This is a genomic window from Sulfitobacter sp. JL08, assembly GCF_003352045.1.
GTDB lineage: Bacteria > Pseudomonadota > Alphaproteobacteria > Rhodobacterales > Rhodobacteraceae > JL08.
The window spans coordinates 338,920-393,014 of the sequence record NZ_CP025815.1 but is presented as its reverse complement, the minus strand read 5'-3'; the positions used below and the strand labels follow the sequence as shown (position 1 = coordinate 393,014).

Annotated in this window: 64 protein-coding genes and 2 pseudogenes (2 of these 66 only partly in view); 32 read left to right on the top strand and 34 right to left on the bottom strand. The window is 57.1% G+C overall.

The genetic code is table 11. From position 1 onward, the window contains the following. Positions 1–283: the 5' portion of a peptide deformylase gene (gene def, locus C1J05_RS01975; protein WP_114868794.1), read on the bottom strand. Its footprint begins 236 nt before the window's first position; only the first 283 of its 519 coding nucleotides appear in the window; it begins with the start codon at positions 281–283; its stop codon lies beyond the left edge, outside the window. Positions 284–379: 96 nt separating this feature from the next. Between def and C1J05_RS01970 the strand changes: the two genes are divergently transcribed. Continuing rightward, entirely contained in the window at positions 380–1,552 is a 1,173-nt protein-coding gene (locus C1J05_RS01970; RefSeq protein WP_114868793.1) for a MalY/PatB family protein, read from the top strand. 13 nt (positions 1,553–1,565) lie between these two features. On the opposite strand, the gene C1J05_RS01965 is transcribed toward C1J05_RS01970, so the two are convergent. Continuing rightward, positions 1,566–1,916, bottom strand: a complete 351-nt coding sequence (locus tag C1J05_RS01965; protein ID WP_114872052.1) for a hypothetical protein — start codon at positions 1,914–1,916, stop codon at positions 1,566–1,568. Between the two features lie 218 nt (positions 1,917–2,134). Between C1J05_RS01965 and C1J05_RS01960 the strand changes: the two genes are divergently transcribed. Continuing rightward, a complete protein-coding gene (locus C1J05_RS01960) occupies positions 2,135–3,115 on the top strand; it encodes a glutathione S-transferase family protein (protein ID WP_114868792.1) in 981 nt (326 codons plus the stop codon). Here the strand turns inward: C1J05_RS01960 and C1J05_RS01955 are convergent, their stop codons facing one another. Next, positions 3,116–3,478 carry a response regulator transcription factor gene (locus tag C1J05_RS01955; protein WP_114868791.1) on the bottom strand — a complete coding sequence of 121 codons (363 nt, stop codon included), beginning with the start codon at positions 3,476–3,478 and terminating at the stop codon, positions 3,116–3,118. It abuts the gene before it with no gap. Between the two features lie 214 nt (positions 3,479–3,692). On the opposite strand from C1J05_RS01955, the gene cbiB reads away from it, so the two are divergent. Beyond that, positions 3,693–4,601 carry an adenosylcobinamide-phosphate synthase CbiB gene (gene cbiB / locus C1J05_RS01950; protein ID WP_114868790.1) on the top strand — a complete coding sequence of 303 codons (909 nt, stop codon included), beginning with the start codon at positions 3,693–3,695 and terminating at the stop codon, positions 4,599–4,601. A gap of 46 nt (positions 4,602–4,647) precedes the next feature. Then, entirely contained in the window at positions 4,648–5,823 is a 1,176-nt protein-coding gene (locus tag C1J05_RS01945; RefSeq protein ID WP_114868789.1) for a lytic murein transglycosylase, read from the top strand. Positions 5,824–5,832: 9 nt separating this feature from the next. Here the strand turns inward: C1J05_RS01945 and C1J05_RS01940 are convergent, their stop codons facing one another. Both C1J05_RS01940 and smc read right to left on the bottom strand, forming a co-directional pair. Beyond that, the gene (locus C1J05_RS01940) at positions 5,833–6,192 is read right to left on the bottom strand and encodes a hypothetical protein (protein ID WP_114868788.1); all 360 of its coding nucleotides are present in this window, start codon (positions 6,190–6,192) and stop codon (positions 5,833–5,835) included. Between the two features lie 56 nt (positions 6,193–6,248). After that, positions 6,249–9,704, bottom strand: a complete 3,456-nt coding sequence (smc, locus tag C1J05_RS01935; protein WP_114868787.1) for a chromosome segregation protein SMC — start codon at positions 9,702–9,704, stop codon at positions 6,249–6,251. 226 nt (positions 9,705–9,930) lie between these two features. Between smc and C1J05_RS01930 the strand changes: the two genes are divergently transcribed. Continuing rightward, on the top strand, positions 9,931–10,557 hold the full coding sequence (locus C1J05_RS01930; protein ID WP_114868786.1) for a HupE/UreJ family protein: 627 nt from the start codon (positions 9,931–9,933) through the stop codon (positions 10,555–10,557). A 37-nt stretch (positions 10,558–10,594) separates the two neighbouring features. Here C1J05_RS01930 and C1J05_RS01925 read toward each other — a convergent pair whose 3' ends face one another. Continuing rightward, positions 10,595–11,005, bottom strand: coding sequence for a hypothetical protein (locus C1J05_RS01925; RefSeq protein WP_114868785.1), 411 nt, complete (start codon positions 11,003–11,005; stop codon positions 10,595–10,597). Positions 11,006–11,123: 118 nt separating this feature from the next. On the opposite strand from C1J05_RS01925, the gene C1J05_RS01920 reads away from it, so the two are divergent. After that, positions 11,124–11,900, top strand: coding sequence for a FadR/GntR family transcriptional regulator (locus C1J05_RS01920; RefSeq protein WP_114872051.1), 777 nt, complete (start codon positions 11,124–11,126; stop codon positions 11,898–11,900). Positions 11,901–12,007: 107 nt separating this feature from the next. Here C1J05_RS01920 and C1J05_RS01915 read toward each other — a convergent pair whose 3' ends face one another. From C1J05_RS01915 to C1J05_RS01895, 5 genes are all read right to left on the bottom strand, one after another. Next, on the bottom strand, positions 12,008–12,568 hold the full coding sequence (locus C1J05_RS01915) for a F0F1 ATP synthase subunit B (RefSeq protein ID WP_114868784.1): 561 nt from the start codon (positions 12,566–12,568) through the stop codon (positions 12,008–12,010). A gap of 5 nt (positions 12,569–12,573) precedes the next feature. After that, entirely contained in the window at positions 12,574–13,146 is a 573-nt protein-coding gene (locus tag C1J05_RS01910; protein ID WP_114868783.1) for a F0F1 ATP synthase subunit B', read from the bottom strand. An 86-nt stretch (positions 13,147–13,232) separates the two neighbouring features. Next, on the bottom strand, positions 13,233–13,469 hold the full coding sequence (locus C1J05_RS01905; protein ID WP_114868782.1) for a F0F1 ATP synthase subunit C: 237 nt from the start codon (positions 13,467–13,469) through the stop codon (positions 13,233–13,235). 67 nt (positions 13,470–13,536) lie between these two features. Beyond that, a complete protein-coding gene (locus C1J05_RS01900; RefSeq protein ID WP_114872050.1) occupies positions 13,537–14,244 on the bottom strand; it encodes a F0F1 ATP synthase subunit A in 708 nt (235 codons plus the stop codon). A gap of 51 nt (positions 14,245–14,295) precedes the next feature. Further along, entirely contained in the window at positions 14,296–14,598 is a 303-nt protein-coding gene (locus tag C1J05_RS01895; RefSeq protein WP_114868781.1) for an AtpZ/AtpI family protein, read from the bottom strand. A gap of 259 nt (positions 14,599–14,857) precedes the next feature. Between C1J05_RS01895 and C1J05_RS01890 the strand changes: the two genes are divergently transcribed. Further along, a complete protein-coding gene (locus C1J05_RS01890; RefSeq protein WP_114868780.1) occupies positions 14,858–15,196 on the top strand; it encodes an ArsR/SmtB family transcription factor in 339 nt (112 codons plus the stop codon). Here C1J05_RS01890 and C1J05_RS01885 read toward each other — a convergent pair. The 3 genes from C1J05_RS01885 to C1J05_RS01875 all read right to left on the bottom strand — a co-directional run bounded on the left by C1J05_RS01885 (position 15,193) and on the right by C1J05_RS01875 (position 17,462). Further along, positions 15,193–15,606, bottom strand: a complete 414-nt coding sequence (locus tag C1J05_RS01885; RefSeq protein WP_162797884.1) for a universal stress protein — start codon at positions 15,604–15,606, stop codon at positions 15,193–15,195. The genes C1J05_RS01890 and C1J05_RS01885 overlap by 4 nt on opposite strands. 102 nt (positions 15,607–15,708) lie before the next feature. Further along, positions 15,709–16,596, bottom strand: a complete 888-nt coding sequence (locus C1J05_RS01880; RefSeq protein ID WP_114868778.1) for a DMT family transporter — start codon at positions 16,594–16,596, stop codon at positions 15,709–15,711. Then, positions 16,584–17,462, bottom strand: a complete 879-nt coding sequence (locus tag C1J05_RS01875; RefSeq protein WP_114868777.1) for a LysR family transcriptional regulator — start codon at positions 17,460–17,462, stop codon at positions 16,584–16,586. The genes C1J05_RS01880 and C1J05_RS01875 overlap by 13 nt, the downstream gene beginning before the upstream one ends. A 120-nt stretch (positions 17,463–17,582) precedes the next feature. Between C1J05_RS01875 and C1J05_RS01870 the strand changes: the two genes are divergently transcribed. The 16 genes from C1J05_RS01870 to C1J05_RS01800 all read left to right on the top strand — a co-directional run bounded on the left by C1J05_RS01870 (position 17,583) and on the right by C1J05_RS01800 (position 28,050). After that, complete coding sequence (locus C1J05_RS01870; protein ID WP_114868776.1) at positions 17,583–18,164, top strand: FMN-dependent NADH-azoreductase; 582 nt, start codon at positions 17,583–17,585, stop codon at positions 18,162–18,164. 39 nt (positions 18,165–18,203) lie between these two features. Beyond that, positions 18,204–18,698 (top strand): hypothetical protein, encoded by a 495-nt coding sequence (locus C1J05_RS01865; RefSeq protein ID WP_114868775.1) that lies wholly within the window; start codon positions 18,204–18,206, stop codon positions 18,696–18,698. Positions 18,699–18,878: 180 nt separating this feature from the next. Then, positions 18,879–20,375, top strand: a complete 1,497-nt coding sequence (gene ffh / locus C1J05_RS01860) for a signal recognition particle protein (protein WP_114868774.1) — start codon at positions 18,879–18,881, stop codon at positions 20,373–20,375. An 88-nt stretch (positions 20,376–20,463) separates the two neighbouring features. Next, complete coding sequence (locus C1J05_RS01855; RefSeq protein WP_114868773.1) at positions 20,464–21,003, top strand: GNAT family N-acetyltransferase; 540 nt, start codon at positions 20,464–20,466, stop codon at positions 21,001–21,003. Next, entirely contained in the window at positions 21,000–21,608 is a 609-nt protein-coding gene (locus C1J05_RS01850) for a GNAT family N-acetyltransferase (RefSeq protein WP_114868772.1), read from the top strand. The genes C1J05_RS01855 and C1J05_RS01850 overlap by 4 nt, the downstream gene beginning before the upstream one ends. Next, on the top strand, positions 21,601–21,897 hold the full coding sequence (locus C1J05_RS01845) for a chorismate mutase (protein ID WP_114868771.1): 297 nt from the start codon (positions 21,601–21,603) through the stop codon (positions 21,895–21,897). Before C1J05_RS01850 ends, C1J05_RS01845 begins: the two co-directional genes overlap by 8 nt. Before the next feature lie 41 nt (positions 21,898–21,938). Then, on the top strand, positions 21,939–22,388 hold the full coding sequence (gene rpsP / locus C1J05_RS01840; protein ID WP_114868770.1) for a 30S ribosomal protein S16: 450 nt from the start codon (positions 21,939–21,941) through the stop codon (positions 22,386–22,388). A gap of 17 nt (positions 22,389–22,405) precedes the next feature. After that, a complete protein-coding gene (gene bluB / locus C1J05_RS01835) occupies positions 22,406–23,035 on the top strand; it encodes a 5,6-dimethylbenzimidazole synthase (RefSeq protein ID WP_114868769.1) in 630 nt (209 codons plus the stop codon). A 10-nt stretch (positions 23,036–23,045) separates the two neighbouring features. Further along, on the top strand, positions 23,046–23,189 hold the full coding sequence (locus C1J05_RS21240; protein WP_162797883.1) for a hypothetical protein: 144 nt from the start codon (positions 23,046–23,048) through the stop codon (positions 23,187–23,189). Then, the gene (rimM, locus tag C1J05_RS01830) at positions 23,186–23,689 is read left to right on the top strand and encodes a ribosome maturation factor RimM (protein WP_114868768.1); all 504 of its coding nucleotides are present in this window, start codon (positions 23,186–23,188) and stop codon (positions 23,687–23,689) included. The genes C1J05_RS21240 and rimM overlap by 4 nt, the downstream gene beginning before the upstream one ends. A gap of 57 nt (positions 23,690–23,746) precedes the next feature. Continuing rightward, positions 23,747–24,541 (top strand): hypothetical protein, encoded by a 795-nt coding sequence (locus C1J05_RS01825; RefSeq protein ID WP_114868767.1) that lies wholly within the window; start codon positions 23,747–23,749, stop codon positions 24,539–24,541. Then, complete coding sequence (gene trmD / locus C1J05_RS01820) at positions 24,538–25,353, top strand: tRNA (guanosine(37)-N1)-methyltransferase TrmD (protein WP_114868766.1); 816 nt, start codon at positions 24,538–24,540, stop codon at positions 25,351–25,353. Before C1J05_RS01825 ends, trmD begins: the two co-directional genes overlap by 4 nt. After that, a complete protein-coding gene (locus C1J05_RS01815; RefSeq protein WP_114868765.1) occupies positions 25,343–26,152 on the top strand; it encodes an N-acetyltransferase in 810 nt (269 codons plus the stop codon). The genes trmD and C1J05_RS01815 overlap by 11 nt, the downstream gene beginning before the upstream one ends. A gap of 279 nt (positions 26,153–26,431) precedes the next feature. Continuing rightward, entirely contained in the window at positions 26,432–26,827 is a 396-nt protein-coding gene (rplS, locus tag C1J05_RS01810; protein WP_114868764.1) for a 50S ribosomal protein L19, read from the top strand. An 11-nt stretch (positions 26,828–26,838) separates the two neighbouring features. Next, entirely contained in the window at positions 26,839–27,060 is a 222-nt protein-coding gene (gene rpmE / locus C1J05_RS01805; protein ID WP_114868763.1) for a 50S ribosomal protein L31, read from the top strand. Between the two features lie 180 nt (positions 27,061–27,240). Continuing rightward, entirely contained in the window at positions 27,241–28,050 is an 810-nt protein-coding gene (locus C1J05_RS01800) for a division plane positioning ATPase MipZ (protein ID WP_114868762.1), read from the top strand. Here the strand turns inward: C1J05_RS01800 and C1J05_RS01795 are convergent. Beyond that, on the bottom strand, positions 28,047–28,499 hold the full coding sequence (locus C1J05_RS01795) for a MarR family winged helix-turn-helix transcriptional regulator (RefSeq protein ID WP_114868761.1): 453 nt from the start codon (positions 28,497–28,499) through the stop codon (positions 28,047–28,049). The two genes, C1J05_RS01800 and C1J05_RS01795, sit on opposite strands and share 4 nt — an antisense overlap. A gap of 71 nt (positions 28,500–28,570) precedes the next feature. Here C1J05_RS01795 and hmgA point away from each other — a divergent pair, with 71 nt between their 5' ends. Both hmgA and fahA read left to right on the top strand, forming a co-directional pair. After that, entirely contained in the window at positions 28,571–29,932 is a 1,362-nt protein-coding gene (hmgA, locus tag C1J05_RS01790) for a homogentisate 1,2-dioxygenase (RefSeq protein WP_114868760.1), read from the top strand. A 214-nt stretch (positions 29,933–30,146) separates the two neighbouring features. Beyond that, positions 30,147–31,406 (top strand): fumarylacetoacetase, encoded by a 1,260-nt coding sequence (gene fahA / locus C1J05_RS01785; protein ID WP_114868759.1) that lies wholly within the window; start codon positions 30,147–30,149, stop codon positions 31,404–31,406. Positions 31,407–31,410: 4 nt separating this feature from the next. On the opposite strand, the gene C1J05_RS01780 is transcribed toward fahA, so the two are convergent. The 3 genes from C1J05_RS01780 to C1J05_RS01770 are packed head-to-tail and all read right to left on the bottom strand — an operon-like array spanning position 31,411 to position 34,193. Beyond that, positions 31,411–32,085: a GntR family transcriptional regulator gene (locus C1J05_RS01780; protein ID WP_114868758.1), complete on the bottom strand. Its 675-nt coding sequence runs from the start codon at positions 32,083–32,085 to the stop codon at positions 31,411–31,413. Positions 32,086–32,091: 6 nt separating this feature from the next. After that, positions 32,092–33,102: a Gfo/Idh/MocA family protein gene (locus C1J05_RS01775; RefSeq protein WP_114868757.1), complete on the bottom strand. Its 1,011-nt coding sequence runs from the start codon at positions 33,100–33,102 to the stop codon at positions 32,092–32,094. Then, positions 33,099–34,193 (bottom strand): isocitrate/isopropylmalate dehydrogenase family protein, encoded by a 1,095-nt coding sequence (locus tag C1J05_RS01770; protein ID WP_114868756.1) that lies wholly within the window; start codon positions 34,191–34,193, stop codon positions 33,099–33,101. The genes C1J05_RS01775 and C1J05_RS01770 overlap by 4 nt, the downstream gene beginning before the upstream one ends. Positions 34,194–34,326: 133 nt before the next feature. Here C1J05_RS01770 and C1J05_RS01765 point away from each other — a divergent pair, with 133 nt between their 5' ends. From C1J05_RS01765 to C1J05_RS01740, 6 genes and pseudogenes are all read left to right on the top strand, one after another. Next, positions 34,327–34,617 (top strand): putative quinol monooxygenase, encoded by a 291-nt coding sequence (locus C1J05_RS01765; protein WP_114868755.1) that lies wholly within the window; start codon positions 34,327–34,329, stop codon positions 34,615–34,617. Beyond that, a complete protein-coding gene (locus C1J05_RS01760) occupies positions 34,614–35,408 on the top strand; it encodes an N-acyl homoserine lactonase family protein (protein WP_114868754.1) in 795 nt (264 codons plus the stop codon). The genes C1J05_RS01765 and C1J05_RS01760 overlap by 4 nt, the downstream gene beginning before the upstream one ends. After that, positions 35,405–36,631: a 3-oxo-tetronate kinase gene (gene otnK / locus C1J05_RS01755; RefSeq protein ID WP_114868753.1), complete on the top strand. Its 1,227-nt coding sequence runs from the start codon at positions 35,405–35,407 to the stop codon at positions 36,629–36,631. Before C1J05_RS01760 ends, otnK begins: the two co-directional genes overlap by 4 nt. Further along, positions 36,628–37,272 carry a 3-oxo-tetronate 4-phosphate decarboxylase gene (gene otnC / locus C1J05_RS01750; protein ID WP_114868752.1) on the top strand — a complete coding sequence of 215 codons (645 nt, stop codon included), beginning with the start codon at positions 36,628–36,630 and terminating at the stop codon, positions 37,270–37,272. The genes otnK and otnC overlap by 4 nt, the downstream gene beginning before the upstream one ends. A 118-nt stretch (positions 37,273–37,390) precedes the next feature. Further along, positions 37,391–38,272: an N-carbamoylputrescine amidase gene (gene aguB / locus C1J05_RS01745; RefSeq protein WP_205389030.1), complete on the top strand. Its 882-nt coding sequence runs from the start codon at positions 37,391–37,393 to the stop codon at positions 38,270–38,272. 191 nt (positions 38,273–38,463) lie between these two features. After that, a pseudogene (locus C1J05_RS01740) lies at positions 38,464–38,867 on the top strand (transposase); the annotation flags it as partial. Positions 38,868–39,508: 641 nt separating this feature from the next. On the opposite strand, the gene C1J05_RS01735 reads toward C1J05_RS01740, so the two are convergent. From C1J05_RS01735 to C1J05_RS01685, 11 genes are all read right to left on the bottom strand, one after another. Beyond that, complete coding sequence (locus tag C1J05_RS01735; RefSeq protein WP_114868751.1) at positions 39,509–39,997, bottom strand: A24 family peptidase; 489 nt, start codon at positions 39,995–39,997, stop codon at positions 39,509–39,511. After that, positions 39,987–40,841: a helix-turn-helix transcriptional regulator gene (locus tag C1J05_RS01730; protein ID WP_114868750.1), complete on the bottom strand. Its 855-nt coding sequence runs from the start codon at positions 40,839–40,841 to the stop codon at positions 39,987–39,989. Before C1J05_RS01730 ends, C1J05_RS01735 begins: the two co-directional genes overlap by 11 nt. A 224-nt stretch (positions 40,842–41,065) precedes the next feature. Next, a complete protein-coding gene (locus C1J05_RS01725) occupies positions 41,066–42,067 on the bottom strand; it encodes a type II secretion system F family protein (protein ID WP_114868749.1) in 1,002 nt (333 codons plus the stop codon). A gap of 10 nt (positions 42,068–42,077) precedes the next feature. Continuing rightward, the gene (locus tag C1J05_RS01720) at positions 42,078–43,049 is read right to left on the bottom strand and encodes a type II secretion system F family protein (RefSeq protein ID WP_114868748.1); all 972 of its coding nucleotides are present in this window, start codon (positions 43,047–43,049) and stop codon (positions 42,078–42,080) included. A gap of 3 nt (positions 43,050–43,052) precedes the next feature. Next, complete coding sequence (locus C1J05_RS01715) at positions 43,053–44,444, bottom strand: CpaF family protein (RefSeq protein ID WP_114868747.1); 1,392 nt, start codon at positions 44,442–44,444, stop codon at positions 43,053–43,055. Between the two features lie 14 nt (positions 44,445–44,458). Further along, the gene (locus C1J05_RS01710; protein WP_114868746.1) at positions 44,459–45,700 is read right to left on the bottom strand and encodes an AAA family ATPase; all 1,242 of its coding nucleotides are present in this window, start codon (positions 45,698–45,700) and stop codon (positions 44,459–44,461) included. Beyond that, positions 45,693–46,388 carry a TadE/TadG family type IV pilus assembly protein gene (locus C1J05_RS01705; protein ID WP_114868745.1) on the bottom strand — a complete coding sequence of 232 codons (696 nt, stop codon included), beginning with the start codon at positions 46,386–46,388 and terminating at the stop codon, positions 45,693–45,695. Before C1J05_RS01705 ends, C1J05_RS01710 begins: the two co-directional genes overlap by 8 nt. Beyond that, complete coding sequence (locus C1J05_RS01700) at positions 46,385–46,903, bottom strand: TadE/TadG family type IV pilus assembly protein (RefSeq protein WP_114868744.1); 519 nt, start codon at positions 46,901–46,903, stop codon at positions 46,385–46,387. Before C1J05_RS01700 ends, C1J05_RS01705 begins: the two co-directional genes overlap by 4 nt. Further along, complete coding sequence (locus C1J05_RS01695) at positions 46,896–48,470, bottom strand: Tad domain-containing protein (RefSeq protein WP_114868743.1); 1,575 nt, start codon at positions 48,468–48,470, stop codon at positions 46,896–46,898. Before C1J05_RS01695 ends, C1J05_RS01700 begins: the two co-directional genes overlap by 8 nt. Before the next feature lie 23 nt (positions 48,471–48,493). Continuing rightward, the gene (cpaB, locus tag C1J05_RS01690; RefSeq protein ID WP_114868742.1) at positions 48,494–49,315 is read right to left on the bottom strand and encodes a Flp pilus assembly protein CpaB; all 822 of its coding nucleotides are present in this window, start codon (positions 49,313–49,315) and stop codon (positions 48,494–48,496) included. Positions 49,316–49,460: 145 nt separating this feature from the next. Further along, the gene (locus C1J05_RS01685) at positions 49,461–49,631 is read right to left on the bottom strand and encodes a Flp family type IVb pilin (RefSeq protein WP_114868741.1); all 171 of its coding nucleotides are present in this window, start codon (positions 49,629–49,631) and stop codon (positions 49,461–49,463) included. A gap of 425 nt (positions 49,632–50,056) precedes the next feature. On the opposite strand from C1J05_RS01685, the pseudogene C1J05_RS22200 reads away from it, so the two are divergent. Next, positions 50,057–50,137, top strand: a pseudogene (locus C1J05_RS22200) (IS5/IS1182 family transposase); the annotation flags it as partial. A 706-nt stretch (positions 50,138–50,843) separates the two neighbouring features. On the opposite strand, the gene C1J05_RS01670 reads toward C1J05_RS22200, so the two are convergent. From C1J05_RS01670 to C1J05_RS01650, 5 genes are all read right to left on the bottom strand, one after another. After that, positions 50,844–51,266 carry a phage holin family protein gene (locus tag C1J05_RS01670; RefSeq protein WP_114868740.1) on the bottom strand — a complete coding sequence of 141 codons (423 nt, stop codon included), beginning with the start codon at positions 51,264–51,266 and terminating at the stop codon, positions 50,844–50,846. An 8-nt stretch (positions 51,267–51,274) separates the two neighbouring features. Further along, a complete protein-coding gene (locus tag C1J05_RS01665) occupies positions 51,275–51,586 on the bottom strand; it encodes a DUF883 family protein (RefSeq protein ID WP_205389028.1) in 312 nt (103 codons plus the stop codon). A gap of 42 nt (positions 51,587–51,628) precedes the next feature. After that, positions 51,629–52,705 (bottom strand): AI-2E family transporter, encoded by a 1,077-nt coding sequence (locus C1J05_RS01660; RefSeq protein ID WP_114868738.1) that lies wholly within the window; start codon positions 52,703–52,705, stop codon positions 51,629–51,631. A 649-nt stretch (positions 52,706–53,354) separates the two neighbouring features. Further along, positions 53,355–54,011, bottom strand: a complete 657-nt coding sequence (locus C1J05_RS01655; RefSeq protein WP_217621156.1) for a DUF3299 domain-containing protein — start codon at positions 54,009–54,011, stop codon at positions 53,355–53,357. A 20-nt stretch (positions 54,012–54,031) separates the two neighbouring features. Beyond that, on the bottom strand, positions 54,032–54,095 hold the 3' end of the coding sequence (locus C1J05_RS01650; RefSeq protein ID WP_114868736.1) for an ABC transporter permease. Its footprint extends 1,316 nt past the window's final position; the window shows 64 of its 1,380 coding nt (coding positions 1,317–1,380); its start codon lies beyond the right edge, outside the window; it ends in the stop codon at positions 54,032–54,034.

The following is a 54,095-nucleotide window of genomic DNA, read 5'->3' as shown; positions in this document are numbered from 1 at the left end:
AACAGCCTTCTTCATAGGTGTTCTGTTCATCAGACACGGCCACTACATGCGGGTTGAACATGACCAGCGGCTTGGGCGCGGCATTTTCGCCCTTTTCGCAATCCAGCACGATCAGCCTGTCAAGCACGCCAACCTGCGGCGCGGCAAGGCCAATACCCGGCGCCTTGTACATCGTTTCAAGCAGATCGTCAGCCAACTGGCGCAGCGGATCACTTAGGTCTGTTACCGGCTCACACAGCTTTTTCAGGCGCGGATCGGGGTGGATCAGGATGTTTCGTTTCATGCTTATGATTTAGGGCACCAACGGGTGCGGTGCAACGCCCCCTTGCAGCCGATTTATTTCCGGTTAGCGTGCGCGGACACTATCAGGAGACAGTACATGGATTTCAACACGCCTATCGACCGTCGCGGCACAAACAGCAGCAAATGGGACCTTATGGAGCGCCTTTGCGGCGTTTCCCCCGATGACGGTCTGGCGATGTGGACCGCTGATTCTGATTTTGCGACGGCGCCGTGTGTCATTGATGCCGTACACGCAGCGGCGGATCATGGTAATTTCGGCTATGTCTACGAATATCCAAAATATTTTGAAGCGATCCAGTGGTGGATGGAAACGCGCCACAACTGGAAGATCGACACAGACTGGATTCTGACCGCGCAAGGGTTGGGCAATGCGATTGCCCTGTGTCTGGATGTCTGGAGCGAACCGGGCGACGGGGCGGTGATCTTTACGCCTGTTTATCACGAGTTTGCCATCAAGATTAACAAGACCGGCCGCAGGGTTGTGGAATGCCCGCTGGCGCGGGACGGTGACACCTATGTTCTGGATCTGGAAGACGCCCAAAAACGTTTGGACGGATCCGAGAAGATCCTGATCTGGTGTTCGCCGCAAAACCCGTCTGGCCGGGTCTGGACAGCAGATGAATTGCGCGCTGTCGCAGACTTTGCCGCGCGCAACGATCTGCTGCTGGTTTCGGACGAAATCCATCACGATCTGGTCTATTCCGGCAATAAATTCGTGCCGATGGATGTGGCCGCCCCGGATCACCGTGGCCGCGCGGTATACCTTACGGCGGCGTCCAAGACGTTTAACATCGCCGGTCAGCGCACCGGCAACATGATCATCCCCGATCCCGACCTGCGCGCGGCCATGAAACAGCGCCTGAACATGCTGGATTACAAACCCGGCTCTCTGGGCATGCGGATGATCGAAGCAGCCTATTCACCCGAAGGCGGCAAATGGGTGGATGCCCAGATCGAGCATCTGGAGGGCAACAGGAAAGTATTCGATGCCGCGATCAAGGCGATTCCCGGCCTTTGGTCTATGCCGCTTCAGGCAACCTATCTGGCGTGGGTTGATTTTTCCGGTACCGGGATGAGCTTTGACGAAATAGCGTCGCGCATCCGTGATGACGCAAAAATCGCTGTGTCCGCCGGCCCGAGTTTTGGCACTGGCGGCGAATTGTTCCAGCGGTTCAATCTGGCAACGCAACGCGCAACCGTCGAAGACGCGTGCGCACGGATGCAGCGCGCGTTTTCAGACCTTCAGTAAACGGGCCTTATCGTCACGCGTTGGGCAATAGCGCCACAGGCGCCCCCGGATCGCGGTAGAAATCGACCGGCGCGCTGTCGGACGCCGCTGTATTGCGCTTGAATTCAAAAATCAGCTCGCCGTTTTCTTCTTCTGACGCGATGATCAGGCACTGATACAGGTGGTTGGCCCCGTCATAAAGATCGACAAACCCGCGCAAATGCGGCGCGTCTTCGGCGGCCAAGGAAAATCCTGTGCCCCACAACCGCAGCACCGGATAAGGCATCCCATCGGCAAACAGCCGTAACCGTGATGATTTTCTTAGACTGGCAAGGCGGGCGGCATCCAGCCCGTCCTGAACTTCTTTCGGCAAAAACGTTGTCATACTCATACATCCCCTTAAGGCATTTCAGCTTCGCCAAACTGCTACGTAAAGCAAGTAAATTTTTGGCAACAATTACTAACAGTTTTCGTGACAATCCTGCGCATGTGACCGGATAATGATGCGAATGTGCATTTGTGCAGGCCCGTTGCGCGCCCGCTCGGGTAGATTCACAAGGCGTTCCGCCATAGGTATCCAACCATCCAAAAGGGAGCGGAAGAATGGGTCTTTTGATCGAAGGTGTCTGGCACGACACATGGTATGATACCAAGAAATCGGGCGGCGCATTCGAACGGTCGGCGGCGGGATTCAGAAACTGGACTACACCTGACGGGACGCCCGGCCCGACCGGAAAAGGCGGATTTGCCGCGCAAAGTGGGCGCTACCACCTTTATGTCAGCTATGCCTGCCCATGGGCACACCGGACCCTGATCTTTCGACAGCTCAAGGGGCTGAACAATCACATTTCGGTTTCAGCAGTGCATCCTGACATGCTGTCAGATGGTTGGACGTTTGAGACAGATAAAGATGGTGCCACGGGCGACACATTGTATGGCCTGCCCTTCGCGCGCGACATCTACACCAAGGCCGATCCTGAATATTCCGGCCGCGTGACGGTTCCGATTTTGTGGGATACCAAGCGGGAAACCATCGTATCGAACGAAAGCTCGGAAATCATTCGCATGTTCAATTCGGCGTTTGATGACATCACCGGAAACGATGATGATTACTGGCCGGTGCATCTGCGTGACGCCATTGCGCCGGTGAATGCCCGGATTTACGACACTTTGAACAATGGCGTTTACAAGTGCGGTTTCGCGACGACCCAGTCCGCCTATGATGCGGCCGTGGGCCCGCTTTTTGAAACACTGGACTGGCTTGAGCAGCGTTTGCGCACCCACCGCTATCTGATGGGCGACGATTTGACAGAAGCAGACTGGCGGTTGTTCACCACCCTGATCCGTTTTGATCCCGTCTATCATCTGCATTTCAAATGCAACCGCAACCGCATCGTAGATTATCCGGCACTGTGGGCCTATGTGCGGGAATTGTACCAGTGGCCGGACGTCAGAAAGACGGTAAACTTTGCCCACATTGTGCGGCATTACCATTACAGCCACGACAGCATTAACCCGCACCGCATCATCCCGATCAATCCGGTTCTGGATTATGACGCACCGCATGGGCGCGACGCGATGTGATTACCGCGCGGCGGCGTAGTGTTCGATCATTGCCGCCAGATCTTCGGGTGGTGTGCTGCTTTGCACAAAGGCGCAGGCGTTCGGGCTGTGGGCAAAGATCGATCCGTCGGAAAAAAAGCTGGTATTCGTCACAAAGATCACCCGCGCTTTGGGGCGGCGGTAACTTGCAAAATCCGACACGGCAAGCGCACTGCCCTGTTCCAGCACAAGGTCCAGAACGATCACGTCGAAGTCCCGCGAATAGAGGCTGGCAATCGCGTCTTCCTGACTGGTGGCACGGCTGACAATCGCGCCCTGACGCTCCAGATGGCGCTGCCAAAGCGCGCCCAGATGATCCTGACTTTCAACGATTAGAACATTCATTTTTCCCCCAAGGAGCCCACCACACCACTGATCAATTGGAACTGCCTCTCGGTGTGAGTTGAATTTCCTAACAAATCGTTAACGCATTCGTTCGCATTTGACTTATCCACAGAAACCACTTGTAAGGGCGGCGTGAATCCGCTTCAACGCGCGGAAAACCGGCAATTTACCGCACAACTTTCAGGGGCACGCGCAGCATGGATCGGGTTATTCAGTGAGCAGCGCCTTTCTTCTTTTTGCCGCGTTATTGCTGGATGCCGTTTTGGGTGAACCGCGCTGGCTTTGGGATCGGGTACCGCATCCGGCGGTGGTAATGGGCCGGATTATCGGGTGGTGCGATACAAGGCTGAACACCGGCCAATTGCGCAGGTTAAGGGGCATTGGCGTGGTTGCGGCCCTATCGATTGGCGCGCTGGCGCTTGGCGAAACACTGGCCGCATTTGGCCCGCTGGCTGAAATTGTCGTGGTTGCGATCCTTCTGGCGCAACGCTCTTTAAGTGATCATGTCGGCGCGGTCGCAGATGCTTTGCGCCTGTCCACCGGGGACGGGCGGTTGATGGTGGCGCGCATCGTCAGCCGTGACACAGGCACTATGTCGGACAGCGATGTGGCACGCGCCGCGATAGAAAGCGCGGCGGAAAACCTTTCCGACGGTGTAATCGCGCCGGCCTTCTGGTTTCTTGTTGGCGGCTTGCCCGGCCTGATCCTTTACAAGATCGTGAACACTGCGGACAGCATGATCGGTTATCGCACGGACCGCCACGCGGATTTCGGATGGGCTGCGGCCCGTTTCGATGATCTGTTGAACCTGATCCCGGCCCGTCTGACGGCGGCAACAATCGCGCTTTTGTCGGGCCAACTGGCGCATTGGAGTGGGATCGCATCCGACGCACGCCGCCACAAATCTCCCAACGCAGGCTGGCCCGAGGCGGCAATGGCCCGCGCGTTGGATATCGCACTTGCAGGCCCGCGATCCTATCATGGGCAAAAGATCGAATTTGCCTATGTGAATCCGACCGGGCGCAAGACGCTGACGCACAACGACATAGATGCCGCCGTGACCGTGTTGTGGAAAACATGGGGCATGATCCTTGCCGCGTGCTTTGTAATCACCCTGATCTGACCTACAGTCCTGTCAGGTAAATTCATTCCAGGACCGGATTTTGTTCATGCGTATTCTCACCTACTTCTTTGCCCTTTGCCTTTTGGTTTCCCCCGCGCCCGCGCGCGCCGAATGCGGCGGCGATTTCAATGCGTTTGTGTCCGATCTGAAGACCGAAGCCGTCGCAAAAGGACATGACCCCGCCAGTGTTGACAGGTTTTTTGCCGGCGTCAGGAAGGATCCTGCCGTTCTGAAGGCGGACCGGTCGCAAGGGGTTTTCCAGCGCCCGTTTCTTGATTTTTCCTGCCGCCTGATTTCGCAGAACCGCATTGATAACGGGCAGCGCAACGCCCGGAAATACGATGCGGTGTTTGACCGGATGGAGGCGGAATACGGTGTGCCGCGCGGTGTATTGCTGGCGTTCTGGGCGTTTGAAACGGATTTCGGAGCGGTTCAGGGCGATTTCAACACGCTGAACGCACTTGTTACTCTGTCCCATGATTGCCGCCGTCCGGCATTGTTCCGCCCGCAGATTTTTGCCGCACTTGAACTGTTCGAAGCCGGCGATTTTGATCCGGTACGCACCACAGGCGCATGGGCGGGCGAGATCGGGATGGTTCAGATGCTGCCCCGCGACATTATCGAAAACGGGGTGGACGGTGACGGGGATGGTAAGGTCATGTTGAAAACATCGGCACCCGATGCGCTGCTGTCCGGCGCGAAAATGCTGCAATCGCTGGGCTGGCAGGCTGGCCAGCCGTGGTTGCAGGAAATACGCCTTCCACAGGGATTTGCGCTGGAAACCACCGGAACGGATAAAACCCGCACCGTCGGCGACTGGAAAACAATGGGTGTCACTGCGCGATCCGGAACGCTGGCGGCAGATGATCTTCGGGCCTCGGTTCTGTTGCCACAGGGCGCGGGCGGGCCGGCGTTTCTGGCCTATCCCAATTTCAACGCCTATTTCGAATGGAACCAAAGCTTTGTCTATGTGCTGACAGCGGCCTATTTCGCGACCCGGTTGGAAGGCGCTGACAGATACGATGCCGGCCAGCCGGCCAACGGTCTGGACGGGGCGCAGATGAAACAGTTGCAAACCCGGTTGCAGGCCCTGGGCCATGATGTTGGCAAGGTTGATGGCATTCTGGGCGCAAAAACCCGCGCCGCGGTGCAGGCCGAACAGATGCGTCTGGGGCTGCCGGCGGATGCGTGGCCCACACCGGCCCTGCTAAACGCGCTGTAACGGGACCGGTCAGGGCCGGATCGGGAACCGTTCGCCTTTCTGCGTGATCATCACCATGTTGGCACCGCTGCGCACATAAAGATCACATCGAGAAAATCCGTTTTTGTAATCAATGCAAACCGCGCCATCATCACGCACCGAAAACGTGCCAAAGGCACTGCCTCCGTCGTTTGCATAGGTATAGGAATAGGCGCCGCCAACCGAAAACTTGGACTGGCCGTCGTCATAGAAGACAACGGTACGGCCTGTGACGTATTGTGATGCCTCGGCGCTGTTCAAGGCGACATCACTGTCCCGCAAGGGCCAGTCCTGCGCTGATGCGCCCAGAGTCGATGCAAGGACCGCAAGAAGTGGATAGGTGATTTTCATACCGACCAGACTAGGCGATCCTGCGGCGCTGTCCTGTCACATTCCGGTGACTGCGCTCAGGCCACCAGGCTTTCGGCCTTTTTCAGATCGACAGACACAAGCTGCGATACACCCTGTTCCGCCATTGTGACACCGAACAGGCGGTCCATCCTGCTCATCGTGACGGCATGGTGCGTGATGATCAGAAAACGCGTTTCGGTACGGCGGGTCATTTCATCCAGCAGGTCGCACAGACGGGTCACGTTGGCATCATCCAGCGGCGCGTCGACCTCGTCCAGCACACAGATTGGCGCGGGATTGGCCAGAAACACGCCAAAGATCAGCGCGGTGGCCGTCAATGTCTGCTCTCCGCCCGACAGCAGGCTGAGTGTGCTCAGTTTCTTGCCCGGAGGCTGGCACATGATTTCCAAACCGGCTTCCAGCGGGTCATCGCTTTCGACCATGACCAGATTGGCCTCGCCTCCGCCAAACAGATGGGTGAACAACATCGAAAAATTCGAATTCACCTGCTCGAATGCAGTCAGCAGGCGTTCGCGCCCTTCGCGGTTCAGGCTGGCAATCCCGCTGCGCAGGGTCTTGATCGCCTCTTCCAGATCGCTTTTTTCATTGACCAGAGTATCGTGTTCTTCCTGAACATCCTTGGCATCTTCTTCGGCCCGCAGGTTGACCGCCCCCAAAGCATCGCGCTGGCGTTTCAGTCGGTTTACGTCAGCTTCGATCGCTTCGGCACCCGGCATTTTTTCCGGGTCGGTCTTCAGTTGCTCCAGCAGTTGCGCTGGCGTGCAGTTCTGATCTTCGCTGATCCGCGCCGTTGCGGTGGCGACGATTTCAAGCGCGGCATCGCTGCGCGCTTCGGACCGTGCGCGTTGTTCGCGCGCTTCTCCGGCGCGGCGCTCTGCCTCGCGCTCCGCGTTGACCGCGTCGCGGGTGGCAGTTTCTGCTTCGGCCAGCGCATCGGCGGCGGTGTTGCGCCGTGTTTCAGCAGTTGCGATCGCGGTGTTCAATTCCGCGCGTTGGGCAGCGATTTCATCCGGCGCGGCGCTGGCCTTGGCCAGTTCTTCTTCGGTGGCTGTCTTGCGGTCCGCCAGTTCCTGTATCCGCTTTTCCGCCGTTTCCAGCCGGTGACGCCAGCCGCTGATTTCCTTGGTCACATCCTGTGACCGTTTCAGGCGGGCATCGCCTTCGCGGCGCAGTTCGTCATGGGCCGAGCGGCGCGACATCATGGTGATACGGGCCGCTTCGACTGTCATCTTGATGTCTTCGGCATCGGCGCGGGCCTGTTCCAGATCGCCCAGTTCGGCAAGCGCGCGTTCCGCCTCGATCATCTGGGCGCGCGCGTTCATTGCTTCTTCTTCGTGGCGCGACACGGCCAGACCAAGGGATTCCAGACGCCCCTGTGCCAGATTGCGGTCCGCCTCGGCGCGACTGAGGGCGCGGTTGGCATCAGCCACCGCGGTATCCGCGGCGCGGCGCGCATCGCGGGCCGCCTGATCGGCGCGCGCCTGCTCTGCCAGCAGGCTGGTCAGGGTGTCATGGGCCGCGCGGGCTCCTTCGGCGCGGGCTGAGGCGCGTTCAAGTTCCTGCTTCAGTTCTTCCAGCCGGTTCAACTGCTGCAAGCGCAATGCCGCCGCACTCGGGGCATCTTCGGCCCAGGCGCGGAACCCGTCCCAACGCCACAGATCGCCTTCGGGCGACACAAGCCTTTGGCCCGGGTTCAGCAACGGCTGAAGCCGTGGGCCGTCATCAGAATCCACCAGACCGATCTGGCCCATCCGGCGCGCTAGAACATCGGGCACCGAAACGTGTTGCGTCAGCGGCGTTACGCCCTTGGGCAGCGGCTGTTCACGGTCATATCGCGGCAGCACGGCCCAGCCTGACGGCCCGTCTTCTTCGACTTCGGGGGCACGCAGATCATCGGCCAGCGCGGCACCCAGTGCCTTTTCAAACCCCTGTTGCACCTGCAACCGGTCCAGTATCTGCCCGCCCTCTGCGGTATCGCGTTCGACCAGCTTGGCCAATGCGCCCACTTCGGCGCGCAGGGCGTTCATTTCACCTTCGGCCTGTGATCGTTCGGCGCGGGCGTCGGCCTCGCGGGTCTGGGTCTGGGCGCGGGACGCTTCTGTCTTGGTCAGATGATCGTCTGCCTGTTGCGCCGCCTTGGTTGCGCTGGCTTCCGCTGCTTGAGCGGCTGTGAAATCTTCACCGGCCTTGTCCAGCGCGCTTTGCGATGCCGCAACCGCCGCACGCGCGGCTTCTGCGTCGCTTTCCGCTTTGGTCTGGGTTTTCCGGCTGTCTTCCAGAACACGTTGCGCCGAATGGTGGCGCGCAGACAGACGGGCCACGTCTTCGGTCAATTGTGACAGGTCGGCCTCGCGGGCCTGCAACACCGATCCGGCCTCGCGTGCGGCGGTTTCGGCCTCTGTCAGGCGGTCTTCGTGGCCTTCGCTGGCTTTTTTCAGTTCGCCCGCTTCCCATTCAAGCCGTTCGATCGTTTCGCCGGCGTCGCGGTTCAGCCCCGCTTCGCGCGTCATGTCATGGGTCAGTTGTTCGATGCGCGATTGCAGGGTTTCAATCGTCTGGCGAGCGCGGTTTTCCTGATCGCTCAGCGTGTCTCGCTGAACCATGAGGCGTTGCAAGACTGCGGCTGCGATGGCTTCTTCCTCGCGCAGGCCTGGCAATGTCTCTTCGGCGCTGGCGCGCAGCTTGGCGGCCTGACGTGCCGCGATTTCGGCAGCCGATGCTGCTGCAGTACGATCGCGCAATTCGCCCTGCGCGTGCAGGCGGGCTTCGTCTGCCTCTTTCCAACGACGGTACAGCAACATGCCTTCCGCGCGGCGCAGTTCCTCGCCGATCTCGCGGTAGCGGGCGGCCTGTTTGGCTTGCCGTGCCAGTTGGGCAAGCTGTGCGGCCAGTTGCTCGATCACATCGTCCACGCGCGCCAGATTTGTTTCAGCGCCGTTCAGCTTCAGTTCCGCCTCGTGGCGGCGCTGGTAAAGCCCCGAAATACCAGCGGCCTCTTCCAGAATGCGGCGGCGGTTTTTTGGTTTTGCGTTGATCAGTTCGGCAATTTTGCCCTGTCCGACCAGCGCCGGCGAATGTGCCCCGGTGGAGGCATCGGCAAACAGCATCTGTACGTCGCGCGCGCGCACATCCTTGGCTCCGGCCTTGAACGCGCTGCCCACGTCGCGGGTGATGCGGCGCACGATTTCCAGCGTGTCGCTGTCATTGAACCCTGCAGGCGCCAGTCGATCCGAATTGTCGATCTGAAGGCTGACCTCGGCAAAATTGCGCGCGGGGCGGGACGCAGCACCGGCAAAAATCACATCTTCCATGCCGCTGCCGCGCATCGATGTGGGGCGGTTTTCACCCATCACCCAGCGCAGCGCCTCAAGCAGATTGGATTTACCGCAGCCGTTCGGACCGACAACACCAGTCAGTCCGTCCGAGATGATCAGGTCGGTCGGGTCCACAAAGCTTTTGAAGCCGGTCAGTCTGAGTTTGGAAAACCGCAACGGGCCCTCGTGTTGTTGATTCCGAACGTCTTGCAGGGTGACGGTGCATTACCCCGCATGTCAACGCTTCTGCTACTTTATGTGGGGATAATTTTCGACTTATCCACAATATATCGCCTGTTTCGGTCCATTCAGCGCCGATTATCCCGATTATGCGAAATTTATCGGGCGTTGACATCCGGACCGGACAGGCGTGACATCGCAGCATGATACCGGAAGGAACCCGATGAAACGTTTTATGCTTGCCGCCCCGTTCTTTGTTGCCAGCCCCGCGCTGGCCCACCACCCACTGGCCGGTTTGCCGATGGAGACGTTTTCGCACGGTATCCGGTCAGGCATCGGGCATCCGGTGCTGGGGTTTGATCATCTGTTTTTCGTAGTGGCGATGGGGATCATGGCGCATCTGTCCGGTCACCGGTTCAAAGCACCTTTGTTCTATATAGCGGCCATGCTGGCGGGCTGTAGCGCTGCATATGCCGGGCTGAACCTACCCTTGCAAGAAGCGATGATTGCGCTGTCGCTGATCGTTCTGGGCGGCCTGATCGCACGCAACCGGACTGGCGGGCGCGGCGCTGTCCTAATGGCGTTTGCCGGGTTCGGGCTGTTCCACGGGGCGGCTTTTGGTGCCAGCATTGCAGCGCAGGAAGGCGGCGCAGGCGCGGCTGTTCTGATCGGGTATCTGACCGGTTTGGGCGTGGTGCAATATCTGATTGCGGTCGGCGCCGGATTGGCGGCACGGCAGGCCAGCACGCTGCAAACCCAGCTTGCCGGTGCTATGGTTGCCGGTGTCGGCGTGTTTTTGTGTCTGGAACAGATCGAAGGCCCGCTGATCGCCCTGATGAGCGCCGGATAAGGCGGCCTATCCTGTCCGCGCCTTGTGCACTTTCATGTCAGACAGGATCACAGTCATAGTCTTCATAAACACTGTCGGGCAGATCGAATTGCCCGCGATCCGTGCGGATACATTCAAACGCGCCTGTGGTGCGGGGAGCAACCAGATTGCCGGAACCCAAATTGCGACAGTCCAGCAATCCGGTGGTCAGCGCCTGATCGCCGCGCACCTCTTTGACACGGCAACCGCTGACGGCAGCCATGGCGTGGGCGGCGCGGTTTCGGATCACACCCAGCCGCGGGGCGTATTGCGGATTGACCCGCAGCGCTTCGGCCAGTTCACCGCGTACACGCACATCAAACACGCTGTCAGCCACACTGACCCGTGTTGCAGGCAAATCGCGAAAACGCGGGCCCGGCGTGTTGCAGGCGGCAAGCATCAGCGAAACAACAAGGCAAACGCGCTTCATTGCGCCATCCTGTCTGCGCAATGGTTAACAACGCGTTAGCCTAGCGCGCTCTGTGGTGAAAGCCATTGATGAAACCGTTCATTGGTCATATGATTTGACCAATCGGAAAGCGAAACACATGCCTTTCAAAAAAGTCCAACCGGAAAAACTGTCGACATCCGTCGTCAGGCAAATCGAAAAGCTGATCTTGCGCGGTATCCTGCGTGCGGGCGAACGGCTGCCGGCAGAACGCGAACTGGCCGAGCGTTTGGGCGTATCGCGCCCGTCCTTGCGGGACGCTGTGTCTGAACTGCAGGATCGTGGATTGCTGACCAGCCGCGCCGGTTCGGGTATCTTTGTGGCTGATGTGCTGGGGTCGGCCTTTTCACCGGCCCTGACCAGCCTGTTTGCCACACATGACGAGGCAGTGTTTGACTATATCGCGTTCCGGCGCGATCTGGAATCGCTGGCGGCGATGCGGGCCGCGCGCCTGGCATCCGATACCGATCTGGCCGTGGTTCAGGCGATTTTTGACAAGATGGTCGCGGCCCACAGCAAAAAGGAGTCCGAAGACGAAGCGCGTCTGGATGCGCAATTCCATATGTCGATCATCGAAGCGAGCCATAATGTCGTCATGCTGCATATGATGCGGTCAATGTACGAACTGCTTAAGGGTGGCGTCTTTTACAACCGGCAGGTCATGTTCGCTCAGCGCACCACGCGCGACATGTTGCTGGACCAGCACCGGGCGATCAACGACGCGCTTCAGTTTCGCGATCCGGATGCTGCGCGCGCCGCCGTCGAAGCGCATCTGAATTTTGTCGAGGCGGCGTTGAATGACCAGCGCAAGGCCCAGGAACACGAAAAGATCGCGCAGCAGCGGCTGGAACATGAAACCGGTCAGGTTCAATCCTGAACCACTTTTCTGACCGGTCGCACCGTCATCAAACACGTGACCGCGACAGCAAAAAACCCGGCCATTTCCGACCGGGTCTTTCTTTTCTTGTCCGTGCGTTTGACTGATCAGTGCAGCTTTGCTTCGACTTCGGCGATGGCGGCATCAATCAATGCATTGCCTTCTGCGGCTGTCATCTGCTTTGCAATCACGTCGCGGGCTGCGGCCACGGCCACAACAACCGCCTGATCGCGCACATCCCGGATCGCTGCGGTTTTTGCAGACTCGATCTGATCTTCGGCTGCTGCAAGACGCCGCGTGATGGACTTGGCAAGATCCGCCTTGGCCTGTTCGGCTGCAACGTTCGCTTCTTCCTTGGCGGCCGAAACGATACGGCTTGCCTGTTCCTGCACTTCTTTCTGCTTGCGTTCATAGCTGGCAAGCAATGTCTGTGCCTCTTCGCGCAGCGAACGCGCCTCTTCCAGTTCCGACTCGATACCGGTGGCCCGCTTGTCGAGCATTCCGGCAATCAGCGAAGGCACCTTGAAGTAGTAGAGAACCGCGAAGAACAGGATAAACGCGATCAGAACGATAAAGTTGGTGTTCTTGAGCGAAAAGAACGGACCGGACGCCGCCATAACAGGTGAGGCCGCCGCAAAGGTCATCAGGATGGCAAGTGTATGTCTCATCTGCTTTATCCCTTCAGCCGTGCATTGACCGCCGACGTGACGGTGCGCGCATCGGCTTTGCCGCCCATGGCTGCCACGATTTCTTTCGCGGTGTCCTTGGCGACCTCTTTGACGCTATCCATCGCACCGGCGCGGATTTCGGCAATCGCCTTTTCGGACTCGGCAGATTTCGCTGCAATCTCGGCGTCGGCCTTGGCAATTGCCTTGTCCAGATCGGCCTGAATGTCAGCCTTGGCTTCGGCCACGATGCGATGTGCTTCGGTGCGGGCGTCGGCCAGTGCCTGATTATAAGCCTCTTCCGCCTGATGGGCCTTTTGTTTCAGGTCCTCGGCGGCGGCGATGTCGTTCGTGATTGTACCCTGACGTTCAGCCAGAATGGCCGCAATCCGTGGCAGAGCCACGCGCGACAGAATTAGATAGATGACCACCAGCGTGACCAGAAGCCAGAAAATCTGGTTCGGGAAATGACTGAAGTCCAGCTGGGGCATGGCCGGTGCAGCATCAGCAGCCGAATGTGATTCCACACCCAGCGCGTCTGCCAATCCGTCGCCCGAAGCATTTTGCGTTTCGGTTGCCATGTCGTTCTCTCCTGAAGGAACTTGCCGTTACACCGGGCAGACGCATGCAACGTCTGCCCGACCGTAAGGATATGTTACCTTTAGGATCAGACGGCAAACATCAGCAGCAGCGCAACGAGGAACGAAAAGATCCCCAGAGCTTCTGCAAACGCGATGCCGATGAACATTGTGGCAGTCTGACCGGCGGCTGCCGACGGGTTGCGGAACGCACCCGACAGGAAGTTACCAACAACGTTGCCCACACCAAGGGCAGCGCCGCCCATGCCGATACAAGCCAGACCTGCGCCAATGTAGGCACCCATTTGTACGATATCGCCTTCCATGTCTTTTTCTCCTTACGATGGAATTGAATGATTTATTCTGATGCGCAACGATGCTGCGCACCGGTTGTTAGTGATGCGGATGCAGTGCGTCTTTCAGATACACGCAGGTGAGAATTGCGAACACGTAGGCCTGAATGAAAGACACCAGAACCTCGAGCGCATAAATCGCCGTGATCGCCATGATCGACAGCGGTGCGATTGTGGCAATCGCCGCAAAGGCCGCGAACACCTTGATCACCGCGTGGCCGGCCATCATGTTGCCTGCCAGACGAATGGAATGGCTGACCGGACGCACGAAATAGGAAATAACCTCGATCAGCGCCAGAATCGGGCGCAGGGGCAAGGGGGCCGCGCTGACCCAGAACAGGTTCAGGAAACCCGCGCCATTCAGAACAAAACCCAGAACGGTCACGCCCAGGAAAACCGCCACCGCCATCACAGCCGTTACGGCGATGTGGCTGGTCGTGGTGAACGCACCGGGGATCAGGCCCAGAAAGTTCGCGAAGACGATGAACATGAACAGCGTCATCACATAGGGGAAATACTTCAGCCCCTCTTTGCCGCAGATATCCTCGACCATCTTGTGAATGAACCCGTACGCCATTTCCGCTACGGATTGCGTGCGCCCGGGCACGATGGCCCGCTTGGACGTGCCCAGCACCAGAAGGGCAAAGATGGCCAGCACGGCCAGACCCATCCAAAGCGTCACGTTCGTTGGGGTGTACCAATGGATTGCATCACCACCGAACAACGGCTTGACGATGAACTGGTCCATCGGGTGAAAAACAAGACCGCCGCCTTCGCTCTGCGCTTCTTCTGCCACGTGTCAGTCCCTCTTGTCTCTCTCGGCCAGTTCGGCCACTTTCTTATCCTGGATCTCCTGCGCGCTTCGAAGCATCGTCTTTACTCCGGCCGCGAGACCCAACAACGTAAACAGCACCAGAAAAATCGGGAGCGTCCCGAACAGGCTGTCCAGCCCGTATCCGATACCAAAACCGATCCCCAGACCGGCCACCAGTTCAATCACCATGCGCCATGCCAGATGGGCCTGCGAATAGTGTTCATCCGAATGGTGTTTCGGGGTTTCCCCCTGTTTTGCTGCGGCAAGTCTGGCTTCAAGCTGCGCCATTCGCTGCTTTTCGCTGTCGGTGACCACAGGCAAAACCCCCAACGGATCCTTGCCCCGTAGCTAAGCGCAGCCGACACCGGAGTCAACGGCCCTGAACGCAGGCGCTGGACACCTTTAAACCTCTGTTATTGTAAGTATTTTTGAAAAGATGAAACAGGTGGACCTTCTGCCGCAGCCCGCCTTTAAGCCGGTTTCGCCGCCAGGAGCATATTCAACCAAATGGTTGACGATTATATCGCAGCGCGCCTAAGCATCAGACATGACCGATACGCTTGATGCCAGTTTTGCCGCCCTTGCCGATCCGACACGCCGCACCATCCTGACGATGCTGCTTGAGGACGACATGGCCGTCACGGATGTGGCCGAGCCGTTCGAGATGTCACTGGCCGCAATTTCCAAACACCTTGCGATCCTGACGCGCGCGGGTCTGATCGCGCAGGAAAAGCGGGGGCGCGTGAAATGGTGCAAGCTGGAACCGGACGCCCTGCGCGCCGCCAGCGTGTGGATGCAGGGGTTCGGGCAGTTCGAACCGGTCAATCTGGATGCGTTCGAGCGGTTTCTGGAACGCGAACTGGACCAGACCGCCAACGACGGCTAGCGCACGACAAGAACCGCAACCTTGGCAAAGGCCGCCAGCCGCCCGGCATGTGAAGCTGAAATATAGTCCGCCCTTCCCGGCTCGTGGGACGCGACCACGACAAGATCGGCCTTGACCGCATCCACGGCCTTGAGCAGCATAGTGTCAAGTTCGGCGGGAACATCCGGCGTTGTCATATGATGCGCAGCAACGGACAGACCGCTTTTGCGCGCATGGGCGTCGGCCATTTCCTTTAGCTCGTCGGCTGCCTGCTCCGGCGTCGTGGCGCCGGTGGCGACAACGCTTGGTGTTACGCTGACCAGCGTGATACTTGCCCCGTACAAGTTCGCGAGATCGGTTGCCACGTTCAGTGCATTCTCGACCATCGGCTGCATTTGCAGATGAACGGGAACCATGATTTTGTGATACATATCCTCCTCCTGTTTTGCATGCGGCACGATAACCGCGCGCATGCAATCCTAACGCTCAATGCAAAACAGCAAATGCGTTGTGTCAAAACGGACTACGAAAAATCAGTCTTCGCGCAGCAACAGGATCAGGGCAATAATTGTCAGAACGACTCCGCCCAGAACCAGCATCGGCGGCGCGCCGTTGCCCAGCGCGATTTCCCACAGGATGACCCAACTGGGTGTCAGGTACGTATAGGCCATCACCTTGGAGGATGGCAGCCGCAGGCTTGCGAATTGCAACAGAACAAACGTTGCCGCACTGGCAAAAATCGCGATGTAAAACAGGGTGATCCAGACAATCGCCGGCAGGGCCGCCCAATCGGTCGCGCGCAGGTCGGACCAGCCATAGACCAGCAAAATCAGGAACCCTGCCAGCAACATCCCGAAGGTAAAAACCACCGCCGGTTCGCCGCGGTTCAGTTTGCGGATCATCGGTGTGTAGATGGCGTGGGCCATACATCCCCAGAAATAGATCATTTCGCCGGTACCGATGCGAAACGCCAGCAGCGCCTCAAGATCGGCGCGAAAGATCACCCACAACGCGCCCGCACCGCCGATGGCCAGTGCCACCGCCATCCGTGGCGTCAGACGCTGGCGCAAAAGCAGCCAGCCGAACCCAGCAGCCATGACAGGGGTCAGCGTGAAGACCGCAGAGGTGCTGACAGGGGCAGCGGTTTTCAGGCCTTCGAACATCAGGACGAAATATGTGGCGAACAGGCCCCCCAGCACCAGATAGCGCCACGGCGCCGCAAACGCCTTACGCGGCAGTCCCGTGGTCATCAATGCGGCGCCACCGATCACACAGGCGGCAATCGCAAAACGCACCGCATTCAGCGCGGCGGGCGCAATTTCATTGGCCGCCATCGACCCAAGCGAAAACGACCCCGCGACAAGGGCCGAGAAAACCAGCATCGCCAGATGGCCGCGCCTTGTTTGGCTCAACACGCCCATCCTTTGGCCTGTTCCTTCAGATAGGTCAGAAAGCTTTGCACTTTGGTGGTGCGGTGCAGATCGACATGTGTGACCAGCCACAAAGGGGCCGACCAGCTTTCTTCGGGGGGGCAGATTTCGGTTACATCCTGGCATTGTGCGGCCTGCCACAGCGGCAGAAAGCCGATCCCGACACCGGCCATAACCGCCTGTTCCATCGCGCGGGCGTCCGTGCTGCGGAAAATGATATTTTCGGCGGGGGCATGGGCGCGCAGCCATTTGTTGAAGGGCGCGCGCGACGTTTCGTCGTCGTGGCCCACAAAGTAATGGTTTGCGAAATCGGCGACACCCGTTGGCACACCATGACGCGCGACATAGGCGGATGTCGCATAAAGCCCCATGCGCAAGGGCACAAAAGGCTGCACGACATTATCAGGCTGATCCGGTGCCGATCCGGCGCGTATGGCGACATGCGCCTCGCCATATTCAAGGCGGAACAGGCGGTCGCCCGTCAGATACCGGATAACCACATCAGGATTCGCGATCTGAAATTCGCCCAGCGCCGGCGCCAGCAGCGGGGACAGGGACACAAGCGATGTCACGACCAGATCGCCCGACACATCCGCGCCGCGCCCCTTGATCCGCCCGACAAGCTGGCTGAACTGGTCATCGGTGGCCGTGGCCACGCGCAACAGGTCATCCCCGGCTTCGGTGGCCGTATAGCCGCGTGCGTGCCGTTGGAACAGTTTCACGCCCAGCCGCGCCTCAAGTGCGTCGATGTGGCGGATCACAGTCGCGTGGTGCACACCCAGAATATCGGCGGCCCCGCTGACTGTTCCCATACGGGCCACCTGATAGGCGGTTCTGATTTCGTCCCAGTTGTCCATTCGGCGCGCCGCCCTCTGTGCGTGATTTCACATGTGATGTGGATTTTCGCCAATTGTGTTCGTATCTGCAATAGCCAATTTGGCAGGGTACATCCGCAACCCGCGACACAAGGACAGACCATGACCCAAACGATTCTGCATATCGACGCCTCGGCGCGTACTGAAAATTCCATCTCACGCGACCTGACGGCGCAAATCATATCGCGTTTTCCCGACGCCCGCATTCTGCGCCGCGATCTGGCCCAGCCGCTGCCGCTGATTTCAGCGGACTGGATCGGCGCCAATTTCACCCCCGCAAAAGACCGCGATGACGTGCAGCGGGATACGCTGGCTCTGTCCGACACCCTGGTGGGCGAACTGGTCGCCGCCGATGTGATCGTGATCGGCGCGCCGATCTACAACTTTGCAATCCCTGCCGCCCTTAAGGCATGGATCGATCTGATTGCTCGCGCGGGTCTGACATTCGAATACAGCGCGGACGGCCCCAAGGGGTTGCTGCAAGGTAAACGCGCGATTATCGCGGTGGCGTCGGGTGGCACCAAAATGGGGTCCGACATCGACTTTGCCACCGGATACCTGCGCCACGTTCTGGGATTTGTCGGCATTACCGAGGTCGAATTTGTGGCCGCTGACCAGATGGCTCTGTCGCCCGATGCGACACTCAAGGCCGCGCAAGCCTCGGTTCGGGCAATCGCCGCTTAACGGTTTACATACAGCATGGGCAGATTCTAGGGTCTGTCCATGAAGGTCATACGCAACACGCCCGACCACCTGATCCTGAACGATACGCCATGGTTGATCGGGATCATGCTGGCCGGTTTCGTGTTTGTGTTTGTGGCGATCGGGCTTCTTGTGTCCACCGACAACTTGCTTGCAGGGCTTGGCTTTGGCGGAATGGGGGCGTTGCTGGGTGGGGCGTGTTTCGCCGTGTTTGTACGCCGCACTCAGGTTATTCTGAACGCGTCCGACAATAGCCTGAAATTGCAGCGCCAGTCGGTCTTCGGCTATCAAACCGTGACCCATCCGATTGATGATCTGTCCCACGCGATTGTCGAAACCTCTGCACCGTCGCGTACCGGGTCATCCGGCGGGAAAGCACCGTCACGTATCACGCTGGTGTTTCCCGCTGGGATGAGCGCGGGCAATCACCCCGTAACGCAGGTTTACACCAGCGGCGGCGGGGCCGCGCGCGGCGCAGATGCCATCAATACATGGCTTGATGCGCGCCGCGCTTGACTCTGCCACGTTCCCCCGCCTAAAAGCCCGCAACATCCGGAAGCATCAGCCTTCCGGTCCCTTGAGAACAAGGGATCGCCCCCCGTCAGCGCGTTGCGCCCACGGGGGCATTTGTGCATTTAACGCGGGTCCCCTACATCAATAGGGTATTCCGCAACCGACCGAAGGGGGCGATGGCCCATGTTTGAAAACCTATCCGAACGCCTGTCCGGCGTATTTGACCGCCTGACCAAACAGGGTGCGCTGTCGGACGAGGATGTAAAAACAGCTTTGAGAGAGGTGCGCGTCGCCCTGCTGGAAGCGGACGTATCGCTGCCGGTGGCGCGTGATTTCGTCAAGGCGGTGCAGGAAAAGGCGACCGGTCAGGCCGTGACAAAATCAGTCACTCCGGGCCAGCAGGTCGTCAAGATCGTGCACGATGCGCTGATTGACGTGTTGCGCGGCGAAGGCGAACCCGGTGCACTGAAAATCGACAATGCCCCCGCGCCGATCCTGATGGTGGGCCTGCAAGGTTCGGGCAAGACCACGACAACCGCGAAACTGGCCAAACGGCTGAAAGACCGCGATGGTAAACGCGTGCTGATGGCCTCGCTTGATACGAACCGCCCGGCAGCGATGGAACAGCTGGCCATTCTGGGTGTGCAGATCGGTGTGGACACCCTGCCCATCGTCAAGGGCGAAGACCCGGTTGCGATTGCCAAGCGCGCCAAGACCCAGGCCAGCCTTGGGGGCTATGACGTCTATATGCTGGATACGGCGGGCCGGCTGCATATTGATGCGGATCTGATCGCGCAGGCGGCGGCCGTGCGCGATGTGGCCAACCCGCGTGAAACGCTGCTGGTTGTTGATGGTCTGACCGGTCAGGATGCCGTGAACGTTGCCACCGAATTTGACGACAAGATCGGCGTGACCGGCGTTGTCCTGACGCGGATGGACGGCGACGGGCGCGGCGGGGCCGCCCTGTCGATGCGCGCCGTTACAGGCAAGCCGATCAAGTTCGTCGGCCTTGGCGAAAAGATGGATGCGCTGGAGACGTTCGAACCCGAACGTATCGCGGGCCGTATCCTTGGCATGGGCGACATTGTCGCGCTGGTTGAAAAGGCGCAGGACACGCTGGAGGCCGAACAGGCCGAACGCATGATGAAGCGGATGGCCAAGGGCCAGTTCAACATGAACGATCTGCGCATGCAGCTGGAACAGATGATCAAGATGGGCGGCATGCAAGGCATGATGGGCATGATGCCCGGCATGGGGAAAATGGCCAAACAGGTCGAAGAGGCGGGTTTTGACGACAAGGTACTGACCCAACAGATCGCGCTGATCCAGTCGATGACGAAAAAGGAACGCGCCAACCCGCAGATTCTGCAAGCCAGCCGCAAAAAACGCATCGCGCGTGGTGCCGGTCTGGAAGTGAGCGAGTTGAACAAGCTTCTCAAAATGCACCGCCAGATGGGCGACATGATGAAGAAGATGGGCAAAATGGGCAAAGGCGGCATGATGAAACAGGCCATGAAAGGCATGTTTGGCAAAGGCGGCCCCAGCCCCGAAGATATGGCAGCCGGCATGGACCCCAAAGCGCTTGAGGCTGCGGCCCGCCAGATGGGCGGCAAACTGCCCGGTCTGGGTGGCGGCATGGGCCTGCCACCGGGTTTGAGCGGGTTCGGGAAAAAGAAATGATCACCGCTCCTTTTGTTTGTAAATATCCCCGCAGCAAGCGTGCGGCGTTGGCTGTTCCGCACGGCTGCGACCGGAGCTGCGGCCTGTGATGCTGATCCCGACCCTCACCACCGAGCGCCTGATCTTGCGCGCACCCGAAGCGCGCGACATCGCGCCCTTTGCTGCGTTCTATGCCAGCGAGCGATCCCATTTTGTCGGCGGACCGCTGACAGCCGAGGGCAGTTGGCGGATGCTGGCAATGGAAATCGGGCACTGGACGCTCAAAGGTTTCGGGCGCTGGATTGCCGAGACAAGGAACACCGGCGAGGCCGTCGGCCTGATAGGCCTGTTCGAGCCCGAGGGCTGGCCGGAACCGGAAATCGGCTGGGATCTGTTCAACGGTTTCGAAGGCAAGGGCTATGCCACCGAAGCGGGCCACGCCGCGCGGGCCTATGCCTATGACATTCTTGGCTGGCCAACCGCGATAAGCCTTGTGAAACCCGGTAATGACGGCTCGGCCGCTGTGGCAAAGCGGCTGGGCGCATATCCCGATGGCAGCATCACCCATGAACGTCATGGCCCGATGTATGTCTATCGCCACCCTGCGCCGGTCGAACTGGCTGATGGCGGGATCGAGGCTTACTCATGAGCGCCACAGATTTTACCATTCCGGTGATTGAAACCAAACGCCTGATCCTGCGTGGCCCCGAGCCCGAGGATTACCCGGATTTCAAATCGACATTCACCAGCTATCGCGCGCGATTCATGGGCGGGCCGCTGAATGCTTACGAAGCATGGATGCTTTATGCCGCTGAAATCGGCCATTGGCAGATCCGCGGCTTTGGCATGTGGATGATCCACGACAAGAAAACCGATGAAACCTATGGCATGGCAGGTGGCTGGAAACCGGCAAAATGGCCCGAAGCCGAAATCGCATGGGTGATCTGGCCTGAAGCGGTTGGTCAGGGTCTTGCACTGGAAGCGACGCACGCGGCGCGCCGGTATTTCTACAGGAACGGCTGGGACAGCGCGGTCAGCTATATCGATCCCAAGAATCTGGACAGCATCCGTCTGGCCGAACGGCTGGGTGCTGTGAAAGACCCTGATGCGGCTTCGGTAGATGGCAACGACGTTGTGTATCGCCACCCGTCCCCCGCCGCGCTGAACGATACCCAACTGGCCCATGGCATAGATATGGAAATCAGCCATTACGCCGATCCGCTGTTCAAACCGAAAGGCTACGCCATTGACTGACGCCGTATCCCGCGCCGCGATCGTGCTGAAAGAGCACCGCGAAAGCATCGACCGTCTTGATGCCATCCTTGTCTATACTTTGGGCGAGCGGTTCAAGCACACGCAGGCTGTGGGGAAACTCAAAGCCGAACACGACCTTCCCCCGTCCGATCCGACCCGCGAAGCGGCCCAGATCGCACGTTTAGAAGACCTGGCAAAGCGGGCCGATCTGGACCCCGAATTTGCCAAGGCTTTCCTGAACTTCATCATTCAGGAAGTCATCCACCACCATGAAAAACAACAATCCTGACGGGCACCTGCCCGACTGCCATTCCTAAGGAGAAACTCACAATGGCCATGAAAATTCGTCTTGCCCGCGGCGGCTCCAAAAAGCGCCCGTTCTATCGCATTGTTGCGGCTGACAGCCGTATGCCGCGCGATGGTCGCTTTATCGAAAAGCTGGGTACGTATAACCCGCTGCTGCCCAAAGACAGCGAAGAGCGCGTGAAAATGGATATGGAGCGCATACAATACTGGCTGGGTCAGGGCGCACAGCCGACCGACCGGATCGCGCGCATGCTGGAAGCAGCCGGCGTGAAAGAAAAGACCGAGCGTAACAACCCCAACAAAGGCACCCCCGGCGACAAGGCCAAGGCCCGCGCCGAAGAAAAAGCCGAAAAGGCAGCCGCAGCCGAAGAAGCCGCCAAAGCCCCTGTTGAAGAGCCGGAAGTGGTTGAAGAAGCGCCCGCAGAAGAAGCCCCTGCCGAAGAGGCTGCGGCGGAAGACGCCAAAGCGGAATAAGCGGGGCGCGGTCTGGAATGAACAGCTTTTCGCCCGATTTTCAGACCGAACTTGCGCAACTCATGCGGTGGCGGCGCGATGTGCGCCGCTTTCGCACCGATCCCGTGGACGAGGCACTGCTGATGCAGTGCCTCGACGCGTTTTCAATGGCCCCCTCCGTCGGTCTGTCGGAACCCTGGCGCATTGTGCGGGTTGAAAGCGAAACGGCCCGCGCGGCGGCGCTTGCTAATTACCGGTCTGCCAATGCCGCCGCCTTGTCCGGACAAGAGGGTGATCAGGCCGCATCCTATGGTGCTTTGAAATTGTCAGGCATGGCCGAAGCGCCCGTTCAGCTGGCGATTTACTGTGACGAAACAACCCCCAAGGGCAAAGGTCTGGGCGCGGCGAGCATGCCCGAAATGCGCCGCTATTCGGTCGTGGGTGCGATCAACCTGTTCTGGCTGGCCGCACGGGCGCGCGGATTGGGTGTTGGCTGGGTATCGATCCTTGATCCCGACAGAATGACGCGCGATCTTCAGGTTCCGCAAAGCTGGCTGTTGGTGGCCTACCTCTGCGTCGGCTGGCCCGAACAAACCGGCACGGTGCCGGAACTGGAAACCCTGAACTGGGAAAAGCGCCGCGCGCAGCTTCCCATTGAAACCCGATAGGTTCAGCCGGATGTTGCGCCCTGTTAGAACATTGATCATGCTGGTGGCGGTCTTTATGGCTGGCGTTCTGTTCGAACGCAGCCAGAACGGGCAGGCGTGCGACAGGCTGGGCGGGCAATTTGAATCCGGCATTTGCCGGTTGGAGACACAATGACAGAGCTGATCTGTATAGGGGCCATTGCCGGATCTTACGGGGTGAATGGCGCAGTGCGACTGAAAAGCTTTTGCGCGGTGCCGGAAGATATCGGCAGCTATACCCCGCTTTTGTCCGAAGACGGACAAACCGCCTATACCGTCACGCTTGGCCATCCGATCAAGAACGGGTTTACGGCCCAATTGTCGGGTGTGGTCACTAAAGAGCAGGCCGACGCGCTGAAAGGAGCGCGGCTGTTCGCCACCCGCGCGCAATTGCCATCCCTGCCCGATGACGAATTCTATCATGCCGATCTGATCGGGCTAAAGGTGCTGGACACCGGCGGCACGGTTCTGGGCCATGTTAAAACAGTGCTGAACCACGGGGCTGCCGACCTTCTGGAAATCATCCAGCCCGGATCAAGTGCCACGGTGCTGTTGCCCTTTACCAAAGAGGCGGTGCCCACCGTCGATCTTGAATCCGGGCGCATTATCGCGGACCCGCCCGAGGGGCTGTTTTAAGATGGCAAATGCGCGCTGTACAAAGCCGGGAATTCGCGCGCAATCCGGGCCCGGTTGATGCCGCGCCGCATCGTCATTCACATGGGGTTTCACAAAACCGGCACATCGTCGGTCCAGCAGGTGTTGCGTGACAATCGCAAGGCGCTGCGCCCGCATATGCGCAGCCTGCTGCGGTGGGCCTTTTCCGATGTGGTTTCAGCCGCGCGCGGATATTCGATGTGGCGTGATCCGGTGACGCTGCTGAAATTCAACACCCGGTTTGCCCGCGTTCTGGCCGATCTGCCTGCCATGCCCAAGCGTGTGTTGTGCCTGTCTGCCGAAGAACTGGCTGGTCATTTGCCCGGACGTGACGACATGGGTGATTATTCCGCAGCACCCGTTCTGGCCGCCGAAATGGCCGATATTGCACAGGCGCAGTTTCCACGCGCCGAAATCGTGTTTTATCTGTCCACCCGCGCGCCGGACGCTTGGATCGAAAGCGCCTATTGGCAGCATGTCAAATCGTCATCGCTGACGCTTGATTTTGATGCGTTCTGTGCGCGCTATCCGGACGCGGCGACACTGGACAGTACCGTCACCCAGATCGCACACGCCGTGCCTTGCGCCGTGCATCACACCCGGCTTGAGGATACGACGCATCTGCCGCTTGGCCCCGCCACACCTGTCTTGAACCTGTGCGAGGTGCCTGCCGCCACGCAGGCCACACTGACCCACGCGCCCGCAGCCAACACCCGCCCCGACATGGACGTGCTGGCCCGATTGCTGGATGCAAACCGAACGATTACAGATGCAAAGGCGCGCAAACAGGCGAAAGACGCGATTTTGCGTGCAGCCAGGGAGACATCAGAGTGACAAAACCGCCCCGATCCTATGGCCGGAAATCCATTCGCGCCTCGGCGCAACCGCAAGAGTTGATTACCCCGACGCCGGATCTGGCGGGCGTCTGGAAGGCCAAGGTGATCACCCTGTTTCCCACGGCCTTTCCCGGCGTGTTGGGCGAAAGCCTGACTGGCAAGGCGTTACACGACGGATTGTGGCAACTGGAAACGGTTGATTTGCGCCGCTACGGCGAAGGCAAGCACCGCAATGTGGATTACACGCCCGCCGGTGGCGGGGCCGGAATGGTGTTGCGCGCGGATGTTGTCGGGCGCGCGATTGACGACACCCAGAAAACCGCAAAGGGCCGTTGGCCGATCATCTACCTGTCGCCACGCGGCGCGCCGATGACCCAGGCGCTGATGCAGGATTTGGCAGCGGCAGATGGGGTGACGCTGCTGTGCGGGCGGTTTGAAGGCGTCGATGAACGCGTGATCGAACACTACAACATCCAGGAGGTTTCGCTGGGTGATTTCGTTTTGACCGGCGGCGAAATTGCGGCACAGGCGCTGATCGATGCAACGGTGCGGCTGTTGCCCGGTGTTCTGGGCAATCAGGCCTCGACCGAGGAAGAAAGCTTTTCCAACGGATTGCTGGAGCATCCACAATATACCCGCCCCGCCATCTGGAACGGGCGCGAGATACCGGCCATTCTGACATCGGGGGATCATGCCAAGGTGGCCGCATGGCGGCACGATATGTCGAAAAAGCTGACACAGGCGCGTAGGCCAGATCTGTGGGCACGTTACAAAAGCAAACCGGACACGGATCAAAACAATGGTGAATGATCGGTTTTTCGGCACGGAAAGCCAGCAATCGCTGTTGCGGCGGGGCCGTTCGATCTATGATCTTTTTGCCGGGGACGTGCGCGTCAGCTATCACGGGCGCACTGTCGGATTGTTGCGGCCAAGCGCTGAAAGCGGGCCGCTGCTGGATCGTTTGTTCGCTTTGCAAGGCGCCAGCACCTATGCCGATGTCCCGGCCGAGGACGCGGACATTGTCCAATCGGAACTGGAAGCACGCGGCTATTCCATCACACGCTATCAATGCTGGAGTGGTGGCGACACCGTGATCAAAGCCGCCCGAAACATCGTTGCGACATACGCATTGCCCAAGGGCATCACCGCACATTGGATTGACGCGGATGCGCCCGATCTTCATCTTGAACGGCTTGCTGATGTGGCGCTTTGCTGTGGCGTGTTGCCATTGGCCGGTTCAGTTCTGCGCGGGCAACTGAAACCCGGATTGGGCATCGTTGCGCTGGACGAACACGGGCAGGCGGCATCCTGTGCCGCCGCATCAAGTTTTGCCCATCCCGACGACACGATCAGGGGCAGTGAGGCCTGGTGGGGGATGCTGGCCACACACAAGCAGCATCGCGGGAAAAAACTGGCGCTGATTCTGGGGGCGATGGCGCTGCTGAAAATGCATGAGCGGTTTGGGTTTCAGCAGTTCATGACAGGCGTGCAACCCGGAAATACCGCATCCGAGGCGGTCTGCGCCAAAACGGGCTTAAGCCCACAGCCCCGCATCATCCTGACTGCTGTCGATGCAGAGGCCCTGCCCGGCGGGAAATTGACCAGCTAGTTCAGCCACGAACCCGCTTGATCCCGCCCACGCAAACCCCTATACGGCGCAGGTCTGGAATCATTTTGGCTCCGGACGCTTTGGTTTATGGGACCAGGGGATGTGACACGGCGTTCTTCTGCCGCACCATCACAGCCCACGCATCGGCCCCGAATACCAATCGCAAGGAATGACATGTCGATCTCTGGCGGGCGTTACGACGGACCCGATTGAAGACCAAGAGCTCTCGGTGCGCGCAAAACTTCGTGGAACAACCGCGAGCATTTAGGAGAATACGCGATGAATCTGATCGCTCAGCTGGAGGCCGAACAAGTTGCGGCCCTGGGGCATAAAATCCCCGATTTCAAAGCCGGCGACACAATCCGTGTCGGTTTTAAAGTCACCGAAGGCACACGCACCCGTGTGCAGAACTATGAAGGCGTGTGCATCGCACGCAAGGGCGGCAGCGGTATTGCCGGCGCGTTCACAGTTCGCAAAATTTCGTTTGGTGAAGGCGTGGAACGGGTATTCCCGCTGCATTCCACCAACATCGAAAGCATCGAAGTGGTCCGCCGTGGCCGCGTCCGCCGTGCCAAGCTGTACTATCTGCGTGCACGCCGCGGCAAATCGGCCCGTATCGCCGAAGATTCCAACTACAAAGTACTGTCGGACAAAAAGTCCGGCGCATCGGCCTGAGGAACACTGTCATGAAAAAAGACATTCACCCCGATTACCACGATATCAACGTGAAAATGACAGACGGCTCCATCGTTCAAATGCGTTCGACATGGGGCAAGGAAGGCGACACGCTGTCGCTGGATATTGATCCCTCGGCGCACCCGGCATGGACGGGCGGCAGCTCGCGTTTGCTGGATACCGGTGGCCGCGTGTCCAAGTTCAAAAAGAAATACGAAGGTCTGGGATTCTAAGACTCCCGTCGCTTTGCAAGATCAGACGCCGTGCCCATCGGGTGCGGCGTTTTTCATTTGTCTGTCCCTTTGTGTGACAAACCTGCGCAGCAACACGCAATACCTTATCAGTTGTGCTTCCCTTAAGGCGCGGCACAATTTATAGTGGCCAACAATACACCGAAAGGGTGAGGGACAGGCATGGCGCATATCATCGTAGTCGGGAACGAAAAGGGCGGCGCAGGCAAATCCACCGTGTCCATGCACGTGGCCACGGCGCTTGCGCGGATGGGGCACAAGATCAGCGCGCTGGATCTTGATCTGAGGCAACGTACATTCGGGCGCTACATCGAAAACCGCAAAGGGTTTCTGGCCAGTGAAGGTCTGGACCTGCCCAGCCCGGATTGTCACGACCTGCCCGATATTGACAAATCAAGCCTGCGCCCCGGTGAAAACGTCTATGACCACCGCCTGTCGGCAGCCATTGCCGCGCTGGAACCGGACAGTGATTTCATCCTGATCGATTGCCCCGGATCGCATACGCGCCTGTCACAGGTTGCGCATTCGCTGGCCGACACACTGATCACCCCGCTGAACGACAGCTTTGTCGATTTTGATCTGCTCGCCCGTATTGATGTGGGCGGCGAAAAGATACTGGGGCCGTCGGTCTACTCCGAAATGGTCTGGAACGCGCGCCAATTACGCGCCCAGGCTGGGCTGCAACCGCTGGACTGGGTCGTCGTGCGTAACCGCTTGGGTGCGCAGAACATGGTTAACAAGGCCAAGATGGAAAAGGCGATCGACATGCTGGCCAGGCGTATCGGATTTCGCGTGGCGCCCGGCTTTAATGAGCGGGTGATCTTTCGCGAACTGTTCCCGCGCGGTCTGACGCTGCTGGATCTTAAGGATATCGGCGTGAAACAGTTGAACATTTCGAACGTGGCCGCGCGTCAGGAATTGCGCGATCTGGTCAAGGCCCTGAACCTGCCCGGCGTCACGGTTGATTTCTAGGCGTTGTCGCGGGAAGGTCCGTTTGCCAGCCTGATCAAAAGCTGTTTCAGAATTTCCCGTTCCTTGCTAGAAAACGACGCGAGCAATTCCGTTTCGTATTGCTGTGCGATCCCGTTCAAATCCCGGTAAACCGCCTGCCCCCGTTCGGTCAGCGCCAGAATTTCAGATCGTCTGTCGCTTGTGCTGGGGTCACGCCTGAGATAGCGGCGATCAGCCAGTTTCTGCACTGCGCGGCTGATCTTGGTCTTGTGCATTTTTGCGCGATCACAAATGTCTTTTGCCGTCAGCGGGCCATAAACCCCAAGATGGAACAGCACCCGCCATTCCGCACGCAACATGCCACAGCGGTTTTTGTAAACCTGCTGGAACGACAGGCTGCTTGCCTCGGCCGCCTGGTTCAGCAGATAAGGCAGGAAAAGGTGCAGATCAAAATCCTGATTTTGGGCCATGTGCACTCCGTTTCCTTGTTAGTTACAAAAACAACTATTACAGGTGCAACCTGTTTCAGAAAGGATACGTGATGAACCGACAGTCAGATGCGCATGATTTCGTTCAGGCCGACGCACCCGTCGGCACCACCGAAGGCTATATGCCAGGGTTCGGAAACGATTTCGAAACCGAGGCGTTGCCCGGCGCCCTGCCCCAGGGCATGAACAGCCCGCAAAAATGCAATTACGGCCTTTACGGCGAACAGTTGAGCGGCACAGCATTTACCGCCCCTTCGCACCAGAACGAACGCACATGGTGCTATCGTATCCGCCCGTCCGTGAAGCATTCAAACCGGTATTCAAAAATCGATCTGCCCTATTGGAAATCGGCCCCAAATGTAGACCCCGATGTTATTTCGCTGGGCCAGTATCGCTGGGATCCGGTGCCACACGCGGGTGAAAACCTGACCTGGCTGACCGGCATGCGCACGATGACAACGGCGGGCGATGTGAACACGCAGGTGGGGATGGCAAGCCACGTCTATCTGGTCACGCAATCCATGAAAGACGCCTATTTTTATTCGGCCGATTCCGAAACGCTGGTGATCCCGCAAGAGGGACGTCTGCGGTTTTGCACGGAACTGGGTATCATTGATCTGGAACCCAAGGAGATCGCCATTCTGCCGCGGGGCCTGCTCTACCGGGTCGAAGTGCTGGAAGGCCCGGCGCGCGGGTTTGTATGTGAAAACTACGGCCAGAAATTCCAACTGCCCGGGCGCGGCCCGATTGGCGCGAACTGCATGGCAAACCGGCGAGATTTCAAAACGCCCGTCGCCGCGTTCGAAGATCGCGAAGCACCCAGCACCGTGACGATCAAATGGTGCGGACAGTTTCACGAAACCCGGATCGGCCACAGCCCGCTGGATGTGGTTGCATGGCATGGCAATTATGCCCCCTGCAAATACGATCTGCGCACTTATTGCCCTGTCGGTGCGATCCTGTTTGATCACCCCGATCCGTCGATTTTTACCGTCCTCACCGCCCCGTCAGGGCAGGAAGGCACCGCCAATATCGATTTCGTGCTGTTTCGCGAACGCTGGATGGTCGCCGAAAATACGTTCCGCCCGCCGTGGTATCACAAGAACATCATGTCCGAACTGATGGGCAATATCTATGGCCAGTACGATGCCAAACCCCAGGGTTTCATCCCCGGCGGGCTGAGCCTGCACAACATGATGCTGCCACACGGCCCCGACCGGCAGGCGTTTGAAGGTGCTTCAAACGCGACGCTGGAGGCGGAAAAGCTCGACAATACCATGTCGTTCATGCTGGAAACCCGGTTTCCCCAGCATCTGACCCGATTTGCCGCGCAAGAGGCCCCTTTGCAGGATGATTACATCGATTGCTGGGCCGACCTTGAAAAGAAATTTGACGGAACACCCGGCAAGAAGTGAAACAAGAAATGACGTGGCGGCCCCGCCTGCAATCGTGTTTAAAGGACCAAGTGTTGAGTGTTTCAAAAACTGACGGGGCCTTATGTCACCTGCTTTGATCGACTTGCTGTTCTGGATCGCGGTATTTGCCGTTCTGTTTTTTGCGCTGCGCTGGTTACAGTCGCGGCGCAAGGACAAAGACGAATAGCGTTCAAATCTGCACAAGAGGCCGCACATGCCACTGCTGAAATCGTGGGTTGAAACCGCCAACAGCGCAGACAGTCCGTTTCCCCTGAACAACCTGCCCTGCGGCGTATTTTCGACCGCCGACAGCGATGCACGCTGCGGCGTGGCCATCGGCGATCAGATCGTTGATCTGGCCGCACTGGAAGATGCGGGGCTTGTCAGCGTTGGCGAAACACCGGTGTTCGATCTGCCGTTCTGGAATGATTTCATGGATCTGGGCGCGGATGCGTGGGCTGAATTGCGCAGCTGTTTGATCACCCTGCTTTCGGCGGGTTCAAAAGACCAGACCACGGTCGCGCGTCATCTGGTGGCGATGGACGGCGCGCAAATGCACATGCCCATCGCCGTTTCCGAATTCACTGATTTCTACGCCAGCCGTCACCATGCCACCAATGTCGGCACGATGTTTCGCGGCGCGGACAATGCGCTGCCACCCAACTGGCTGCATATTCCCATCGGGTATAATGGTCGCGCCAGCACGGTTGTGATCAGCGGTACAGACATCATCCGCCCCAATGGCCAGACCAAAGCACCGGATGCGGACACGCCGGTTTTCGGCCCGTGCAAGCGGCTGGATTTCGAACTGGAACTGGGCGCAATCGTAGGCACGTCAACGCCAATGGGCCAGATGATTTCCGTGGCCGAAGCGGACCAGATGATATTCGGCTATGTGTTGCTGAACGACTGGTCGGCGCGCGATATTCAGGCGTGGGAATATCAACCGCTTGGTCCGTTTCAGGCCAAGGCGTTTGCCACCACGATCAGCCCGTGGATCGTTACACGCGCCGCGCTGGAACCGTTCCGCACCTATGGCCCGCCCCGAGACACGGCGCTGCTGCCCTATCTTCAGGAACCCGGCCCGATGTTGTACGATATTGATCTTGAAGTACAAATTCAGCCACTAGAAGCACCAATGCCGACGACGATTTGCGCGACCAACTATAATCAGATGTATTATTCCGCTGCCCAGCAACTGGCACATCACGCTTCGTCCGGCTGCACGATGAATTCCGGCGATCTTTTGGGATCGGGCACGATTTCCGGCCCCACACGCGAGACATGCGGATCCTTGCTGGAACTCAGTTGGGGTGGACAGGAACCGCTGGCGCTGAATACCGGAGAGGTGCGCAGCTTTATCGAGGACGGGGATACAATCACACTGTCCGGTCATGCGCAGGGCGACGGGTACAGGATCGGGTTTGGACAGTGCAGCGGAGCCGTAAAGTCGGCGCTGCCATTGACACGCTAAGGTTTTACACCCGTTTCAACCCGAATTGTTTCAGCAGCGACACCATCATCTGTTGCGCCTGTGCCCGGTGGCTGTGGTGGATCGCGCGCGCAGCGTCTGCATCACCGCGCGCGATGGCATCGTATAGGGCGCGGTGATCGTGGTTGGATTGATGCGGCATCGGGCGCATATGCAGCGTCATGGCGCGCGCGCGGCGCACCTGATCGTTGTACATCGCCACAATGCTCTGGATACGGCTGTTGCCGCCCAGCGCCACCAACTCGTCATGGAACGCGGCGTCCGCCGTGGCCCATGCTTCGCGATCTTCTGCGCGCAGCGCAGCTTCCATTTGGTCGATACTGCCAGCCAGTTGCGACAACTGACTGCGTGATAAACCGGCCTTGGCGGCACGATAGGCCGATACGCTTTCCAACTCGGTCAGCACCTCGTATATTTCGGCCATATCATCGGGCGACAGCGCCTGAATGCGCACACCTTTACGTGCCCGCACCTCCAGCAGACCCTGAGCTTCCAGCAACAGCGTCGCTTCGCGTACGGGCGTGCGCGACATGCCCAGACGTTGTGCCAGTTCCTGTTCCAGATGATCGGTTCCTGCCGCCAGATCGCCACTAAAGATCAAAGCGCGCATATCCTCGACTGCGCGTTGGGTCTGGGATTTCGGCTTTGTGCTGTCCGTCATATCTCATCACACCTCGATCTTGCGCCATTCGTGCGCGGACCGGTATATCGCCTCTTCCACCTCGATCACATTGAGATAATCGGCAGCCGTGTTTTCCAGCGGACGGCCGTGCAGCAATCCGGCGATAACATGCGCCTGCAATGCATGAACGCAATCACCGGCAAAACCGGCCCAGTCTTCCGGCTCCAGGATACATCGTTGCTGTATTTCACCGAAGACTCTGTGATGCACTGCGCCAGTGCCGCTAAGTGTCAGCGTTCCCCTGGTGCCTTCCACCAGGGCTTCGCCCAGTGTCATGCGGTGGTTTTCTGCCGCGTGATCCAGATGACGGTTGCCGTCAAACAGGGCACGCACGCCACCGGGGAAATCGAAAATCACATATCCTGCGTCTTCCCCTGCAATAGCCAGATTCATCCGCCGAAGATCGGCATAAACGGCCTGTGCGGGGCCTAGCAGATATTGGAACGTATCAATCCAGTGCACGGCTGTTTCATGCACCAGAAGGCGGGGCATCGTCTGGAAATAAGGCTGGCGATCCAGATAGGCCTGTGGCCCCTGCCCATCACCGGTGCGCAGGCGGAACGTGATCTGATGCACGGTGCCAATGGCATCGCTGTCGATCTGGTTCCTGATCAGACGGTACCACGGCTGGAAACGGAAATTTTCATGAATGATCAACGGCACGTTCGCCTGCGCGGCCAGCGCCTTGGCATTGCGCGCCTGATCCAGCGAAGAGCAGAACGGTTTCTGGCAGATGATCGCGGCAATCCCGTGATCCAGCGCGGTTTTGATTGCATCCAGATGGGTTTCGGGCGGCGTGATGATATCCAGAAGATCGGGGCTGGTCGCTTTCAGCATCGCAGGCAAAGTCGGATAGGCGGGCGCACCGGTTTCACCCGCCTTGACAAGGTTCGTGTCTGCTACACCGACCAGATCGGTCTCGGGCAATCTGCGCCAGGCGTCATAGTGGAACCGGCTGAAATATCCCGCTCCCAGACCTGCAACGCGGAGTTTCATCGGCTGGCCCGCAGCGCGTTCAGAACTGCCGCTGCCGCTTCTTGTGTTGTGGCGGTCCCACCCAGATCGCGCGTGGTCTTGACGCCATCCGCCACCACACGATCCACTGCGCGTTCCAGCGATTTCGCATCCCTCACCATCGCGGGATTGTTGTGTTTGGTACCCAGCCAATCCAGCATCATCGCCCCGGACAACAGCATAGCGAACGGATTGGCGATCCCCTGCGTCGCGATATCGGGCGCGGATCCATGGCAGGGCTGGAACACGGCGTTTTCATCACCGATATCGGCTGACGGTGCCATGCCCAATCCCCCCATTAATCCCGCTCCCAGATCAGACAGGATATCCCCGAACATGTTTTCCGTGACCATCACATCGAAAACCCACGGCTTTTCGACCATCCAAAGCGCCGTTGCATCGACATAGGCGTGATCGGCCACAATGTCGGGAAAGGCTTTGGCCTCACCATCGAAAATTTCGCGGAAAAAGGCAAAGGCGCGGAACACGTTGGCCTTGTCCACACAGGTTACACGTCCCGCGCCAAGCCCGCTGGCCTTGCGCTTTTGCGCAAGATCGAATGCAAATCGGAACAGTTTCTCGCTGGTGTGGCGGGTAATGCGCAGGGTCTCGCGGGCCTCGTCCTGTTCGACCTCGCCGCAGCCTTGTGTGTGAAACAGGCCTTCTGTGCTTTCCCGGATCAGCACGAAATCAACCGGCTGGCCGCCTTCCAGCTTCAGCGGGGTACGCTGGCCCGGCAGAATGCGGACAGGGCGGACACCGGCATAAAGATCAAGCGCCTTACGGATTTCGATTTGTGGCGAAATTTCGGTTCCATCCGCGTACCGCACCGATGGCAAGCCCATTGCAGACAATAGGATTGCATCCGATCTGCGCGCGATCTTCATCGACGCCGCAGGCAGCGCTTCGCCGGTTTTCGCATAATGCGCTGCACCTGCCGCCGCAGACACAAAGGTGAACCCGTAATCGCCTGCATCCGTCGCCAGCGCGTTCAGGATATCAAGGGTCGGGCGGGTGATTTCAGGGCCGATCCCGTCCCCTTCGAAAACGGCAATTTCAAACTGGCTGACCATAACATCCTGACTTTCCGGGTCGCAGACCCACCTGCGGATTTGACGCGTGATGAAACGCTTGTTATCAGAATATTAATGTATACGCTAATTGATACGCAAGTTTCATTTTGCCCAACCGGGGAGACATGCAAGAATGTTTGCAGTGACTGTCATCTTTGACATCCACACCGAAGAGATGGACCGGTTCATGCCGCTGATGCTGGAAAACGCCACCCTGTCCCTGCATGGCGAGGCAGGGTGCCATCAATTTGATGTCTGCACCGATCCCTGCCGCCCGAACGAGGTTTTTCTGTACGAGCTTTATACCGACGCTGCCGCGTTCGACGTGCATTTGCGGTCGGACCATTTCAAACGCTTTACCGCAGAGACCGCGCCGATGATCGCAGCCAAAAAGGTGCGGACCTACAGGGCTGTCCAACAATGAACTGGACTGTCCACGCCCTGAAATATGCTGAACGTAACACCCGCACCCGCGCCGACAGCTTTATCTTTGATGACAATCATGATGCGCCTCATGCGATGGATTATTTCATCTGGGTGCTCCGACGCGGCGACGAGGTTATCCTTGTCGATACCGGTTATGACGCCGCCGAAGCCAAACGGCGCAACCGCCCGATCCTGCGCGAACCAGGCGCCGCATTGCAAGGAATAGGCCTGCGCCCCGAAGACATTACGACGCTGGTCATCACTCATCTGCACTATGATCATGCGGGCGGCTTTGCCCAGTTTCCCAACGCAACCATCCACTTGCAAGCAGCCGAAATGGCCTATGCCACCGGTCCGTGCATGTGCCACGAGACATTGCGCATGCCATTCACTGCCGATCATGTGTGTGATGCCATCAAACGTGTCTATTCGGGACGGGCCGTGTTTCACGATGGCGATGGGCAGATTGCGGATGGCGTTACCGTGCATTGTCTGGGGGGCCATTCCCGCGGGCTTCAGGCTGTGCGTGTGCAGACCGATGCCGGCTGGCTGTGTCTGGCATCGGACGCCGCGCATTATTATGAAAACGTCTTACTGCAAAAACCGTTCCCTATCGTGGTGGACATCGAAAACATGTTGCAGGGGTTTGCCCGCCTGAAAAAACTGGCCAGCACAGATGGTCTGATTATTCCGGGTCATGATCCACTGGTGCGCGACTGTTTTCCGGTGGACGGGCCGGAATACGCGTTCCGGCTGGATCAGGGGCCGAAAAAGGCAATTCCGTTTTGAAGCTGGGTGTGATCGCAGATGATTTTACCGGCGCGTCCGACATCGCGCTTACGCTGGCCGAAGGCGGCATGACCGTCAGCCAGTTTGTCGGGGTTCCCGCAACTGCCGCGTTGTCCTTTGATGCCGGTGTTATCTCTCTCAAATCCCGCACCGCGCCAAAGACCGAGGCTGTAGCGCAATCATTGGCGGCGGGCCGATGGTTGCTGGCGCAGGGCTGTACGCAGATTGTTTTCAAGGTCTGTTCAACCTTTGATTCCACAGACGACGGCAACATCGGGCCGGTGATCGAGGCACTGGCCGATCTCACTGGCGAAACGCGTGTGCTCGTTTGCCCTGCCTTTCCGGAAAACGGGCGCAGTGTCTATCAGGGGCATTTGTTTGTGGGCGATCACCCGCTGCATGAAAGCGGCATGCAGCATCATCCGCTGACCCCGATGACCGATCCCGATCTGCGCCGCGTTCTACAGCGCCAAACCAACTGGAATGTTGATCACATTGACGCCCGCACTGTGTTTCAGGGGACGGATGCGATCACAGCGCGCAATCAGGGCGCAAAGGCAATGGTGATTGTCGATGCAATCCGGGATTCGGACCTTATCGCCATTGGTACGAGTGCGCGTGACCGTTTCCTTTTATGTGGCGGGTCCGGCATCGCACTGGGCCTGCCAGCGAATTTCGGCATCACCCGCCATTCAATCGACTGGCAAGGTGCCAAGGGGCGCGGTGTGGTTTTGTCAGGGTCCTGTTCGGCCGCGACGCGCGCGCAAGTGGCGTTTTTCAAGGAACGCGCCCCGTTTCAGGAAATCATCGCTGCCTCTGTCATGGACGGCACGCAGACGGCACAGGGGATCGCAGAATGGGTCTTGGCGCAAGATGCTGCGCCGCTGGTCTATTCCTCGGCGGACCCCGAGGCGGTGCGGGCGGCGCAGGTGACATACGAGAAGGATGTGATTGCCGCAAAGATCGAAGACCTGTTCCGCGAATTATCCCGAATACTGGCCAAAAAAGGGGTAACACGCATCGTTTCGGCGGGTGGGGAAACCTCGGGCGCTGTGATTGCCGGACTGGGCGCCAAGGTATTGCACATCGGCCCGCGAATCGCGCCCGGCGTACCTGCCCTGAAAATAGCGGGCCAGAATATGGCGGTCGCGCTGAAATCCGGTAATTTTGGCGATGAACAGTTTTTTCAGACCGCGCTTGACCAGCTAGAGGCAAAAGCATGACAGAAGAAACCGCCGCCCGGGACGACATGGCACGTTGGGCCAAATCCATGTTTGATCGCGGCCTGACGGGGGGATCGTCAGGCAATATTTCCGTGCGTCTCGACAACGGATCGGTTCTGGTTACACCCACCGGAACCTCAATGGGGTTTCTTGATCCGGCACGCATCAGCCATCTGGACCCAACGGGGCGACTGCTGTCAGGCGATGCCCCCACCAAGGAACTGGCGCTGCATGATGCGTTTTACCAGACACGCACGGGCACGGGCGCTGTGGTGCACCTGCATTCCTGTCATGCGGTAGCCCTTTCGGCCCTGCCGGATGTGGACCCCGAAAACGTTCTTCCACCCATCACGGCCTATGGCATCATGAAACTGGGGAAGGTCAGGTTGCTGCCGTTTTTCATGCCGGGCGATCCGGCAATGGGCGAGGCTGTGCGCGGCCTTGCAGGAAAACGCAGTGCTGTCTTGCTGGCCAATCACGGCCCAGTGGTGGCAGGCAAGGATCTGGACGCCGCCGTCTATGCGATGGAAGAACTGGAAGAAACCGCCAAACTGACGCTGATGTGCCGCAACATGTCACCCAATCTGTTGAATGATGCGCAGATTCAGGCCCTTGTGCGCAAATTCGATGTCGACTGGTAGCACTGGTTTTTCTTCAGCAATTCTGCCGCGGGATTGCCAGTTGCGTTACGAAAGGCCATCACAGGGAAACGACCCGAATACAGCAGTTGCGCGGGCTCACTTCTGACCAAAGGAAACCATGATGCGTAAGATCACGCTTGCCGCCACCCAGATGGCCTGCACCTGGGATGTGGATCAAAACATCGCCACAGCCGAAGCTTTGGTCCGCGAGGCCGCGGACAAAGGCGCGCAGATGATCCTGTTGCAGGAATTGTTTGAAACGCCGTATTTCTGCCTGACCGAGGAGTACGACCATCTTGCACTGGCCAAACCGATGACGGACAGCCGCGTCGTTTCGCATTTTCGCGCGCTGGCGGCGGAATTGGGCGTGGTTCTGCCGGTGTCTTATTACGAAGAGGCCGGGCTAGCACGATTCAACACGATGGAAATATTCGACGCCGACGGCAGCCATCTGGGCAAATACCGCAAAACACATATTCCGCAATTTCCCGGCTATGAGGAGAAATTCTATTTCTCGCCGGGGGATACCGGTTTTCACGTGGTAGACACCCGTTTTGGCAAGCTGGGATGCGGTATCTGCTGGGACCAGTGGTTTCCAGAAACGGCGCGCGCGCTTGCGTTGCAAGGTGCGGAGGTTCTGATGTTCCCAACGGCAATCGGGTCGGAACCCGCGCACCCTGATCTGGACAGTGCTGCGCACTGGCGGTTGACGATGCAGGGACATTCGGCGGCCAATATCATGCCGCTGGTGGCCTCGAACCGGATCGGCCGGGAAGCACAGGATGGCGTTGAACTCGACTTTTACGGCACCTCGTTCATCACCGGCTATACCGGTGAAATTCTGGCCGAGGCCGACCGGACGACCCAAACGATACTGACCGCAACTGTCGATCTGGACGAAGCCGCGAAATACCGGCGGAACTGGGGTGTTTTCCGCGACAGACGTCCCGACAGCTACGGCGCCGTGGCCACCTTAGACGGACAGCAACGCAAAACGTGAGAAAGGCTTTTGTTCCGTCGCTTTCTCCAAAGCTTTGCCGATTTGCGTGTGTGGTTCTCCAAACGACCGGCAGCCCGACCCCAAGATTTTTCAACATCGCGCAAAGACGCGTTACGGACTTGCTATCAGACTTTGCTACAACGCAAAAAAGCCGCCAAAAGCAGCTTGATGGTCTCGAGTTTTTTGGCTGAATTTTGGTTACGGCAGGTGAGGTTCTTTGCAGCCAAGGAATGCCGCGCATTGATGCGATCAGGCAGGTGCAGATAACCGAGCAAACATTTTGTCGTTGGCGCAAGCAGTATGGCGGCATGGGAACCGACCAACTGAAGGAACTCAAATGTCTTCAGAAGGCGAATGGCCGGTAGCGCAGGGGGGTGTCGGATTTGAATTTGGACAAGCTCATCCTGCCGGAAACTGCACGGGGAAACTTCTGAGCCCCTCTCGCCGCCGAGCCTGTATAGATCAAATTCGCAACCCAATGCGATTGTCTGAGCGACAGATGTGCAGGGTCTTGGGCCAACACCGACCCTCTCAGATACAGTTGCCAGTGCGGTGTGCGGATGAGGCGCGCCTGGAGGCCGACATGATTGAGCTACTTGTTCCAATTCGGTTTGCCACAAGCTATGCGAAGGCAAGTTGGTCTCCTTGGCCAGCGGGTCAATATCGCCAGCGTCGGTGAGTGAGAACTTAGGATCTTATGACGGGAGTTGTTGATCGGAAGGGCGCTGGGACTGATCGGAACCGTCTGGCGACTGGACAATCACGGACGACACATTGGGTCGCGCGACGAAAGTTTCGATTGCGGGTAGCGCAACTCTCGTGTTTTTTCAGCACCATAATTAGTTCGCAAAAACAAGAAACCGTTCAAGAATGATACCGCCGAACCTCAGACAGCAGAAATTACTATTGGCCAAACCAAAGGTGTGACATGCAAGAAGTTTATATCGCCGGCTCGCCGCGTACGCCAAGGCATTGTCAGATTAAACCGATCTGCTAGGGCAAGCTTTATGAATTTCGGATGCCTTCGTGTCGCGGTGCTTGGTGATGTCCAAACAAATGTGAAAGTTGCGCTGGAGATACAAAGCTTCGAGCGGAAAGAGACCGACAAGGTCGTTTAATCTGACAATGCCGAAGGAGGTATTTATATGTGACCTGCCCCCCGGAACTTCCCTCAATTTGATGTAGAGTTTGCTCAACCTTTCGAAGGAGTAAACAGATGCGAAAGACCGAGCTGATCTATCCCGACAAGATCATCGCGATCCAAGGCAAGGATATCCCTGACATGGCGATTGACACGCCCATCGGATAACCGGCCTCAGGTCGCAATGCGCTCCAGTGGAAGTTTGGGCTTCCAAGCAAGACTCTTCCAGTGAGAACGATAATCATGCCGAGAGCCATGGATGCTGAAAAGGTGAATGCGAAAAGGAGCAGGGAATATCCAGGTACAAAAAGTGTGAGCACTGCAATCGCTTTGACATCGCCACCTCCCCAAAGCCGGAAAGCAAACCCAGCTACACCCAGAGCGAATACTGCGCAGCCTGTGATTGCACGATAGGCTGCTTCGTGACCCGACAGAAACAGTGGTGCTGAAAGTATGAAGCCCGCAAGCATTGTCAGAACAAGCCGATTGGAAATCTTCAGATCCTTTAAGTCACACAAAGCCATCGTTACCAAAAGAGGAGTGATCAAAACCAACGGAGCAAATTGCATCATTTCAAGCGACATATGCCCGATCCGAAGAAGTTGGTTGGCTCGATATAGCCGGGCTCAGAAGGTAATGGATCAGTTCAGGTTGAGTGCTGACACCCGTTTTGGCGTATATATTCCGCAGGTGGGTGCGCAGAGTCGAGATGCTGATTGATAGCTCGAACAGCAAGGCCTTGTTATTTAGGCCCCGAGCCAGCAAGGAACAAACCCGAAATTCTGCTCGGCTCAGTTGGCACGGGTTTTCCAGTGATAAGACATCCTTCAATCGCCTTTGGGCGACCTTGCCGCGCATTTTAGACAGCTTTGCTTCTAAAACCTGCCCCAACGCACGTTTATTCCAACAATCGGAAAGGACGACGCCGAAAAGTGACAGGTGATCATCAAAACCGTAAGGAAGTTGGTGACCGAAATGCAGTTCCAGAAAGTCAGCGTTTTCGTTTTTTCGATCAAGCAAAATTATGACTGATTGGGTCAATCTGTTACTTTGAAAAATGTCGGTGAGAGCTTCGTTATCTTCAAAGTCATCCAGGCAGCCAAACCAGACGGACCCCAACTTGGCGCTCGGCAAATTGTTGCCACAGATCACCTTGGCGAAGGAGACGTCGACATTGTGCGTGATGTTGGACAGCTGGCAAGGAGCACCGAAGCTGAGAACCTTCGCCCTACCAGATTCGCATCGCATATCAACACGACTGATTGAAGCAAAGTCGGCACCTATAAGCTGGGCCGTATGGCGCAATGCGTCCAAAAGCGGATGGCTGCCTAGAAAGGCCTGGCATAAGACTTCGGTAACTTGAATCAGGTCTGACGACGGCGCGCGGGCACCTGACGCGTAATTGCGCGCCGAAAATAAATTACTCATACTCTTTAACACTGACCGAAATTCGATCAAAGCCCTCTTACAAAAAGGCCCCCACCAATTATTTGTCTCGATTCTTTTTTGGTCTGAAACCACCTAAACTAAATTGAAAGTTAACTCCAAATTCGATTATTTAAAAGTTTTACAGAGAATAAGGCTATATTGATGCCGATTCTGGAAACGCATCCGTATACAGCGCAATAATGTAGCGAAATCGGGATCAATAATTATGCTCCGAAGCCCCTGAAGTAACGAATCACAGAAGGTGCGGCGGTGATAATCATCAGTGTTGGAAGCATAAGTGATGCCAAAACGGCTGACATTTTCACTGGTAACTGGTTTGCTAGTTCCTGCGCTCTAGTCTCGCGTCTCTCCCGCATTTCGGTCGCATAAACTGTCAAAGCGTCTGACATGCTTGTCCCATACCGCATGGACTGCTGGACTACCGTCGCAAACGAGCTGATCTCTTCAACTCCAGAACGTCGCGCCATTTCGGATAGTGCCGTCGCACGGGAGCGCCCAGCCTGAATTTCGTGCTGCGTGTTGAGAAATTCGAAAGCCAGATCCGGAGATGCAACGGTCAATTCGTTGCCGACCCGGGTCATTGCCGCGTCGAACCCAAGACCTGCTTGAATTGAAATTTGCAAAAGATCGAGCGCATTCGGAAAGGCTTCCCGAATCCTGCGCTGGCGTTCCTTCAAGCAGCGGTTCAGCCAAACTGCGGGCAGAAAATACCCAATCGCCGTTAATATACCGACCAGTTGAATCGCGTTGGACTGGCTAATGGATGCAAAAAAACTGGCAATCGATAAGGGAACAGGAATTCCCGGCACTCTTGAGGCGACGATAAGCGCGGCCACCATAAGAGGTAAAAACAAGCCCAACCATACGCGCGTCAACGTATAGATGCGCAAAGCACTTGAGCCTGTGAACCCGGCTTGGATGAGTTTGTCCTCAATCTTGCGCCGTTCCGATTGCCTACTTGGCAGCGCGGCCTTGAACAGGCCTTTGGGTGTGGCGACTGTATCTCGCAAAAGTCCACGGTTATTGCGTGCCTCAAATCTTTGGTTGCGCAGATTGGCAATGCGCGCCGCTGCAGGGTGACGCTGGCTTAGCGCCGAACTGATTGCCGCAAAAAGCAGCAGAATACCGAGACCAAAAAGCGCCAGCAGAAGTGTTTCGGCCTGAAGGCCAAACCGGTGTGAAAAACTTTCTAAAATATTGTTCATGATGCTTACCTCAGACGCGGAAATTGACAAGTTTGTTAAGAATTATGACGTTGGAGACCATCAGAACCACAACCAGCGCTGCAAGTTTGACGAAGGCTGGATCGTCACTGATATCGGTATAGTATCCTGGCGCATTGAAAGACATGACGGCCATAATCACCAGCGGAATAATTGACAGCAGAAGCCCTGACAATCGCCCTTCCGAAGAAATCGCTCGGATCCTAGAACGAAGCGCGATCCGCCGTCTGACCACACTTGCCAGAACTGAGACGATCCGCTCAAGGTCGCCACCGGTGCCATGTTGGATGGCAAGACTCGCCGCCAGGTATTGTGCGTCTTCCGAACCGACCCGTTCAGCGAAGTCTTGAACTGCGTCCGGCAGCTCTTCGCCGAAGTTGACCTGGTCAAAAATAATACCGAACTCTGACCCGATGGGATCTTGCATCTCGTCGGCAACAGCCTTGATAGAAGTGTTGACGGGGTGACCAATTCTAAGCCCGCGGGCCATAAGTTCCAACGCGTCCGGCAACTGGTTGGTGAGATCTTTCCGGCGCTTTTCCTGACGGGATTTTAAGATTAAGACAGGAGCAAGCGCGCCCAAAAGAAATGCGATTGGAGCGGCTTGCCAAATGGGCAGGAACAGCATCCCAACAACGGCGAGCGTCGCGGTACCCCCTGCAGATAGCAGTAGAAAATTCTGCACTGACACTTGCAATCCCGCTTGCATAAGCATCTCGGGCAGTTGTCCGTACAGCGGCACCCGAGCCAGAAACCCTTTCGGTGTTTCGGGACGCAGAAGCATGAGCCGGTCTTCGCCCTTCACACCATCGCGGATCATGCGCAGGCGGCGATTGCGGGCTTCCGCCTGGTTTTCCCCGCGACGCATGAGATGGCCCAGCCCACTGACCAGCATGAATATACCGACGAAAACGCAGGCCAAGGTCAGATAGTTTAGCAGTTCGATGGAATATATGCTGTTCATATCTTAGTCTCCTGTAACCCGAAATATGTCTGGATCAAGATCAACACCAGCGGCTGTCAACAAATCAAAGCATTTTGGGCGAATACCAGTAGAAACAAACTCGCCCAACACTTCGCCTTTCTCGGTGCGTCCCCGCTTTTGGAACACAAAGATATCCTGCATTGTAACAACAGCACCCTCCATTCCTGTAATCTCCGAAATGCTGGTGACCCGGCGAGACCCGTCCGCAAGCCGTGACAAATGCACAATGAACTGCAAACCTGAGGCGATCTGTGATCGAACGGCGGCTGCCGGGAACTCGATACCTGTCATCGTGACCATTTGTTCCAAACGACCCAATGAATCCCGCGCCGAGTTGGCATGCACGGTGGTCATGGAACCGTCATGCCCCGTGTTCATCGCCTGCAGCATGTCAAACGTTTCGGCGCCGCGAACCTCACCGACGATAATTCTATCAGGGCGCATACGCAGTGCGTTGCGAACAAGATCGCGTTGGATGACCTGTCCGTCGCCTGATGGTGTGGCGGGGCGTGTCTCAAGGCGGACCACATGTTCTTGCTGAAGCTGTAGTTCAGCAGCATCCTCGATCGTAACAATACGTTCGCTGTGATCGATAAACGAGGACATTGCGTTCAGCATAGTTGTTTTACCCGAGCCTGTGCCACCCGCGATCAGAATGTTCAGGCGGGAATAGACAATTGCTTCTAGAAAACGCGCTGCTTTTTCGTTCAGCGCTCCGGCCGCGACCAGCTTGTCCATTGTGAGCTTGGATTCAGAAAACTTCCGAATTGAAACGCTTGGTCCGTCAATGGAACAAGGGCGGATAATGGCGTTTACGCGGCTACCGTCTTCCAAGCGAGCGTCTACCCATGGTTGGCGTTCATCGACACGGCGTCCAATCTTGCTGACGATCTTGTCAATAACCCGCAAAAGATGCTTTTCATCGCGGAAACGAACGGGCACGCGCTCCAAAAGACCTTGGCGTTCGACATAGACTGTCCGGTATCCATTCACCAGAATATCGTTGATCGTCGGATCGGCTAGAAGTGGCTCCAATGGACCGTAGCCCAAGATTTCGTCGAGAAGCTCATCCACGATCTTGTTAAAATCGTCGCTGTTGAGCGGGCGGCCCGTTTGGCCAAGGGTACTGCTGACAACGCCGGCGACTTCCCGGCGCAGCGCATCTTGCTCCACCTTTTCGATGACGGACAAGTTGAGCCGGTCAAGCAACGCTTCGTGAAGAGTGCTCTTCAGCTCCAACCATTCTGTCAATTGGCTGTCTGCTTGCACGGGTTCAGGCTGAATTTCCTTTTCTACCTGTTTTGCTGGTTGGCTGTGCAGTTGAATAACTTCCGCTTCGTTTGAGCGTGTGGCCCGTGAGAATTTTTCGAACATTTTAGTGGCTCCAATTAGGCGATTTTGCCAACGCGAACGTTTGCATTGAGTAGTGATTCATCCATGATTTTGCGACCCATGGTACGGATGGCTTTTGACAAGGCACAGCTACTCGAAGTTTGCGAAAGCAACTGGCCGCGATCCCGCGCATGCTTTGCATTGCGAACGTCGAATGGCAGCCAATACTTCAAGTCGCGACCGAGTGCTTTTTTCGCCTCGACATGATGTCCTGACCGAAACGTTGGTTTCGCTTCATGGCCGACAACCATCTCCACAGGGGGTTCCAAGCGCTCCTTGGCAAAGAAATCAATCAGCCGACAGGCTTGGCGAACAGAAGAAACCGTGCTGTCACTGACCATCAGCATCCGGTCTGTGGCCTTCACCACAGCGCCTAGCCACTCAACCAATGCGCGCGGCAGATCGATTACAACATAGTCGTATTCCTGACGCAGGTTTTCGATTAGTGCATGAACTTGTTCGCGTGTCAGAGCATCCAACGGCATAAATTCTTCCGGGGCAGTCAGCACATCCAGACCAGAGACATGCTGTACCATGGATTGCTGCAGAAACGTGTGGTCCGGCGTCACACCGCCCTGCGCCATTCGCAAAAGCCCGTTGGATGGCGTAAGGTCGAGTGCCGTTGCGACGGTGCCGAACTGAAGGTCCAGATCGACAATGGCAACCTTGTTCTTTTTCTTTTTCTTGAAAATGCCTGTGTGGCCCTGCAATTGGTCGGCAAGATTGACCGCCAAAGTGGAGGCACCGATCCCTCCGCGGGCAGGGCATACACTGATAACTTGGCCCAAATGTTCCGTCTGCGGATTGTAGATCGCGGGCAGCAGGGACATGTCGGCTGTAAGGCGCTCGATTTGTTCGTTCAATTCTTCCTGCCCGATTGGAAAGGGCAGAATTTCGTCCACACCAGACTTTTTCAAAGCGCGCGCCGCGGATAGCGAAATGTCTTTATTGCTGAGCGCAAGCAGAGTGCATTTTGATCCAACCTGCCGACGCAACGAACCGACAATATCTGCGTCTTTTTGTTCCGATAACTGGAACACAACGAGATCGTGTTCGCTTAGGAACCGGCTGGCGGATCCGTTGACGGAGGACAATGTCCCGCTCAATGTCTCGATGGAAAGGTCGTTCAGTCGGTCGACTGCCTTCAAGACAGAGGCATTGATTGCATCATCACCAGAGATAAGGCCCAATGATTTATTTGTCATTTCGAAGATCCCTTCTTTTGAAAATTTAGCCATTGGTTCCGCTGGCAAGGTCTTCGCCAGGCAAGGTGGCTGTGAAGTCGATTAAAATTTTGAAGTCTGCTGTCGCGGTTGTGAGGGCATTCGTTTCCGGTGTGTCCGTGCCGATCACCAGGGCAGCGAGTCCCCCCAGCGGAGAGATGAAACGGAACGGAAGGTCTTCTATGGTGACCGTGACCATTGGAACATAGGGTCCACCCAAAAAATTCATTTGAGGGTCAAATTCATAAGCGAAAGAAATGTTCCCCTCGTCGAAGTCGGCGGTCGGATCATTTGGCACCGCAAACTGCAGCATGTTCCAAATTTCGGTCACTGTGTTTTGCGCTTCGGCTCCAACCGGGGCTGCGCCGGTGCAAATCGTAGCGGCTGGTTCTGTGCACACGCCTGCTGCAAAACTACAATTGGTGCCAAATCTAGGACCCGTAATGTCAGTATACGTACCCCGGGCGTTGGTTGTAGGAACCGCACTGCAAGCAGGAGGCATCACGGCCGCCATGCGCGCGGCGACCTGTGCCGTTTTCTCTGCCGCGACGTACTGGAAAGCTAGGCGGCCGAAATCTATCAGGCCTAGGAAGATCAGGAGGAACAATGGCAGTACAAATGCCATCTCGGTGATCGTTGAGCCTTCCTCATCGCGCTTGAAACGCAATGCCGTCCGGGAAATTTTTTGCAATCTGTAAATCATGGCCCAAATATCCGACTTCTATCTGTCACTGTGGTCTGGATCTGTGCGACTTCTGAACCTCCAACCAATTGAAACAGCGGTGAAAATGGCAGCCCCGTAATAGTCAGGGAGGCGGTCACAACGGCCACCGGCGTGGGAGACACTCTGTATTCTCCGGCAACGCCCACGCACTCCAAAGACAAGGTGTCGAGCGCGATGATGATGTCGTTCGTTGAAAGCGAACTCAAGGAGGTTGCCACCGCGCCCTGGTAGTTACTTATTGAGGCACTGGGTGTCGGCGCACACAGATCAGATGGGGCAATCCGGCCAACATAGCGCGCGGTGTCGCGTACGCCTGTGATTGCATTCTGGAATGACCAGTAAAGACGTCCACCCTCAACGATCAGTGCGAAGGTCGCGAACAGGATCGGGAGAAGTATTGCGAATTCGACCAATGCTGCCCCGGATTGATTTTGCCGGAAGCGACGGAACGTGTTTTGGATATGAACAGTAATTTTTGGCATGAACTTACTCATAGAGCTGCACCAGGTCGTGTACGACGCCACCCGAACCCATGCCGCCGGGAGCGCTGCCGACACTACGGATTACTTCGCCGTAGATGATTGCGTCAGCGCCATTGCCATCTGATTCCGAAGGACGCACAAGGAATATCTCGATAAACTGAGCCACCGGAATAACGCCAGATCCGCCGTTAAGCTCCGATTCATGCGCTGCACAATCAATGCCAGCCACTGTGATGACCCGGCGCCGTGGATCGGCGCGGGAAGGCGAAGGCGGCTGACAGGCAGGCAGGCTGCTTTCTGCTTTGCCAGCGGCCGTCAGAATGCTTTGCAAAGCGTTTTGGTTGGTGATCTCTGCGTTATAGATTTCATAGCGTGTTCCATTGATCGGGAACCAAGCGGGGATGCCCGTCGGGATTGTTTGGCTGAAATCAGCGCCGTAATTGATCGTCAGGTAGTCTTCGAGCCCGGCGCCGAAAGATCCGTCGCCGATGCGCGTGGTTGGGCAACCGCCTGAACCAAAACAATCATCAAGCGGCAGCCCGACCGTCGCAGTAGTGTCGATCACGCCGTCCACCTCATAGGGTGGCGCCTGTACGCTCGTGCAATTATTTCCGTTGGCCGAGGTGATCCAGCCATCGAGTACATGCGGAGAAGACGCAAAGTTGTCCACGTCATACTTGTTTTCGGAGCCGAATTGTTTGGCACTTGACTCGAACCGGTCAAACCGCGTGTTAAATCCCGCGATCATGTTACCAACGCTCAAACCCGGCTTGGTTTCGACGCCGCGCTGGCTGAAGCACATGGAAACAGCGCGCGACGCGGCCAGCGCGCAGCTATCTTCCTGTCCTGCTGGTGCAGAGGCGCAAGCTCCCGCGGTATCGATTGCCAAAGCGTCGCTATTGGTTGCCAGAAAGCCAAAATTTCCTGGTCCCCATTGTTCATTCCCGCCGCCCTGGCTGACCATCTTGATCATTTGCCCTTCGGACACATCGAGGTTTGGTTGTGGCAGGCAAATGAAAATTGGAGTGATGTCGCATGCGATCAGCGTAAACCCTGCAACGGCTTCGGCGCTCACGCTGGCAAAGGGACGGGCGTTGCCCAAGAGCGAAGCAGTGGCTGATGCCAGCGGCGTATCAATTTCGTGCGTATCCACAATGACACGAACGAAACCAGCCAGAGGTCCACTAGCGGGATCCGATGTGTCAAGAAGTTGCGCAGCCTGCCCAGGCTCGATGGAGTCGTTGGGCGGATATTCATAGAAAAGAAGTTGGTAGTCTGTCTCGCCAGACAAAAGCTGATCTTTGTTGCGCACGCCAAAGGTTTGCGTGTCGCGGATCATGCTCGCTGCAGCGTTCGTGGCGCGCGTGATTGAATCTGCGTGCCCGTCAAGTTCGCCGGCGGCTGCCAAGGCGACATTGTCGGCGAAACTTTGAAGCTCGGCTTGAGTGGTTGTAACGCGACCTAGGTCAAAAGCGATAGCAGCCATGCCGATCATCACCGACAGAGCGACCGCTACGAACACCAGGATAGCGCCATCCTCGGACCGGTGGAATTTTGATATTTTCTGAGAAATACTCATGGTCGAAAATCCCAATGGTCAGATCAGTTGAGCATGACGTCGGTTACGTCAGTGCCACGACGGATTCGGATTACGCTTGCGGGCACGGCTTCTTCGCTGTCATCTGACACCGAGTTCTCCTCAATGAGCAGATCGTTTAATCGCGTCATGGTCAGCGTCCGGTCTTCGGTGTCATCCACGGACCGCAAAGTGAGGCTCAGGCTGCCTGCACGTTGTGCCAAGGCGAGCCGCTGGACTTGATCGGGCGTAACCGCCACAGTCACCGTGCGTGCGATGACCGGCTGATCCGTTTGTTCGTCGGATTCCTGATCAACACCGATCACTCGGATGTTCTGTAGTATAGTCACTGCACGCATGTTCTCTTTTGCGCCAGTGGTCATCACGATATCGACCCGGTCGCCCGGCGTAACGAACCCACCGACTGCAGACTCTGCATCAACTTCGACCGCCATTGCGCGATAGTCGGCGCCGATTGTTTGAACAATTGTTACTTTTTCCCCAAACCCAGAAACCTTGCTATTCAAGATGAGTTCACCTTGATAGATCGCACGACGTGCGCGACGTGATGGCTGGTTTTTGGCGGCTATCAAGTCGTCATAGTCCGTAAACACACCGACAGGAACGGCCCCGCGAGGCCACTCGATCGTGGTCAATGCTCCGGGTTCAATTTCCTCACCAAATGAGATGTCGCGTGTAGAGACAACGACACTCACTGTATCGCTTTCGGCCCCAACCTCTGTAGCGGCATTATCGAGTTGAAGCTGAATGTAATCGCGCGCGACATAGACCGATCCTCCGGCGACGGCCAGTCCAGTAAGCGCGGTAAGAATGGCTGAAAGTCTCATGTGGTTTTCCTCTGACTGAACCGAAACTCTTCCTGAGCGGAAATAAATTCGGCGATTGCATTGGGTTGTTGGGTCAACCAAGCATTGCTGGTTCCCAGGCATGCGGCGACTTAAGCCGCCGCATGCTTATTCTTCTGAGTAGCAGTTACATCAGGCCTTCTGCGGCAGTGAACTGACCGTTGACGTCACCGCCCAGAGCCGTCAGGGTTGCAACAGCGATCGCCGTAACGATCGTAAGGGCAACGCCATATTCTACGATGGTCGCGCCGCGCTCGTCATTTGCCAAGCTCTTCATGATTACATACAGTTTCAACATTCGATTCTCCTAGTTACTCAATTGTATTTACGATGGAGCCGTTACACTTCACGGCGACTTGAACTCCGCCTTGTGACGGAACGTTCGACAACTTTACGCCCCTTTGTGAGGACTGTGCATCGACCAAACCGTGGAGAATTACACGCTTAAGATGTAAGATTTGACGCTTGGGCTTTTTTTTGCCTCATTTCCGCCAGATTTTCTTTTGATGCGCAATTCGACGATTGCGATTCGTTGGTCAGGTGCAGATCTGGTCAATAGGCACTGTGGCTTTGTCAGAACAAATGCGCTTGAGACGGGCAGTGTGCTTCTTCGCATGTACGTCAGCGGCACTTGGGCCGCAAAAAGCTGTCGCTTTGGCAATTTCTATTGCCGCCTTCGGTGCATACCTGATTGGCGAAGCCTTTTTCCCGGATGATGGTCCGATGGCAACTCAATATGATCGATGCCCAAAGGTTTTCCTTTCCGCCATAGCGCTCGCAGCCACTGTCTTGTTCTGGCTATAAATCAATGAAACTGGAGCTTAAGGTCTCGTGGACGCGACGCTTTCGCCGCCATGTAGAGTCCGCCATGCCGAGATACCGATCTGTCCCGCGCGCTTGCGCTCAACCGCCATACTCCTCAACCAGAATTGGCCGCATCAAATAGAACTCGAAAACCCTTTCTCAGCGTTTGAGCCGCTCAGTATCGAGACATGGCTGGTGGCCCATCGCGAGCTTAAGACAAACCTACGCATTCGCGTGGTTTTTGATCTTCTGGCTGAGGGCATTGGATAGAAACATCCAAGCTCCGTCACCGGATTGACGCTGAAATGCCAAAGTATCCGCTATTCCAGCCAAGCTTTAGAATAGGCCTTCGCATGGAAGGTCCCAGCTCATTCGAAAAATCAATTGCGGACATTGGAGCAAGCACAGCGAATTGCCGTTCTGTTCCGCAGTCTGAGAACTCGAACACTGATGCTTGCTGCACACGACATGAATGGCCGGTTTTCCTGTTGCGCCGTAGCAACGAATTTTACATTGACGCCGAATTTTCCGTGCTGCGAGCGCACGCAGCGTAAAATGAACAGGTCGGTATGGGCTCTGACCAGTCATTCGCCGCAAACTGCACCAATGGCTGCAGAGCGGGACCAAACGGCCGTTGGTCGATAGGACCAAAACCGGTGTAATTGGTTTAGAGGAGCCAAGAGGCGTCAACGGGTTCACAAGCAGGCTAGCGTTTTGTGGAGCGTCCGAGTATCAGCCCTGCCGCCAAAGCTGAAGCGACCATTGCTATTTCTGGTTCCTGCTTGTCTGCAACTTTTTCGGAGCCTTTCGGGCCGCTTTGTGAAAGCAGCCCCAAAGATTGTAGCGCTGCAAGCGCCTTATGATGTGGATCGGGTTCTTTGCGCCGTAGAAGCGTCCGACCAACATACACGAGCGCGAGAGCGGCGAGAAGTGCAAGAGCGGCGAGCATGATTGCGGCTAACCACGGTTCCATCCGAACGGAAAGCCACAGGAACATTCCCAAGAACAGTAAAACAATTGCAAGACCGAACAGCCCAAATGCCACAACTTCTAGAAGCGCTCCTCTGGTTCTACGCCGCACATCGCCAAGTTGCGAATGTAAAAAGGTTTTAAGCAAGTCTTCCAGCATTCTGAACCTCAGCGACGTGATATCATGCCAACCAGAAACCCAACCCCAAGGGCAATCAGAGCGGACTGGACAGGTTGTTCGCGAATGTAGTCTTCAACCGATGTCTTCGCCGCGCTCGCTTTGAGCCGGCCCTCGTCAATCGCAGACCTGGATTTTTCAAGAAGTTCCGCAGCTTCTGCCAAAGCGGCATCCCGCTTTTCGCCAGCTTTCTCTTCGCCGATCTCACGCAGAAGCTTTGACAGTGTTGTAATGTCCTCACGAATGATTTTGAACTGCCGGTCGACATCCTCGCGACCTTTGCTTTGTGACATATCTTCCACTGTACGTTCCTCCAATTTCAAGGGCCTACTAATGTTGGCCGTTCAAGTTTCGGTTTGCCTTTTGTTTTGGCCAAGTGCGTCAACGCCATCTTCTTCCAGCCACCATAAGATCAACTCTAGACATAAAGCCAGTATGACCGGCCCAAGAAAGATGCCCACGATCCCCCAGACCATCAGACCGCCGAGCGCGCCTAAAAAGACAAGGGTCGCCGGAAGATTAGCGCCTCGCGCGACTACAAGCGCTTTCACTGCGTTATCAGAAAGCCCGACGGCGAAAAGCCCCCATAGTGCAAGAAAAATTGCCATTCCGGACTGACCGTCCAGCCAAAGCCACAATGCCAACGGGCCCCAGATCAGTACGGGCCCGACCTGAAGCAGACCCAGCATGAAAGTCGCGAAGGCAAGTAGCGGCCAATGCGGAACACCAACCAGCCAATACGCAAAGGCCGCAATAGCTGTCTGAACAGCTGCAGAGCCGAGAATGCCAAGAACTGTGTAGCGTATCGTGAGAACTGAACGTTCTGCCAGCTTTAAACCCCGCGCACCACCCAACTCTTGGAACGCTTTGGAGGAAAGCCGATGGAGAGGGTCAGCATTTTGCAAGATCACAGCTGCAAGTATCAGTCCGAGCAAAAACTCCAGTACAAAATGACCAATAAGCCGCCCCTCCAGCAATAATGTGGAAAACCACAGACGCAGATCGCCACCAGCAAAGCGTCTGATGGCCTCGAAGTCGTCCCGCAGACCATTCCATAAATTGAGCCATGTCGGCGGCATATTTGCAGGGATATCCAACCCGATTTTCTCAAGGTTTCCCCCTTCCAGCACCAAGACCGCGAGCTCTGGCAGGATGGCGATTATAGAGCGCAGAAGAAACAACATCGGAATTAGAACAATGACAATCAATCCAATCGCGGTAATCGCAGTCGCCAACCCACGGGCACCGCCAAGCCGGCCCGTGAGGCGCATATGCAGTGGATACAGGGCGACCGAAACAAAAACTGACCACATCAGCGCTGGCGCAAAAGGACTAAGCGCGAGCGCGCCCAACAAAAAGACAATAGCTATCGCGCAGAGAGGCAATGCTCTTTCGAGAAGGTCGCGTGCTTCGGCCTTCATAGATTATTCTCCAAACGCTTTTGATACTAGAATCTGTAAATAGGACAACACACCTCAACAGTACAGAACCGCGTCCAATACCCAATATTGGCGGCCTCGTTCAGCACCTTAATCTTGCTAGCAGGCTGATTATTCTTGAGTTCAAAAATGGTCAGCAAGTGAATGCAAATAGGTCGGCTTCGGGCTTGGGCCGGTCATTCGCCGCAGACTGCACCAATGGCTGCAGAGCGGGACAAAGTGACATCTCGCTGCGCTTGCGCGTGTAGCTGCTTTGGTCCGCTTTCAGGACCTTCACTTTGGGTTGTACACGAATTGCACACCTCCAATTGTTAGGGCATTGATCCAGCGGGACAACCTGTCCACTCCTCAATAAGGTCCTTGAGAAGCAGTTTTTGCGTTTGCGAGTTCAGGAGGGAACGCGACTGGATGCGAACCTTCTCTGCCTTTCAAGCTATTGTTTTTAGGTAATTTTGAAGGGCGATCTCTTAGTCAGCGGGTGTTTTGGACGCACTCGACTGGCACCGCACGATGCCTTCTTGCGAGGGAAGTACCCGACCCATCTCGATCTGAGGTCTCGTAAACGTGGTGTTTTCGCCGCCATGTAGAGTCCGCCATGCTCGGATGAGGATCCGAGCCCGAGCGCTGGCGTTCAACCGCCATAGCTTTCGACCAACAATGGCTGCATCGAATAGCTGACGGAAACCGGGGCCTGTCCGTCGACATACCCAACGTCCTGAACCGAACTCTGGGCGACCATGGTCCCGGTGATCCATACGGGAGTGAAGAGTCCGTTGACCTCGATCCCCTCGGGATACACGACATGGACGACCTGGTTGGCGGGGGGCGGCGGGGTGTGGATGCAGGCGCCGACCGTCGGCACCAGCAGGAATTCGACAACCTTCCGGTCCTTGAACTCCAAGGGCAGAACATAGCCCGGCATCCGGATGCTGCTGCCGATAAGTGCCTCGTTCACCCCGGTGGCCGCCGCTTCGCGTTTTTCCATGATCGCGAGGCGCGCGGCGAACAATCCGTCGACATCCAGGCCGTCCTCCTCCAGTTGTTCGCGTAACGCTTGCGCCTCGGTGGTGAACGAGGCCTCATAGCTCTGCTCGGCCAGGGCCTCGAATCGCAGAATCTGGCGAAGGGTGTCCATCTGATCGTCGGTGAGGTTCTCGAACGGGTTCTCGATCACTGCGGCTGAAGGGGCGAGCATATGCCAGGAGATGTCCTGAGGGTCAGCCGCCATTGCGAGCCCCGGAGGAACGGCAAGCGAGAGTATCAAGGCGAGACGAGCGAACACGGTCATGGAGAAGTCCCTTTGATTTGTCATAGCCGAACCGATAGCCCGTCGGCCAGCGTCATGCGATAGACCCGAATTGCCGGGATAAGC

Excerpts from the sequence above, each read along its gene's own strand:
- C1J05_RS01970 (WP_114868793.1), top strand. The coding sequence starts at position 380 with ATGGATTTCAACACGCCTATCGACCGTCGCGGCACAAACAGCAGCAAA.
- C1J05_RS01965 (WP_114872052.1), bottom strand. The coding sequence starts at position 1,916 with ATGACAACGTTTTTGCCGAAAGAAGTTCAGGACGGGCTGGATGCCGCC.
- C1J05_RS01960 (WP_114868792.1), top strand. The coding sequence starts at position 2,135 with ATGGGTCTTTTGATCGAAGGTGTCTGGCACGACACATGGTATGATACC.
- C1J05_RS01955 (WP_114868791.1), bottom strand. The coding sequence starts at position 3,478 with ATGAATGTTCTAATCGTTGAAAGTCAGGATCATCTGGGCGCGCTTTGG.
- C1J05_RS01945 (WP_114868789.1), top strand. The coding sequence starts at position 4,648 with ATGCGTATTCTCACCTACTTCTTTGCCCTTTGCCTTTTGGTTTCCCCC.
- C1J05_RS01940 (WP_114868788.1), bottom strand. The coding sequence starts at position 6,192 with ATGAAAATCACCTATCCACTTCTTGCGGTCCTTGCATCGACTCTGGGC.
- C1J05_RS01930 (WP_114868786.1), top strand. The coding sequence starts at position 9,931 with ATGAAACGTTTTATGCTTGCCGCCCCGTTCTTTGTTGCCAGCCCCGCG.
- C1J05_RS01925 (WP_114868785.1), bottom strand. The coding sequence starts at position 11,005 with ATGAAGCGCGTTTGCCTTGTTGTTTCGCTGATGCTTGCCGCCTGCAAC.
- C1J05_RS01920 (WP_114872051.1), top strand. The coding sequence starts at position 11,124 with ATGCCTTTCAAAAAAGTCCAACCGGAAAAACTGTCGACATCCGTCGTC.
- C1J05_RS01915 (WP_114868784.1), bottom strand. The coding sequence starts at position 12,568 with ATGAGACATACACTTGCCATCCTGATGACCTTTGCGGCGGCCTCACCT.
- C1J05_RS01910 (WP_114868783.1), bottom strand. The coding sequence starts at position 13,146 with ATGGCAACCGAAACGCAAAATGCTTCGGGCGACGGATTGGCAGACGCG.
- C1J05_RS01905 (WP_114868782.1), bottom strand. The coding sequence starts at position 13,469 with ATGGAAGGCGATATCGTACAAATGGGTGCCTACATTGGCGCAGGTCTG.
- C1J05_RS01900 (WP_114872050.1), bottom strand. The coding sequence starts at position 14,244 with ATGGACCAGTTCATCGTCAAGCCGTTGTTCGGTGGTGATGCAATCCAT.
- C1J05_RS01895 (WP_114868781.1), bottom strand. The coding sequence starts at position 14,598 with ATGGCGCAGCTTGAAGCCAGACTTGCCGCAGCAAAACAGGGGGAAACC.
- C1J05_RS01890 (WP_114868780.1), top strand. The coding sequence starts at position 14,858 with ATGACCGATACGCTTGATGCCAGTTTTGCCGCCCTTGCCGATCCGACA.
- C1J05_RS01885 (WP_162797884.1), bottom strand. The coding sequence starts at position 15,606 with ATGTATCACAAAATCATGGTTCCCGTTCATCTGCAAATGCAGCCGATG.
- C1J05_RS01880 (WP_114868778.1), bottom strand. The coding sequence starts at position 16,596 with ATGGGCGTGTTGAGCCAAACAAGGCGCGGCCATCTGGCGATGCTGGTT.
- C1J05_RS01875 (WP_114868777.1), bottom strand. The coding sequence starts at position 17,462 with ATGGACAACTGGGACGAAATCAGAACCGCCTATCAGGTGGCCCGTATG.
- C1J05_RS01870 (WP_114868776.1), top strand. The coding sequence starts at position 17,583 with ATGACCCAAACGATTCTGCATATCGACGCCTCGGCGCGTACTGAAAAT.
- C1J05_RS01865 (WP_114868775.1), top strand. The coding sequence starts at position 18,204 with ATGAAGGTCATACGCAACACGCCCGACCACCTGATCCTGAACGATACG.
- ffh (WP_114868774.1), top strand. The coding sequence starts at position 18,879 with ATGTTTGAAAACCTATCCGAACGCCTGTCCGGCGTATTTGACCGCCTG.
- C1J05_RS01855 (WP_114868773.1), top strand. The coding sequence starts at position 20,464 with ATGCTGATCCCGACCCTCACCACCGAGCGCCTGATCTTGCGCGCACCC.
- C1J05_RS01850 (WP_114868772.1), top strand. The coding sequence starts at position 21,000 with ATGAGCGCCACAGATTTTACCATTCCGGTGATTGAAACCAAACGCCTG.
- rpsP (WP_114868770.1), top strand. The coding sequence starts at position 21,939 with ATGGCCATGAAAATTCGTCTTGCCCGCGGCGGCTCCAAAAAGCGCCCG.
- bluB (WP_114868769.1), top strand. The coding sequence starts at position 22,406 with ATGAACAGCTTTTCGCCCGATTTTCAGACCGAACTTGCGCAACTCATG.
- C1J05_RS21240 (WP_162797883.1), top strand. The coding sequence starts at position 23,046 with ATGTTGCGCCCTGTTAGAACATTGATCATGCTGGTGGCGGTCTTTATG.
- rimM (WP_114868768.1), top strand. The coding sequence starts at position 23,186 with ATGACAGAGCTGATCTGTATAGGGGCCATTGCCGGATCTTACGGGGTG.
- C1J05_RS01825 (WP_114868767.1), top strand. The coding sequence starts at position 23,747 with ATGCCGCGCCGCATCGTCATTCACATGGGGTTTCACAAAACCGGCACA.
- C1J05_RS01815 (WP_114868765.1), top strand. The coding sequence starts at position 25,343 with ATGGTGAATGATCGGTTTTTCGGCACGGAAAGCCAGCAATCGCTGTTG.
- rplS (WP_114868764.1), top strand. The coding sequence starts at position 26,432 with ATGAATCTGATCGCTCAGCTGGAGGCCGAACAAGTTGCGGCCCTGGGG.
- rpmE (WP_114868763.1), top strand. The coding sequence starts at position 26,839 with ATGAAAAAAGACATTCACCCCGATTACCACGATATCAACGTGAAAATG.
- C1J05_RS01800 (WP_114868762.1), top strand. The coding sequence starts at position 27,241 with ATGGCGCATATCATCGTAGTCGGGAACGAAAAGGGCGGCGCAGGCAAA.
- C1J05_RS01795 (WP_114868761.1), bottom strand. The coding sequence starts at position 28,499 with ATGGCCCAAAATCAGGATTTTGATCTGCACCTTTTCCTGCCTTATCTG.
- hmgA (WP_114868760.1), top strand. The coding sequence starts at position 28,571 with ATGAACCGACAGTCAGATGCGCATGATTTCGTTCAGGCCGACGCACCC.
- fahA (WP_114868759.1), top strand. The coding sequence starts at position 30,147 with ATGCCACTGCTGAAATCGTGGGTTGAAACCGCCAACAGCGCAGACAGT.
- C1J05_RS01780 (WP_114868758.1), bottom strand. The coding sequence starts at position 32,085 with ATGACGGACAGCACAAAGCCGAAATCCCAGACCCAACGCGCAGTCGAG.
- C1J05_RS01775 (WP_114868757.1), bottom strand. The coding sequence starts at position 33,102 with ATGAAACTCCGCGTTGCAGGTCTGGGAGCGGGATATTTCAGCCGGTTC.
- C1J05_RS01770 (WP_114868756.1), bottom strand. The coding sequence starts at position 34,193 with ATGGTCAGCCAGTTTGAAATTGCCGTTTTCGAAGGGGACGGGATCGGC.
- C1J05_RS01765 (WP_114868755.1), top strand. The coding sequence starts at position 34,327 with ATGTTTGCAGTGACTGTCATCTTTGACATCCACACCGAAGAGATGGAC.
- C1J05_RS01760 (WP_114868754.1), top strand. The coding sequence starts at position 34,614 with ATGAACTGGACTGTCCACGCCCTGAAATATGCTGAACGTAACACCCGC.
- otnC (WP_114868752.1), top strand. The coding sequence starts at position 36,628 with ATGACAGAAGAAACCGCCGCCCGGGACGACATGGCACGTTGGGCCAAA.
- aguB (WP_205389030.1), top strand. The coding sequence starts at position 37,391 with ATGATGCGTAAGATCACGCTTGCCGCCACCCAGATGGCCTGCACCTGG.
- C1J05_RS01735 (WP_114868751.1), bottom strand. The coding sequence starts at position 39,997 with ATGTCGCTTGAAATGATGCAATTTGCTCCGTTGGTTTTGATCACTCCT.
- C1J05_RS01730 (WP_114868750.1), bottom strand. The coding sequence starts at position 40,841 with ATGAGTAATTTATTTTCGGCGCGCAATTACGCGTCAGGTGCCCGCGCG.
- C1J05_RS01725 (WP_114868749.1), bottom strand. The coding sequence starts at position 42,067 with ATGAACAATATTTTAGAAAGTTTTTCACACCGGTTTGGCCTTCAGGCC.
- C1J05_RS01720 (WP_114868748.1), bottom strand. The coding sequence starts at position 43,049 with ATGAACAGCATATATTCCATCGAACTGCTAAACTATCTGACCTTGGCC.
- C1J05_RS01715 (WP_114868747.1), bottom strand. The coding sequence starts at position 44,444 with ATGTTCGAAAAATTCTCACGGGCCACACGCTCAAACGAAGCGGAAGTT.
- C1J05_RS01710 (WP_114868746.1), bottom strand. The coding sequence starts at position 45,700 with ATGGCTAAATTTTCAAAAGAAGGGATCTTCGAAATGACAAATAAATCA.
- C1J05_RS01705 (WP_114868745.1), bottom strand. The coding sequence starts at position 46,388 with ATGATTTACAGATTGCAAAAAATTTCCCGGACGGCATTGCGTTTCAAG.
- C1J05_RS01700 (WP_114868744.1), bottom strand. The coding sequence starts at position 46,903 with ATGAGTAAGTTCATGCCAAAAATTACTGTTCATATCCAAAACACGTTC.
- C1J05_RS01695 (WP_114868743.1), bottom strand. The coding sequence starts at position 48,470 with ATGAGTATTTCTCAGAAAATATCAAAATTCCACCGGTCCGAGGATGGC.
- cpaB (WP_114868742.1), bottom strand. The coding sequence starts at position 49,315 with ATGAGACTTTCAGCCATTCTTACCGCGCTTACTGGACTGGCCGTCGCC.
- C1J05_RS01685 (WP_114868741.1), bottom strand. The coding sequence starts at position 49,631 with ATGTTGAAACTGTATGTAATCATGAAGAGCTTGGCAAATGACGAGCGC.
- C1J05_RS01670 (WP_114868740.1), bottom strand. The coding sequence starts at position 51,266 with ATGCTGGAAGACTTGCTTAAAACCTTTTTACATTCGCAACTTGGCGAT.
- C1J05_RS01660 (WP_114868738.1), bottom strand. The coding sequence starts at position 52,705 with ATGAAGGCCGAAGCACGCGACCTTCTCGAAAGAGCATTGCCTCTCTGC.
- C1J05_RS01655 (WP_217621156.1), bottom strand. The coding sequence starts at position 54,011 with ATGACCGTGTTCGCTCGTCTCGCCTTGATACTCTCGCTTGCCGTTCCT.